Source organism: Microvirga soli (assembly GCF_016734765.1).
Taxonomy (GTDB): domain Bacteria; phylum Pseudomonadota; class Alphaproteobacteria; order Rhizobiales; family Beijerinckiaceae; genus Microvirga; species Microvirga soli.
This window is the reverse complement of the sequence record NZ_JAERQE010000016.1, coordinates 57,672-109,256: the sequence shown is the minus strand read 5'-3', so window position 1 is coordinate 109,256 and position 51,585 is coordinate 57,672. Positions and strand designations below refer to the sequence as shown.

At 64.5% G+C, this 51,585-nt stretch carries 51 protein-coding genes and 1 other RNA gene (1 of these 52 cut by a window edge); 22 read left to right on the top strand and 30 right to left on the bottom strand.

Annotated elements, in window-relative coordinates; translation table 11 throughout:
* On the top strand, nucleotides 1-599 hold a 599-nt coding region (locus JKL45_RS15440; RefSeq protein WP_201862357.1), incomplete at its 5' end, for a tRNA pseudouridine synthase A.
* Here the strand turns inward: JKL45_RS15440 and JKL45_RS15435 are convergent.
* From JKL45_RS15435 to dapD, 3 genes are all read right to left on the bottom strand, one after another.
* Nucleotides 591-1,181 (bottom strand): hypothetical protein, encoded by a 591-nt coding sequence (locus tag JKL45_RS15435; protein WP_201862355.1) that lies wholly within the window; start codon nucleotides 1,179-1,181, stop codon nucleotides 591-593. The two genes, JKL45_RS15440 and JKL45_RS15435, sit on opposite strands and share 9 nt — an antisense overlap.
* Nucleotides 1,182-1,284: 103 nt before the next feature.
* Nucleotides 1,285-2,448, bottom strand: coding sequence for a succinyl-diaminopimelate desuccinylase (gene dapE / locus JKL45_RS15430; protein WP_201862351.1), 1,164 nt, complete (start codon nucleotides 2,446-2,448; stop codon nucleotides 1,285-1,287).
* A 4-nt stretch (nucleotides 2,449-2,452) separates the two neighbouring features.
* Complete coding sequence (gene dapD / locus JKL45_RS15425) at nucleotides 2,453-3,298, bottom strand: 2,3,4,5-tetrahydropyridine-2,6-dicarboxylate N-succinyltransferase (RefSeq protein ID WP_201862349.1); 846 nt, start codon at nucleotides 3,296-3,298, stop codon at nucleotides 2,453-2,455.
* Nucleotides 3,299-3,451: 153 nt separating this feature from the next.
* Here dapD and JKL45_RS15420 point away from each other — a divergent pair, with 153 nt between their 5' ends.
* Complete coding sequence (locus JKL45_RS15420; protein WP_201862347.1) at nucleotides 3,452-5,038, top strand: sensor histidine kinase; 1,587 nt, start codon at nucleotides 3,452-3,454, stop codon at nucleotides 5,036-5,038.
* A 120-nt stretch (nucleotides 5,039-5,158) separates the two neighbouring features.
* Here the strand turns inward: JKL45_RS15420 and recR are convergent, their stop codons facing one another.
* The 4 genes from recR to ffs form a co-directional block, all read right to left on the bottom strand.
* Nucleotides 5,159-5,764, bottom strand: coding sequence for a recombination mediator RecR (gene recR, locus JKL45_RS15415; RefSeq protein ID WP_201862346.1), 606 nt, complete (start codon nucleotides 5,762-5,764; stop codon nucleotides 5,159-5,161).
* A 7-nt stretch (nucleotides 5,765-5,771) separates the two neighbouring features.
* Nucleotides 5,772-6,092, bottom strand: a complete 321-nt coding sequence (locus JKL45_RS15410; protein WP_201862345.1) for a YbaB/EbfC family nucleoid-associated protein — start codon at nucleotides 6,090-6,092, stop codon at nucleotides 5,772-5,774.
* A gap of 15 nt (nucleotides 6,093-6,107) precedes the next feature.
* Nucleotides 6,108-7,931: a DNA polymerase III subunit gamma/tau gene (locus tag JKL45_RS15405; RefSeq protein ID WP_201862342.1), complete on the bottom strand. Its 1,824-nt coding sequence runs from the start codon at nucleotides 7,929-7,931 to the stop codon at nucleotides 6,108-6,110.
* 29 nt (nucleotides 7,932-7,960) lie between these two features.
* Nucleotides 7,961-8,057, bottom strand: an RNA gene (ffs, locus tag JKL45_RS15400) — signal recognition particle sRNA small type.
* 163 nt (nucleotides 8,058-8,220) lie between these two features.
* Here ffs and JKL45_RS15395 point away from each other — a divergent pair.
* The gene (locus JKL45_RS15395) at nucleotides 8,221-8,676 is read left to right on the top strand and encodes an HIT domain-containing protein (RefSeq protein ID WP_376771039.1); all 456 of its coding nucleotides are present in this window, start codon (nucleotides 8,221-8,223) and stop codon (nucleotides 8,674-8,676) included.
* Between the two features lie 2 nt (nucleotides 8,677-8,678).
* The gene (nudC, locus tag JKL45_RS15390) at nucleotides 8,679-9,581 is read left to right on the top strand and encodes an NAD(+) diphosphatase (protein ID WP_201862340.1); all 903 of its coding nucleotides are present in this window, start codon (nucleotides 8,679-8,681) and stop codon (nucleotides 9,579-9,581) included.
* A gap of 857 nt (nucleotides 9,582-10,438) precedes the next feature.
* On the opposite strand, the gene JKL45_RS15385 is transcribed toward nudC, so the two are convergent.
* The 3 genes from JKL45_RS15385 to JKL45_RS15375 are packed head-to-tail and all read right to left on the bottom strand — an operon-like array spanning nucleotide 10,439 to nucleotide 12,578.
* Nucleotides 10,439-10,972 (bottom strand): GNAT family N-acetyltransferase, encoded by a 534-nt coding sequence (locus JKL45_RS15385; protein WP_201862338.1) that lies wholly within the window; start codon nucleotides 10,970-10,972, stop codon nucleotides 10,439-10,441.
* A complete protein-coding gene (locus JKL45_RS15380; RefSeq protein ID WP_210345780.1) occupies nucleotides 10,969-11,823 on the bottom strand; it encodes a prephenate dehydratase in 855 nt (284 codons plus the stop codon). The genes JKL45_RS15385 and JKL45_RS15380 overlap by 4 nt, the downstream gene beginning before the upstream one ends.
* A complete protein-coding gene (locus tag JKL45_RS15375; RefSeq protein WP_201862336.1) occupies nucleotides 11,820-12,578 on the bottom strand; it encodes a 3-deoxy-manno-octulosonate cytidylyltransferase in 759 nt (252 codons plus the stop codon). Before JKL45_RS15375 ends, JKL45_RS15380 begins: the two co-directional genes overlap by 4 nt.
* A gap of 274 nt (nucleotides 12,579-12,852) precedes the next feature.
* On the opposite strand from JKL45_RS15375, the gene JKL45_RS15370 reads away from it, so the two are divergent.
* From JKL45_RS15370 to JKL45_RS15300, 15 genes are all read left to right on the top strand, one after another.
* Nucleotides 12,853-13,530, top strand: coding sequence for a c-type cytochrome (locus JKL45_RS15370; RefSeq protein ID WP_201862334.1), 678 nt, complete (start codon nucleotides 12,853-12,855; stop codon nucleotides 13,528-13,530).
* A 152-nt stretch (nucleotides 13,531-13,682) separates the two neighbouring features.
* Nucleotides 13,683-15,527 carry an extracellular solute-binding protein gene (locus JKL45_RS15365; RefSeq protein WP_201862332.1) on the top strand — a complete coding sequence of 615 codons (1,845 nt, stop codon included), beginning with the start codon at nucleotides 13,683-13,685 and terminating at the stop codon, nucleotides 15,525-15,527.
* Nucleotides 15,524-17,386 carry an extracellular solute-binding protein gene (locus JKL45_RS15360; protein ID WP_201862326.1) on the top strand — a complete coding sequence of 621 codons (1,863 nt, stop codon included), beginning with the start codon at nucleotides 15,524-15,526 and terminating at the stop codon, nucleotides 17,384-17,386. The genes JKL45_RS15365 and JKL45_RS15360 overlap by 4 nt, the downstream gene beginning before the upstream one ends.
* Before the next feature lie 39 nt (nucleotides 17,387-17,425).
* Nucleotides 17,426-17,794, top strand: coding sequence for a DUF4260 domain-containing protein (locus JKL45_RS15355; RefSeq protein ID WP_201862364.1), 369 nt, complete (start codon nucleotides 17,426-17,428; stop codon nucleotides 17,792-17,794).
* Entirely contained in the window at nucleotides 17,794-18,906 is a 1,113-nt protein-coding gene (locus JKL45_RS15350) for a microcin C ABC transporter permease YejB (protein ID WP_201862325.1), read from the top strand. Before JKL45_RS15355 ends, JKL45_RS15350 begins: the two co-directional genes overlap by 1 nt.
* A gap of 1 nt (nucleotide 18,907) precedes the next feature.
* Nucleotides 18,908-20,071 (top strand): ABC transporter permease, encoded by a 1,164-nt coding sequence (locus tag JKL45_RS15345; protein WP_201862324.1) that lies wholly within the window; start codon nucleotides 18,908-18,910, stop codon nucleotides 20,069-20,071.
* A complete protein-coding gene (locus tag JKL45_RS15340) occupies nucleotides 20,068-21,696 on the top strand; it encodes an ABC transporter ATP-binding protein (RefSeq protein ID WP_201862322.1) in 1,629 nt (542 codons plus the stop codon). Before JKL45_RS15345 ends, JKL45_RS15340 begins: the two co-directional genes overlap by 4 nt.
* A 17-nt stretch (nucleotides 21,697-21,713) precedes the next feature.
* Nucleotides 21,714-22,721 (top strand): cation diffusion facilitator family transporter, encoded by a 1,008-nt coding sequence (locus JKL45_RS15335; protein ID WP_201862320.1) that lies wholly within the window; start codon nucleotides 21,714-21,716, stop codon nucleotides 22,719-22,721.
* Between the two features lie 45 nt (nucleotides 22,722-22,766).
* Nucleotides 22,767-23,987: a phosphopentomutase gene (locus tag JKL45_RS15330; protein WP_201862318.1), complete on the top strand. Its 1,221-nt coding sequence runs from the start codon at nucleotides 22,767-22,769 to the stop codon at nucleotides 23,985-23,987.
* 232 nt (nucleotides 23,988-24,219) lie between these two features.
* On the top strand, nucleotides 24,220-25,482 hold the full coding sequence (locus tag JKL45_RS15325) for a GTP cyclohydrolase II (protein ID WP_201862316.1): 1,263 nt from the start codon (nucleotides 24,220-24,222) through the stop codon (nucleotides 25,480-25,482).
* Nucleotides 25,483-25,626: 144 nt separating this feature from the next.
* Nucleotides 25,627-26,868 carry a URC4/urg3 family protein gene (locus JKL45_RS15320; protein ID WP_201862314.1) on the top strand — a complete coding sequence of 414 codons (1,242 nt, stop codon included), beginning with the start codon at nucleotides 25,627-25,629 and terminating at the stop codon, nucleotides 26,866-26,868.
* A 35-nt stretch (nucleotides 26,869-26,903) separates the two neighbouring features.
* Entirely contained in the window at nucleotides 26,904-27,533 is a 630-nt protein-coding gene (upp, locus tag JKL45_RS15315) for a uracil phosphoribosyltransferase (protein ID WP_036356995.1), read from the top strand.
* 48 nt (nucleotides 27,534-27,581) lie between these two features.
* Complete coding sequence (locus tag JKL45_RS15310; protein ID WP_201862313.1) at nucleotides 27,582-28,484, top strand: 2-dehydro-3-deoxygalactonokinase; 903 nt, start codon at nucleotides 27,582-27,584, stop codon at nucleotides 28,482-28,484.
* 293 nt (nucleotides 28,485-28,777) lie between these two features.
* Entirely contained in the window at nucleotides 28,778-30,160 is a 1,383-nt protein-coding gene (locus JKL45_RS15305) for a leucyl aminopeptidase family protein (RefSeq protein WP_201862312.1), read from the top strand.
* A gap of 62 nt (nucleotides 30,161-30,222) precedes the next feature.
* Complete coding sequence (locus tag JKL45_RS15300; protein WP_201862311.1) at nucleotides 30,223-31,071, top strand: C40 family peptidase; 849 nt, start codon at nucleotides 30,223-30,225, stop codon at nucleotides 31,069-31,071.
* A gap of 16 nt (nucleotides 31,072-31,087) precedes the next feature.
* Here JKL45_RS15300 and JKL45_RS15295 read toward each other — a convergent pair whose 3' ends face one another.
* The 11 genes from JKL45_RS15295 to JKL45_RS15245 form a co-directional block, all read right to left on the bottom strand.
* Nucleotides 31,088-31,504, bottom strand: coding sequence for a GFA family protein (locus JKL45_RS15295; protein WP_201862307.1), 417 nt, complete (start codon nucleotides 31,502-31,504; stop codon nucleotides 31,088-31,090).
* 28 nt (nucleotides 31,505-31,532) lie between these two features.
* The gene (locus JKL45_RS15290) at nucleotides 31,533-32,474 is read right to left on the bottom strand and encodes a 2-hydroxyacid dehydrogenase (protein ID WP_201862306.1); all 942 of its coding nucleotides are present in this window, start codon (nucleotides 32,472-32,474) and stop codon (nucleotides 31,533-31,535) included.
* Entirely contained in the window at nucleotides 32,471-33,793 is a 1,323-nt protein-coding gene (gene deoA, locus JKL45_RS15285; RefSeq protein WP_201862305.1) for a thymidine phosphorylase, read from the bottom strand. Before deoA ends, JKL45_RS15290 begins: the two co-directional genes overlap by 4 nt.
* Nucleotide 33,794: 1 nt before the next feature.
* The gene (gene deoC / locus JKL45_RS15280; protein WP_201862304.1) at nucleotides 33,795-34,556 is read right to left on the bottom strand and encodes a deoxyribose-phosphate aldolase; all 762 of its coding nucleotides are present in this window, start codon (nucleotides 34,554-34,556) and stop codon (nucleotides 33,795-33,797) included.
* The gene (locus JKL45_RS15275) at nucleotides 34,549-35,370 is read right to left on the bottom strand and encodes a purine-nucleoside phosphorylase (protein WP_376771038.1); all 822 of its coding nucleotides are present in this window, start codon (nucleotides 35,368-35,370) and stop codon (nucleotides 34,549-34,551) included. Before JKL45_RS15275 ends, deoC begins: the two co-directional genes overlap by 8 nt.
* A 51-nt stretch (nucleotides 35,371-35,421) precedes the next feature.
* Nucleotides 35,422-35,826, bottom strand: coding sequence for a cytidine deaminase (locus tag JKL45_RS15270; protein WP_201862303.1), 405 nt, complete (start codon nucleotides 35,824-35,826; stop codon nucleotides 35,422-35,424).
* A 2-nt stretch (nucleotides 35,827-35,828) separates the two neighbouring features.
* Nucleotides 35,829-36,734: an ABC transporter permease gene (locus JKL45_RS15265; protein WP_201862302.1), complete on the bottom strand. Its 906-nt coding sequence runs from the start codon at nucleotides 36,732-36,734 to the stop codon at nucleotides 35,829-35,831.
* Nucleotides 36,735-36,737: 3 nt separating this feature from the next.
* Nucleotides 36,738-37,841, bottom strand: a complete 1,104-nt coding sequence (locus JKL45_RS15260; protein ID WP_201862300.1) for an ABC transporter permease — start codon at nucleotides 37,839-37,841, stop codon at nucleotides 36,738-36,740.
* Between the two features lie 3 nt (nucleotides 37,842-37,844).
* Nucleotides 37,845-38,273 carry a VOC family protein gene (locus tag JKL45_RS15255; protein WP_201862298.1) on the bottom strand — a complete coding sequence of 143 codons (429 nt, stop codon included), beginning with the start codon at nucleotides 38,271-38,273 and terminating at the stop codon, nucleotides 37,845-37,847.
* Nucleotides 38,273-39,796: an ABC transporter ATP-binding protein gene (locus tag JKL45_RS15250; RefSeq protein WP_201862296.1), complete on the bottom strand. Its 1,524-nt coding sequence runs from the start codon at nucleotides 39,794-39,796 to the stop codon at nucleotides 38,273-38,275. The genes JKL45_RS15255 and JKL45_RS15250 overlap by 1 nt, the downstream gene beginning before the upstream one ends.
* 129 nt (nucleotides 39,797-39,925) lie before the next feature.
* Entirely contained in the window at nucleotides 39,926-40,930 is a 1,005-nt protein-coding gene (locus tag JKL45_RS15245) for a BMP family lipoprotein (RefSeq protein ID WP_201862294.1), read from the bottom strand.
* A 153-nt stretch (nucleotides 40,931-41,083) separates the two neighbouring features.
* Here JKL45_RS15245 and JKL45_RS15240 point away from each other — a divergent pair, with 153 nt between their 5' ends.
* Both JKL45_RS15240 and JKL45_RS15235 read left to right on the top strand, forming a co-directional pair.
* Nucleotides 41,084-41,920: a HesA/MoeB/ThiF family protein gene (locus JKL45_RS15240; RefSeq protein WP_201862292.1), complete on the top strand. Its 837-nt coding sequence runs from the start codon at nucleotides 41,084-41,086 to the stop codon at nucleotides 41,918-41,920.
* Entirely contained in the window at nucleotides 41,913-42,206 is a 294-nt protein-coding gene (locus tag JKL45_RS15235; RefSeq protein WP_201862290.1) for a GIY-YIG nuclease family protein, read from the top strand. Before JKL45_RS15240 ends, JKL45_RS15235 begins: the two co-directional genes overlap by 8 nt.
* Before the next feature lie 123 nt (nucleotides 42,207-42,329).
* On the opposite strand, the gene pheT is transcribed toward JKL45_RS15235, so the two are convergent.
* The 6 genes from pheT to JKL45_RS15205 all read right to left on the bottom strand — a co-directional run bounded on the left by pheT (nucleotide 42,330) and on the right by JKL45_RS15205 (nucleotide 48,806).
* Nucleotides 42,330-44,753, bottom strand: coding sequence for a phenylalanine--tRNA ligase subunit beta (pheT, locus tag JKL45_RS15230; RefSeq protein ID WP_201862288.1), 2,424 nt, complete (start codon nucleotides 44,751-44,753; stop codon nucleotides 42,330-42,332).
* Nucleotides 44,754-44,765: 12 nt separating this feature from the next.
* The gene (gene pheS, locus JKL45_RS15225) at nucleotides 44,766-45,848 is read right to left on the bottom strand and encodes a phenylalanine--tRNA ligase subunit alpha (RefSeq protein ID WP_201862286.1); all 1,083 of its coding nucleotides are present in this window, start codon (nucleotides 45,846-45,848) and stop codon (nucleotides 44,766-44,768) included.
* Nucleotides 45,849-46,043: 195 nt separating this feature from the next.
* On the bottom strand, nucleotides 46,044-46,412 hold the full coding sequence (gene rplT / locus JKL45_RS15220) for a 50S ribosomal protein L20 (protein WP_190843054.1): 369 nt from the start codon (nucleotides 46,410-46,412) through the stop codon (nucleotides 46,044-46,046).
* A gap of 42 nt (nucleotides 46,413-46,454) precedes the next feature.
* Entirely contained in the window at nucleotides 46,455-46,655 is a 201-nt protein-coding gene (gene rpmI, locus JKL45_RS15215; protein WP_036356568.1) for a 50S ribosomal protein L35, read from the bottom strand.
* Nucleotides 46,656-46,934: 279 nt separating this feature from the next.
* Nucleotides 46,935-47,456 carry a translation initiation factor IF-3 gene (infC, locus tag JKL45_RS15210; protein WP_246498560.1) on the bottom strand — a complete coding sequence of 174 codons (522 nt, stop codon included), beginning with the start codon at nucleotides 47,454-47,456 and terminating at the stop codon, nucleotides 46,935-46,937.
* Nucleotides 47,457-47,591: 135 nt separating this feature from the next.
* A complete protein-coding gene (locus JKL45_RS15205) occupies nucleotides 47,592-48,806 on the bottom strand; it encodes a glycosyltransferase family 4 protein (protein ID WP_201862282.1) in 1,215 nt (404 codons plus the stop codon).
* Nucleotides 48,807-48,918: 112 nt separating this feature from the next.
* On the opposite strand from JKL45_RS15205, the gene JKL45_RS15200 reads away from it, so the two are divergent.
* The gene (locus JKL45_RS15200) at nucleotides 48,919-49,674 is read left to right on the top strand and encodes an alpha/beta hydrolase (RefSeq protein ID WP_201862280.1); all 756 of its coding nucleotides are present in this window, start codon (nucleotides 48,919-48,921) and stop codon (nucleotides 49,672-49,674) included.
* 19 nt (nucleotides 49,675-49,693) lie between these two features.
* Here the strand turns inward: JKL45_RS15200 and JKL45_RS15195 are convergent, their stop codons facing one another.
* From JKL45_RS15195 to argH, 3 genes are all read right to left on the bottom strand, one after another.
* Entirely contained in the window at nucleotides 49,694-49,960 is a 267-nt protein-coding gene (locus JKL45_RS15195) for a BQ00720 family protein (protein WP_201862277.1), read from the bottom strand.
* A 25-nt stretch (nucleotides 49,961-49,985) separates the two neighbouring features.
* Nucleotides 49,986-50,420: an Hsp20 family protein gene (locus JKL45_RS15190; protein ID WP_201862276.1), complete on the bottom strand. Its 435-nt coding sequence runs from the start codon at nucleotides 50,418-50,420 to the stop codon at nucleotides 49,986-49,988.
* Nucleotides 50,421-50,597: 177 nt separating this feature from the next.
* Nucleotides 50,598-51,585: the 3' portion of an argininosuccinate lyase gene (gene argH / locus JKL45_RS15185; protein ID WP_376771037.1), read on the bottom strand. 413 nt of this gene lie beyond the right edge of the window; only the last 988 of its 1,401 coding nucleotides appear in the window; the start codon falls outside the window, past its right edge; it ends in the stop codon at nucleotides 50,598-50,600.

Sequence of the window (51,585 nt, the reverse complement as noted above, 5' to 3'; positions counted from 1 at the left end):
CCGATTCAGGCGTTCACGCCACCCATCAGGTCGTGCATGTGGACCTGGAGAAGGAGTGGCGGCCGGATACGGTGCGGGACGCCACCAACTCCCACCTGAGGCCCGCACCTGTTGCGATCCTCTCGGCACAGATCGTGCCCGAGACGTTCAATGCCCGCATCTCCGCCCTGAAGCGCCATTACGTCTATCGCATCCTCAACCGGCGCGCGCCGCCGGCCCTCGAGGCGAGCCGGGTCTGGCACGTGGCGTGGGCGCTCGATGCGGATGTGATGCACGAGGCCGCGCAGATGCTGGTCGGGCGCCACGACTTCACCACGTTCAGGGCGGCCGAGTGCCAGGCCAACAGCCCGATCCGCACCCTCGACCGTCTCGACGTGGAGCGGATCGGCGACGAGATCCGCATCTCAGCCTCCGCCCGCTCGTTCCTGCACCATCAGGTGCGCTCGATGACGGGAACGCTGGAGCGGGCCGGCGCGGGGCGCTGGTCGGTGGAGGATGTGCGGGCGGCGCTGGAAGCACAGGACCGCAAGCGCTGCGGCCCCATGGCCCCGTCGACAGGCCTTTATCTGATTGGCGTCGACTACCCGGAGCTAACCTAGAAGGCCTCGCATCGCGGTGCTGACGAAGGCATTGAGCACGATGCCGAGGACGACGATGCCAAGCGCCGGCAGGCTCGAGAGGCCCAGCGTCGACTTGGTGGCGAACCATTGCAGCCGGACGATGATGATCGCAAAGGCGAGGCTGAAGAGGCTTGCGAGGCCGGGAGGCGCCCAGCCCAGCAGCATGAGCATGGCCGGAACCGAGAGCACCAGCATGCCGATGACGGAGATCCAGTTCGTGACGATCACGAAGGGCACATAGGCCTTCTCGATGCGAAGCCGGCGGGCGACCCAGATCATGGCGACCGGAAGCGCCAGGAAGCCCGCCACATGGCCGAGAGCGACGACGAGATCGAGCCAGACATTGTCCAGCAGCGACCGGTCGGGCTGGAGCAGACCGAGGCGCAGGCGCTCGAAGGCCAAGGAGACCACGTAGGCCGGAAGGGTCAGCCAGAGCGCCGTGAAGGAGTGCCAGAAGCCTCGCTCGCTCATGTCGAAGGACTTGAGCCCTTCCGCTCTGCTGTTGAGCAGGTCCAGGGTTCCCCTGAACGACCGATTGACCTCATCCGCCGTGACGATCATGAGCAGCCTCATCCTTGAAGACGGTTGCTCACGAAAATGGACGGACGTCCTCAAACGTTCCGCCCATATTCCGACTTTAGTCTAAATAGTCAGGCTTAAGCTTTCAGGATGTTGCGGCGAAATAGGCGTCGAGCACCTTGCGGTAAATCCCTGTCAGACGGTCCAGATCGGCCACCGGCACCCGCTCGTCGATCTGGTGCATGGTCTGACCCACGAGGCCGAACTCCACCACCGGGCAATCCTTCACAATAAAGCGAGCGTCCGACGTGCCACCGGTGGTGGACAGCTTCGGCTGAATTCCTGTCTCCGCCTCGATGGCATCGGCGATGAAGCTCACGAACGCGTTCGGCGGCGTCAGGAACGCGACCGCATTGGTTGGATCCATCGAGAGGCGATAGCGCACCGTATTTCCAGCGGCCTCGCGCAGGCGGCGGTCGATCTCCTCCTCCAGGCTTTGCGGAGTCCAGCGATCGTTGAACCGGATGTTGAAGGTGGCCCGTGCCTCGGCCGGGATGACGTTGGAGGCCGGATTGCCCACGTCGAGAGTGGTCACCTCCAAGTTCGAGGCATCGAAATGCTCCGTGCCGTGATCGAGCGGCCGGCTCAGAAGCCCTGAGATCAGGCGCAGCATGCCGGGGATCGGGTTGTCCGCCAAGTGCGGATAGGCCACGTGCCCCTGCTTGCCCTCGACGACGATGCGCCCGGTGAGCGATCCCCGCCGGCCGATCTTGATCATGTCACCAAGCTGGTTCGGGTTGGTGGGTTCGCCGAGGATGCAATGGTCGAAGCGCTCGCCGCGATCCTTCGCCCATTCAAGGAGCTTGACCGTACCGTTGACGGCCGGCCCCTCCTCATCGCCCGTGATGAGAAACCCGATGGAGCCCTTGAACGCGGGATTGTTGCGGATGAAATCGAGCGCCGCCGCCATCATGCAGGCGATGCCGCCCTTCATGTCGACCGCACCGCGCCCGTAGAGTTCGCCGCCCTGGATCTCGCCGCTGAACGGGTCATGCGTCCAGCGGTCCACATCACCCGGCGGCACGACATCGGTGTGACCGGCAAAGAGCAGGTAGGGCTCGCCTCGCCCAAACCGGGCATAGAGATTTTCCACGTCCGGCGTGCCGGGCTCGGAGAAGACCTGGCGATGAACCTCGAACCCCGCCTCCTTCAGCACGCCTTCGATGAAGGCCAACGCCCCACCCTCCTCCGGCGTCACGGAGGGGCAGCGGAGAAGCGATTGCGCGAGGAAGAGGGGCGAGTGCTCCATCGGATCAATCCCGCAACAGCTCGTTGATCCCAGTCTTGGCCCGCGTTTGCGCATCGACGCGCTTCACGATGACGGCGCAGTAGAGGGACGGGCCGGGCGTGCCGTCAGGGAGCGGCTTGCCGGGGAGCGAGCCGGGCACGACCACCGAATAGGGCGGCACGCGGCCCACAAAAACCTCGCCGGTGTTCCGGTCGATGATCTTGGTGGAGGCCGAGAGGAACACACCCATGGAGAGCACCGAGCCCTCGCCCACGATTACGCCTTCCACCACCTCGGAGCGGGCGCCGATGAAGCAGTTGTCCTCGATGATGGTGGGATTAGCCTGGAGCGGCTCCAGCACGCCGCCGATGCCGACGCCGCCCGAGAGATGCACGTTCTTGCCGATCTGGGCGCAGGAGCCCACCGTCGCCCAGGTGTCCACCATGGTATTCTCGTCCACATAGGCGCCGAGATTGACGAAGGACGGCATCAGCACGACGCCAGGCGCGATATAAGCGCCGCGGCGCACGGTGCAGTTCGGCACGGCGCGGAAGCCTGCGGCGCGGAAGCGGTTCTCGCCCCAGCCGGCGAACTTGGACGGCACCTTGTCCCACCAGGTGGCCTCGCCCGGCCCGCCGCCGATGACCTCCATGTCGTTGAGACGGAAGGAGAGCAGAACGGCCTTCTTCAGCCATTGATGCACCTGCCACTCGCCGCCGGCGTTCTTCTCGGCCACCCGGGCCTTGCCGTCGTCGAGAAGCCGCATGGCTTCTTCCACGGCCTCGCGCACGGCTCCCGTGGTGGAGGGGCTGACATTGGCCCGGTCTTCCCAGGCGGCGTCGATCGTTTGGGCGAGGTCAGTGGCGGACATGAGCGGCTCGGAGCAAGGGTTTCGTTGCCGCCTGATTAGCAACGGGGATCTGGCCTGTCACCTGATCTATGTTGTGGACACCCAGTCAGAGCCTGGCATAGGGTCCGGTCTGCACCCGTTTCGCCCACAGCCTCGGACCTGAGCTCCCGCCGTATGATCCCAGTCCGCGATATGCGCAGCGTTCTCTATGCCACGGCGATCCTCTTCGCCGTGGCGGTGATCGGGATCAGGGGGGCCTTCCTGTGGCTCGAGTACCGCAGCGCCCTCCATCGCGCCGAGGCTGCAACGCAGGATCTCGCCCTCCTGATGGAGGAATACGCCAAGCGGACGCTGGAGACGAGCGACCTCCTTATCAACGACATCATCGCCTATGTTCGCCTGAGAGGCGGTGTCGGCGCCTTGAGCGAAACTGCCGTCGCCAGCCAGTACCTCACCGAGTTGACGCAGAGATCCTCGGCCAGCGATCTGTTCCTGATCATCGACCGGGATGGCAATGCCGTTGGCGTGTCGACGCCACAGCCGGGGGCGCTGGCCAATTTCGCCGACCGATCCTGGTTCAAGGCCCATCGGGCCGGAGCGGAAACCTTCGTGGGCGGCGCCATCGTCGGACGGCTCACCAAGGAAATCCTCTATACCTATTCCCGGCGCATTCCCGACCTGAACGGCGACTTCGACGGAGTCGCGCAGGTGGCCCTGCGTCCGGCCTTCCTGCAGGAGATCTCACGCTCCGACAGCAACACGAGCAACATGATCCTCGGCATGTGGGGACGCGACGGGCGTGTGATCGCACGCACCGGCCTCGCGGCGAACCAGACCGACACGGGGGTCAGCCACACGGCCCTCTTCAACGAGATGGAAGGACAGCGCGGCGGAACCTATCGCGCCAGCGATATGGGCGACGGCATCGAGCGGATCATCTCCTTCCGCCGCCTGGAACGCTGGCCTGTCACCGTCACGGCCAGCGTGCCGGTGGCAACAGCCCTTGCCGCCTGGACGACCGGCTTCTACTGGAGCGCGGGCATCACGGCCCTGGTGCTGGTCGCTCTCTGCTGGCTCACCTGGATCGGGGTGCGCCTCAGCCACCAGACGGAAACCACCCAGAAGGAGTTGCGGCACGCCAATGACAATCTGGCGACCGCGTTGTCCGACAAGGTGATGCTGCTGCAGGAGATCCACCACCGGGTGAAGAACAACCTGCAGGTCACATCGAGCCTGCTGCAGATGCAGGCCCGCCGCTTCCCGGATCCGGGTGTGAAGTCGGCCTTTCAGGAGACGCAGGATCGTCTGCGCTCCATCGGGCTGATCCATGACATCCTTTATCGCAAGGACACGGGCGGCACGATCGACCTGCAGGATTATCTCGGTCGTCTCATCGTTGAACTATCGGCCACCTATGGGGCGGTGTCCCGTGGCATCGCCGTCGACCTCGAGGCCGAGCCGATCATGATCGATCTCGACCGTGGCACTCCTTTGGCGCTCGCCATTACGGAGGCAATTTCCAACGCGTTCAAGCATGCCTTCGGGCCGGGCGAAGGCGGGAGCATTCTCGTCTCTGCGCGCAGGATCGACGGCCGGATCGAGATCGTCGTGCGCGATACCGGCAAGGGCGTGTCGGGTGCACCGGAAAGCGACTCGTCGCTCGGCATGAAGCTCATCCGCTCCTTCGCGCAGCAGCTCGGAGGCCAGTTCAGCCTTACGGCCGATAACGGCACAGTGTTCCGGCTCGACATTCCGGCGTGAAATTTCTCACCGTCATGGCCGGGCTTGTCCCGGCCATCCCGATCATGTGAAGCGCCGCGCTATCTTAATCGAGATCACCGGCATGAGGCCGGTGATGACGTGAGAAGGTTGAGGCTTTTCTCAGAACGACGTGCGCTGGCGGATGGCGGCCGAGAGGGTGCCCTCGTCGAGGTAATCGAGCTCGCCGCCGACCGGCACGCCGTGGGCGAGCTTCGTCACCTTGACCGGCAGATGCGCGAGCAGCTCTGTGATGTAATGAGCCGTGGTCTGCCCATCGACCGTGGCGTTGAGCGCCAGGATCACTTCCACGACGCCGGGCTCCGACACGCGGGAGACGAGGCGCTCCAGGTTCAGGTGCTCGGGACGTATGCCGTCGAGCGGCGAGAGCACGCCGCCGAGCACGTGGTACTTGGCATTGACGGCGCCCGAGCGCTCCAGCGCCCAGAGATCGGATACATCCTCCACTACGACGAGGATCGACGGATCGCGCTTGGCATCCCGGCAGATGGTGCAGGGTTCCGACGTATCCACATTGCCGCAGGACGAGCACACCACGATGCGCTCGTTGGCGATGCGCATGGCATCGCTCAACGGGTTGAGCAGCGTCTCACGCTTCTTGATGAGATGGAGTGCCGCGCGCCGCGCAGAACGCGGCCCCAAACCCGGCAGACGGGCAAGGAGTTGGATCAGACGCTCGATCTCAGGTCCGGCAACGTGTTGAGCCATTGATGTCTCAGAACAGCTTCAGGCCGGGCGGCAGCGGGAGGCCCTTGGTAATGCCTTCCATGCGCTCTTGCGCGGCACGCTCGGCCTTGCCGCGAGCATCGTTCATGGCGGCCACGATGAGATCCTCGAGGATCTCCTTCTCGTCCGGGTTCATGAGCGAGGGGTCGATGTTGATCGACTTGAGGTTGCCCTTGCCGGTCACCTTCACGGTCACGACTCCGCCGCCGGCGGTGCCGTCGACTTCCAGGGTATCGAGCTCGGCCTGGGCGTCCTGCAGCTTCTGCTGCATCGCCTGAGCCTGCTTCATCAATCCCATGATGTCCTTCATGACCGCATCCTTGTTTTAAAACAGATCGTCGTCTTCCTCAGACTCGTGCGCGGCGGCCGCATCCTCTTCGCCGAGGATCTCGGTTTCAGCATCCTCGCCGGCCTTCTCGGAACGCTCGATCACGTTGACGATCTGCGCACCGGGGAACTTGGAGAGCACGGCCTGCACGAGGGGATGATTGGCCGCCCCCTCCTTGCGCTCGCGCTCGGCGGCAACCGCCTTTTCATGCAGAGTAGGAGCGCCTTCCTCGGAGGAGAGCGCCACCATCCAGCGCTCGCCGGTCCATTGCTGGAGGGCGCGGGTGAGATCGTTGGCGATGGTGCGGCTGCCGGTCTCGGTGAGGCTGAGCTCGATGCGGCCTTCCTCGAAGCGCACGAGGCGCACGTCGCGCTCCAGCGCCGCCTTCAAAACGATCTCGCGCTTCTCGCCGGCGAGCGCCACCACGTCCTCGAAACGGCGCAGGCGCATGGTCGGCTCTGCTTGAGCCGCCTGCGGGCGCGGTTGCGGCTGAGCCTGTGACGTGGCGAGCGCCATGTTGCCGGAAGTCGCCGGGCCGGATGGCCGCGAAGGCGCGGGAGCCGGGCCGCCCGACGGCAGCGGCGCACCGTCCTTGAGGGCGCGCAAGGCCTCATCGGGCGTCGGCAGATCGGCCGCATAAGCGAGGCGCACGAGCACCATTTCGGCGGCGGCAATCGGGCGGTTCGACGCCTGGACCTCGGGGATGCCCTTGAGCAGGATCTGCCAGGCGCGCGACAGGGTCCGGACGGAGAGCTTCCCGGCATAATCCATGCCACGGGCGCGCTCGATCTCGGAGAGCGCGGGGTCCTTGGCGGCCTCCGCGATCAGCTTGAGGCGGGTGACGATGTGCGAGAAGGCCGCGAGATCCGACAGGATCACGGCCGGATCCGCGCCGGCATCGTATTGTGAGCGCAGTCCCGCAAAAGCCGCCTGCACGTCGCCGCGCATGATGGCCTCGAACAGATCGATGACCTGACCGCGGTCGGCCAGCCCTAGCATGTCGCGCACGGTGTCGGGCGTGACCACGCCGGCGCCATGGGCGATGGCTTGGTCCATCAGCGACAGGGAATCGCGCGCCGAACCTTCCGCGGCGCGAGCGATGGCAGCCAACGCCTCCTGATCCGCCTGCACGCCCTCGGCGTCGCAGATGCGACCCAGATGGGAGACGAGCTTGTCCGCCTCGATGCGGCGCAGGTCGAAGCGCTGGCAGCGGGACAGGATCGTGACGGGCACTTTACGGATCTCGGTGGTGGCGAAGATGAACTTCGCGTGCGGCGGCGGCTCTTCAAGCGTCTTCAAGAAGGCGTTGAACGCCTTCTCCGAGAGCATGTGGACCTCGTCGATGATGTAGACCTTGTACCGGGCCGAGACCGGCGAGTAGCGGATGCCGTCGATGATCTGGCGCACATCGTCGATGCCGGTGTGCGACGCCGCGTCCATCTCCAGCACGTCCACGTGCCGCGATTCCATGATGGCTTCGCAATGGACGCCGAGTTCCGGCATGTGGATGGTGGGGGCGCCGGAGCCGTCGGGCTTCTGATAATTCAGGCCGCGGGCCAGGATGCGGGCCGTGGTGGTCTTGCCGACGCCACGAACGCCGGTGAGCATCCAGGCCTGTGGAATGCGGCCGGTCTCGAAGGCGTTCGACAGGGTGCGGACCATCGCCTCCTGGCCGATCAGGTCGTCGAAGGTGCGCGGGCGGTATTTGCGGGCAAGAACGCGGTAGGGCGAGGCCTTCGCGGCCGCCGGTGCGGGCGCGGCGGGGAAGCCCGGCAGGGCCGGCTCGTCGTTCAGGGGCGTGCCGGCTGTGGTATCGTCCATCGACTGCAAGGCTTTGGAGAATCTTATGAGGTGGGAGGCTGGACGAAGACCCGTTCGGTCTCGTTAGGGCTGCTTCCTTCCGGACCTGACCCGGTTGGCGAGTGAGACGTCCCTCGCCAACCTCCCACCGGCTATATGAGGGCATCGGCCCCGAAACGCAAGTTGGAAACAGTTATCCAGAGGCTGTCGTCCCGGGGCTGCGCAGCAGAACCCGAGATCGCTTGACGAAGATGGCACTTTGTTCTGCCCACGATCCCGGATCTCCGCTTCGCTTCGTCCGGGATGACGAATGACCGATGCTGACACGGTGCCGCAGGCTCGGTTACATAGCCTCATGACATTCCAGCTCGATTCCCGGCTCGCTGCCGACACGATCCCGGTCGGCGACCTCGCCCTCTCCTCGGTTCTGCTGCTGAACGACGCACGCTTTCCCTGGTTCGTCCTCGTGCCCCGCGTCGTGGGGGTGAGCGAGCTGACGGATCTCTCCGAGGAGCAATCAGCCCAGCTGATGCAGGAGATCCGCATCGCCACGGGGGTGATGCTGGAGCTCTCGAAACCCGACAAGGTGAATGTGGGGGCGCTGGGCAATATCGTGACACAGCTTCATGTCCATGTGATCGGGCGCTTCCGCTCCGATCCGGCCTGGCCCGGCCCCGTCTGGGGGCACGGCGCCCGGACCCCCTACCCTCCTCACGCGGCCTCCGCCCTGATCGAGCGCGCCGCCACTCTTTTCGCGGCGGCCTGACCATGACCCGACCCATCGCCTACATCACGAATTCGCTCGTGCGCCACAGCGCGGAACGGGACCCGGAGGCGATCACCAATGCGGTGGCCAATCCCTGGACCGCCATGGTCGTTCTGGCAGGCGACCTGCCGATCCTGCGGAAAGGCGAACCGGGAACGTGTCTCCTGACCGCCGAGATCCTGGGGCGTCTTCCCGCCCATCAGGAGCAGGTGTTTCTCGGCACCCTGAACGATCGCCCCGTTGTGGCAACCCTGGTCGCCCCCGAGGCAGCCGAGCTGTTCCAGGACGATCCGGTCTTCACGGCCGTCGACCTGCGCTCCATTGCAGTGCGCGGCCTCGTGCCGGAAGAAGAGCTCGGGATGCTCGCCATGGCGAAATCCCTGCTCGACTGGCACCGCCGCCACCGCTTCTGCGCCAATTGCGGTGCGCCGACGCAACCCGCCCAAGCCGGATTCCGGCGCGACTGCGCCGCCTGCGGCGCCCAGCATTTTCCGCGCACCGATCCGGTTGTCATCATGCTCGTCACCCGCGGCGACAAATGCCTCATGGGCCGCCAGCCGCGCTTTCCGGAAAAGATGTATTCCTGCCTCGCTGGCTTCCTGGAGCAGGGCGAGACCATCGAGGATGCCGTGCGTCGGGAAACTTTCGAGGAGGCCGGCATCCGGGTAGGCTCCGTGCGCTACCTCGCCTCCCAGCCCTGGCCCTTCCCGTCGAACGTCATGATCGGCTGCATCGGCGAAGCGCTGACCGACGACATCGCCTTCGACGGCGAGGAGCTTGAGGACGCCCGCTGGTTCACCAAGGACGACATCCGGCGCATGCTCGACGGCACCCACGAGGATTTCCTGGCGCCTGCTCCGATCGCGATCGCGAACCACCTCATCCGGGAATGGGTGAAGGAGTAGGCGAGATCGGCCCTGACGCTGGAATGTCATCCCGGATGCAGCGAAGCGGAGATCCGGGATCGTAGGCAGGCTGGAGCGCGGGACGCTCAACACTGTAATCCCCGCGCAGGCGGGGATCCATAAACGCGACGTCTCAAGACCAAACGATCAGCGTCACACTCTTTTCTGCACCGTCGTGGTTATGGATCCTGGGCTCTGCTGCGCAGCCCCGGGATGACAGGGCTGGGCTGGTTTACGCGATCCCGGATCTGCGCTGCGCTTCGTCCGGGATGACGCGGGTGGAGTGTCAAAGTGCCAGCGCCTTCGGGCCTGAGGCCGGGTGGCCTCAAGCCGTCAGGTCAATCGAGGGTGGCGTGGTGGGCAGCCCGGCTCGATGTGATGGTGAGAAGTGAGAGCCAGACTGCTTATCACGCGCGGTTTGTTTCAGCGGACCTGGAGGCATGCCAGATCGGCCCCCTGCGATCACAGGCGTGCGAGGCCTGCGGCAGGACCGCTCCCCGTCCCACTCTTGCGACGCCTCGCGAGCGCGCCCCTCATTGGACGAGGATGTCCCTAGTTATAGCCGAGCTTAGGAGAATTGTCAAGAACAAAATGAGAACATCAATCATGACAGCCACTGTCATTCCAGAGCGAGCGGTAGCGAGAGCCCGAAATCCATAACCACGACGTCCCAGGAAAGGTGATGAGCCTAGCAGCCCTTTCTGCACCGTCAGCGGTTATGGGTTCCCGGCTCGCCTTTGGCGCCCCGGAATGACGGTGAGCGTGTCAGTCTCGGTGGTACGTCTTCAACCGGTGCAAAGACGTGGATCCCCTTTCCGCCCTCACGGCCGCCGGGGATGACACGGGGCAGCGCGGATTCAATCCAGTGAAGCGAGTTCGAAACGATACGCAATCTCGGTGACCATCTGGCCGCGCAGGTCGAAGGATTGCTCGGGCCCGGCTATTCCGCCCAATGCCTCATAGAAGCGGCGGGCCTCAAGGTTGTCCTTCAGAACCCACAGGCCGACCGAACGAAGATTGTGGGCGGCGAGATGATGGAACACACCGGCCATGAGCTTGCGGCCGATGCCCTGCCGCTTGACCCTGTCGAGCAGGTAGATCGCGAAAATCTCGGCCTCGGACGCGAGCAACTCGGCACCCTTGCCCCGGATCGGCCCGCCGCGAATGAAACCGACGATCTCGCCGTCATTGGTTTCAGCCACCAGAAGCCTGGCGCGAGGCTCCGGCTCGGCCAGAGCCCTTCGCCACATCTGCATCCGTTCCTCGACGGAGAGGCCCACGAGGGCATCCGGTCTGAGGAAATCCTTGTAGGACTCGCGCCAGCCCTGGACGTGAGCCTTTGCGATCCCTTCCACATCGGCCTCAACGGCATCGCGGATGCGGATCCTCACTCCGCCGCTTCCTTGATCTTCTCCCGGAACGGATCGGCCGGGTAGACGCCCAGGATCCGCAGTTCGCGGGAGAAGAAGTCCAGCTCCTCGAGCGCCCGCTTGAGGTTCGCGTCCTCCGGATGGCCATCCACCTCGGCATAGAACTGCGTTGCCAGGAACTCGCCTTCGAGCATGTAACTCTCGAGCTTGGACATGTTGATGCCGTTGGTGGCAAAGCCGCCCAGCGCCTTGTAGAGGGCTGCCGGCAGGTTGCGCACCCGGAACACGAAGGAAGTGACGGTGGGCCCATTGCCGGCAGGCGCCCATTGCGGCGTCTTAGACAGGATGACGAAGCGGGTGGTGTTGTGCGCCTCGTCCTCCACGTTCTCGGCCAGGATCTTCAGGCCGTAGATGTCGGCCGCCATACGGGGCGAGAGGGACGCCCGCGTCGGATCCTTCCATTCGGAGACTTCGCGCGCGGAGCCTGCGGTGTCGCCGGCCACATGGGCCTTCAAGCCCAGCTTGCGGATGATCTTGCGGCACTGGCCGAGCGCATGGACGTGGCTGTAGACGTTCTTGACGGTGCCGAGATTGGCCTCAGGGACAGCCATGAGATGAAAATGGATCGGCAGGAAATGCTCGCCGATGATGTGCAGCCCCGAGGTCGGCAGCAGATGGTGGATGTCGGCCACGCGGCCTGCAATCGAGTTCTCGATCGGGATCATGGCGAGGCCTGCCGGGCCCTCGTTCACGGCGGCGAAGGCGTCCTCGAAGGTCGGGCACGGCAGCGCCTCCCAGTCGGGACGCGCCTGCGCGCAGGCTGTGTGCGAATTGGCGCCCAGCTCGCCCTGGAACGAAATCAGCTTGCTCATGATGTCCTCCGAGTCGCATTAGCCTTGGCCGCGATGATCTCGCGGGCTCTTTCCAGATCGTGAGGGGTATCGACCCCGAGAGGCACGTCGTCGACCAGGACGGCATCGATGCGCATGCCGGCCTCCAGGGCGCGCAGCTGCTCCAGCTTCTCGCGAAGCTCCAGGGGTGACGGCGGCAGATCGATGAACCGCTTGAGCGCCTTGCGGCGGTAAGCGTAGAGGCCGATGTGATGATAGAGCGGGCCATCGCCGTAAGGCGCGGTCGCCCGGGTGAAGTAGAGCGCCCGGAAGCGACCTGGCGAAACCTCGCTTCCCACCATCTTGACCACGTTGGGATTGGTTCTCTCCTCGTCGCGCCGGATGATGGCCACGAGGGTAGCCAGATCGACCTGCGGATCCGAGAGCGGAGAGATCGAGGCCGCGATGGCCGCAGGATCGACCGTCGGCAGGTCGCCCTGCACGTTCACGATCACGTCGTGCCGACCTTCCGGGTCGAGCTTTTCCACAGCCTCGAAGATGCGGTCGGAGCCGGACGGATGATCGGCCCGAGTCATGACCGCCTGTCCGCCGGCCCGCGTCACGGCCTCGGCCACCTCGGGCGCGTCGGTCGCCACGGCGACCGGCCCGATTCCCGCTTCCATCGCCCGGCGCCACACGTGGACGATCATGGGCTCGCCGGCGATGTCCGCCAGCGGCTTGTTGGGCAGTCGTGTCGCGGCCATGCGGGCCGGGATGAGGACGAGAGGGTCGGACATGGCGCGATCTTCAGGGACGAAAGGTTCGAGCGTCCTTAGCAAGGCGGGTCCTGTTTGTCATGGGTGCGTGCGGCACTCCATTCAGGGACCTCGGGGCGCCCAAATTCGTTGCACCCCCGAACTGCGACCACGAGAACGGCGAAAACTCCCGGAAACCCCATTGTCAAACCCCCATGACAACGGCTAAGCAACGCCCCGACGCGGGCACCCGCCCGCGGATCTTTTCTGCTGCGCTGGTTTCGCCGCTTGTCCGAAGGCGAGGAGAGCCTCATTCATGAATATCGAGACCAATAAGATTGCGGGTGCCGTTTTCGCCTCGCTTCTTTTCGTGGTCGGCGTCAACGTCATCGCCGGCGGCCTGTTCTCCCCCCATAAGCCCGCCGTGCCGGGTTACGACCTTCCGGCGCCGGAAGAAGGCGCTGCCGCTGGTGCAGGGGGGGCAGCCGCTCCGGCCGAGCCGCTTCCCGTTCTTCTCGCCAGCGCCGATGTCGCCAAGGGTCAGGCCGCTGCCAAGAAGTGCGCCTCCTGCCACACCTTCGAGGACGGCGGACCCAACAAGGTCGGGCCGAATCTCCATGGCGTCGCCGGACGTCCTGTAGCCTCCCACGCGGGCTTCAACTACTCGGCGGCCCTCAAGGGCAAGGGCGGCGAGTGGAATTACGAGGCTCTGAACGCCTTCATCCAGAACCCCAAGCAGGCCGTTCCCGGCACCATCATGGCCTTCGCCGGTATCGCCCAGGCCAAGGAGCGGGCCGACCTCATCGCCTACCTGAAGTCGGTTTCCCCGAGCGCTCCTCCGTTCCCCGAGGCATCCGCTGCGGCAACGCCAGCAGCGGCACCGGCCGCCGGAGGAGCTCCCGCCGCACCTGCCGGGGCAGCGCCCGCCGCGGCTCCTGCAGCAGCTCCCGCCGGAGGAGCGCCTGCTGCTCCTGCCGCTCCCGCGGCCCAGTAAAGCGCATCACTTTCACATTCGAGAGAGCCGGGCCAAAAGCCCGGCTTTTTCTTTTGTGCCGCCTCCCCTTTCATGCGTTGTCCCTTGCGCTCGCCCTGCTGCGCCCAAAAATGTAGCTAACAACAGACGCCTCACCATTCAGGAGACGCCTTGTGATCCGTACCCTTCTGCCGAGCTTTCTGGCTGCCTGCCTCGCCCTCAGCCCCCTCGCAGCTCAGGAAGCCCCGTGGCGGCACGGATCGGTTCTGCTCGACGAGCCGAAATACCCGGCAGGCTTCAAGCATTTCGACTACGTGAACCCGAATGCTCCGAAGGGCGGGCTGGTGCGCCTCGGCGCCCAGGGCACTTTCGACAGCTTCAACATCGTGGTGGCCGGCGTGAAGGGATCCCCCGAACAGGGGCTGGGCCTCGTCTATGAGGCCTTGACCACCTCCGCCCTCGACGAGCCCAACTCGTCCTATGGCCTCCTGGCCGAGGCCTTTTCCTACCCGGAGGATTACTCCACCGTCACCTTCCGTCTGCGTCCGGAGGCGCGATGGCACGATGGACAGCCTGTGACGGCCGATGACGTGATCTTCTCCTTCGAGGCTTTGAAGGCCAACAGCCCCACTTATGCCTTCTACTATGCCAATGTGACGAAGGCCGAGAAGCTGGGCGACCGGGAGGTGAAATTCACCTTTGACGAGAAGGGCAATCGCGAGCTGCCGCAGATCATGGGGCAGCTCATCGTCCTGCCCAAGCATTGGTGGGAGGGCACCGCGCCGGATGGGCGCAAGCGCGACATCACGCAGACGACACTCGAGCCGCCGCTGGGCTCCGGCCCCTATCGTCTCAAGAGCTTCGAGGCGGGCCGCACCGCATCCTACGAACGCGTGAAGGATCATTGGGGCGCAAACCTCAATGTGAATATCGGCGAGAACAATTTCGACGAGATCCGCTTTGAGTATTACCGCGATGCGACGGTGCTGCTCGAAGCCTTCAAGGGCGACCGCATCGACTTCCGCTCCGAGAACAGCGCCCGCAACTGGGCCGTCGGTTATGACTTTCCGGCGCGCCAGGAAGGGCGCGTGATCCGTGAGGAGTTCCCGATCCGCGCCAGCGGCCGGATGCAGGCTTTCGTGCTCAATCTCAGGCGCGACCAGTTCAAGGACCAGCGTGTCCGCCGGGCTCTCAACCTCGCCTTCCCGTTCGAGGAGCTGAACAAGACGATCTTCTACGGGCTCTATGAGCGGCCTTCGAGCTACTTCCACGGGCTCGACCTCGCGTCCTCCGGACTGCCCGAAGGCAAGGAGCTGGAAATCCTCGAATCCGTGCGCGACAAGGTGCCTCCATCGGTCTTCACGACGCCCTACAAGAACCCGGTCAACGATTCTCCCGAAGCGATCCGCAGCAACCTGCGCGAGGCCGACCGCCTGCTGAAGGAAGCGGGTTGGGATGTGAAGGGCGGCCGTCGCGTCAACGCCAAGGGTGAGGTTTTCAGCGTCGAACTTCTCGGCAGCAGCCCCAACGACGAGCGCATCTTCCTGCCCTATGCGGACGTTCTCAAGCGGCTCGGCATCGCCGCCAGCGTGCGCGCCGTGGACGACGTTCAGGAGACCAACCGCACCCGCGCCTTCGACTTTGACATCACCACGGGCCTGTGGCCTCAGTCGTCGTCGCCCGGCAATGAGCAGCGTGACTTCTGGGGCTCGCAGGCTGCAAGCCGCGAAGGCTCTCAGAACCTCGCCGGCATTGCGGACCCCGGTGTCGATGCGCTCATCGACCGCGTGATCTTCGCCAAGGATCGCGACGAACTCGTCGCCGCCACGAAGGCGCTCGACCGCGTGCTACTGGCCCATGACTACGTGGTTCCGCAATGGACATCGCTCAAGCAGCGCACGGCCCGCTGGGACCGCTACAGCCATCCCGAGAACATGCCGAGATATGGCGGTGCCGCCTTCCCGACCATCTGGTGGTACGATCAGGCCAAGGCCGCCAAGACGGGAGCGCCGCGATGAGAGAGTTCAGCCGCCGACGCGTTCTTCAGACGGGGGTGGCAAGTGCCGCTCTGTCTGTGCTTCCCAGGGTTGGATCTGCGCAGGAAGGAGAAGTCGAAACACACGGCCTCTCCAGCTTCGGCGAGTTGAAATACGCGCCCGACTTCAAGCATTTCGCCTACGTGAACCCGGCGGCTCCGAAAGGCGGCACGCTGGCGATCCAGATCAAGCAGACCTATGGCAACCAGAACTTCGACACGTTCAACACGCTGAACACCTTCGTGCTGCGGGGCGACGGCGCCGCCGGCATGGCCAGCACCTTCGACAGCCTGATGGTGGGATCCGGCGACGAGCCGGATGCGCTCTACGGCCTCGTGGCGAAGAGCGTGCGCATCTCGGACGACAAGCTGACTTATCGCTTCGTCCTACGCCCGGAAGCGCGCTTCCATGACGGCTCGCGGCTGACCGCGAAGGATGCGGCGTTTTCTCTGAATATCCTCAAGACCAAGGGGCACCCGCTCTACTCCCAGCTCCTGACGCAGATGGCTTCGGCCGAAGCGGAATCGGACGAGATCCTGCGCGTGCAGTTCACGCCGCAGCGCAGCCGCGATTTGCATCTGGTCATCGCCGGACTGCCGATCCTCTCCGAGCGCTACTGGCAAGGCAAGGATTTCGAGGCCTCGACGCTCGAAGCGCCGCTCGGCTCCGGCCCATACAAGGTCGGGCGGTTCGAGGTCGGGCGCTTCATCGAGTTCGACCGCGTACCCGACTATTGGGCCAAGGACCTGCCGGTGAATGTGGGGCAGAACAATTTCGAACATATCCGCTACGAGTATTTCCGCGACCGCACGGTGGCGTTCGAGGCCTTCAAGAACGGAACTCTGAACTACAACGAGGAATACACGTCCCGCATCTGGTCGACGGGCTATGACTTTCCGGCGGTGCGCGAAGGCCGCGTGAAGAAGGAAGAGATCGAGAGCGGCGCTCCCTCCACCATCCAGGGCTGGTACTTCAACATGCGCCGCGATGCCTTCAAGGATCCGCGCATCCGCCAAGCCATCGGACTTGCCTTCGATTTCGAATGGACGAACGCCAACATCATGTTCGGCTTGTTCAAGCGTACAGGCTCGTTCTTCGAGAACAGCGACATGAAGGCCGTGGGCAAACCCTCCCCGGAAGAACTCGCTCTTCTCGAGCCGTTTCGCGACAAGCTGCCGGCTTCGGTGTTCGAAGAGCCTCCGGTGCCGCCCGTCTCCGATGGCTCGGGCCAGGACCGGCGTCTCCTGCGTCGCGCGGACGAGTTGCTGCGCGAGGCCGGGTGCAAGCGCGACGGGGGCGTGCTCAAGCTGCCGAACGGTCAGCCGTTTCGCATCGAGTTCCTGGACTTCCAGCCCTCGCTCCAGCCTCACACCCAGCCCTTCCAGGCCAATCTGAAGCGGCTCGGCATCGATGCCTCCTCGCGCATCGTGGACGCGGCCCAGTATCAGCGGCGGATGGAGGAATACGATTTCGACATGGCGAGCCGGAACCTGAGCGGCTCCTCGACGCCTGGCGACAGCCTGCGGCTAGTGTACGGCTCGGCTGCGGGACAGCGCCCCGGCTCTCAGAACATCGCCGGGATCAACGATCCGGCCGTCGATGCGCTGATCGAGACCATTGCCAATGCCAAGTCGCGCCAGGAACTCACCATCGCGGCCCGCGCCCTGGACCGGGTTCTCCGTTCGGGCCATTATTGGGTGCCCATGTGGTACAGGGCCAGCGAATGGCTCGCCTATTGGGACCAGTTTTCGCGCCCCGCCACGAAGCCGAAGCTCAGCTCTGGCGCACCGGGAACCTGGTGGTACGATGCCGAGAAGGCGAAGAGGATCGGGCGAGGATAAGGCTTGGATACAGTTGCTGCGACACGCCATGAAGCGGACATGCCGCGCCTGCTCTTGCGCCTTGAGGGCTTGGCCCTCTTCATCCTGGCCACCTGGGCCTTCGCCTCTACCGGCCTCTCCTGGTGGCTCTATGCCGTTCTTTTCCTCAGCCCCGACCTGAGCTTTGCAGGTTACTTGGCCGGTCCCCGGCTCGGGGCGGTGGCGTACAATGCCCTGCACTCCACCCTCGGGCCTGCGCTCCTCGCAGGGCTTGGTCTTTTCCTCGATCACTCTATGCTGCTCGGGATCGCTGCCATCTGGGCGGCGCATATCGGGTTCGACCGCATGTTGGGATACGGCTTGAAATATATGTCCAGCTTCAACGACACCCATCTCGGCCGCATCGGCCGGCAAGCAGCAGGCGCTTGATGCTGGCCTATATTGCGCGTCGCGTTCTTCTCATGATCCCCACCATCCTGGGGATCATGCTCATCTCCTTCGTGCTCGTGCAGTTCGCCCCCGGCGGCCCTGTGGAGCGCATCATCGCCCAGCTTCAGGGCCAGGATTCCGGCGCGACCTCGCGCATCTCCGGCGGAGGCGGCGATATGGCCGGCGGAGGTCAATCCCCCGGCGGAGGCGCGGGCGATGCCTCCTCGTCCCGGTATCGCGGTGCGCAGGGGCTGGACCCGCAATTCATCAAGCAGCTCGAGACGCAGTTCGGCTTCGACAAGCCCGCCCATGAGCGCTTTCTCAAGATGATCTGGGATTACGCGCGCTTCGATTTCGGCAAGAGCTACTTCCGCGACATCTCCGTGCTGGAGCTCATCAAGGAGAAGCTCCCGGTCTCGATCAGCCTCGGCCTCTGGATGACGCTGCTGTCCTACGCCATCTCGATTCCGCTCGGCATCAAGAAAGCGGTGCGGGACGGCTCCACCTTCGACATCTGGACCTCGGCCATCGTCATCATCGGCTATGCGATCCCGGGTTTTCTTTTCGCGATCCTGCTGATCGTGCTCTTTGCCGGCGGCTCGTTCTGGCAGTTTTTCCCGCTGCGCGGCCTGACATCCGAGAACTGGGCCTTGATGCCGTGGTACTGGCAGATTGCGGACTACTTCTGGCACCTCGTTCTGCCCATCACGGCCATGGCGCTCGGGGCTTTCGCCACCTCGACCCTGCTCACGAAGAACTCCTTCCTCGACGAGATCCGCAAGCAATATGTGCTCACCGCGCGCATGAAGGGCCTGTCCGAGCGGCAGGTGCTCTACGGCCACGTGTTCCGGAATGCGATGCTCATCGTGATCGCGGGCTTTCCCGGTGCTTTCATCGGGGCGTTCTTCGCCGGCGCGCTCCTCATCGAGACAATCTTTTCGCTCGATGGTCTGGGGCTCCTCTCCTTCGAATCCATCGTGAACCGCGACTATCCAGTGGTCTTCGCCAACCTCTACATCTTCTCGCTGGTCGGCCTCGCGGTGAACCTCGTGTCCGACCTCACCTATACCTGGATCGATCCACGGATCGATTTCGAGACCCGGGAGGCGTGAGATGAACGAGAACGTGCCCGTCGTCTCCCCGGCCTCCTCGCCCGTCGCACCGCCCCTGCCCAAACAGGGCTTCATCAAGCTCTCGCCGCTCAACCGGCGGCGCTGGGAGAACTTCAAAGCGAACCGGCGCGGCTACTGGTCGTTCTGGATCTTCCTCGTCCTGTTCGTCCTGAGCATGTTCGCGGAGCTGATCGCCAACGACAAGCCGATCCTCGCCTCCTACAAGGGCGAGCTGCTCTACCCGGCTTTCGTGAATTACCCGGAGGAGAAATTCGGCGGCTTCCTGGCCGTCACGGACTATCGCGATCCCGTCATCGCCAAGGAGATCCAGGACAACGGATGGCTCATCTGGGCGCCCGTCCGCTTCTCCTACAACACGCACAACCTCGACCTTCCCGTTCCGGCTCCCGCGCCGCCGACCTGGACGCTTAGCGATGAGCAGTGCCGGCCGATTGCGGAGCGCAACGGCGGCACGGCGTGCCGAGACATCGAGTGGAACTGGCTCGGCACGGACGATCAGGGCCGCGACGTGGTGGCGCGCCTCATCTACGGCTTCCGCATCTCGGTGCTGTTCGGCCTGACGCTGGCCGGGATCTCGTCGATCATCGGCATTCTGGCCGGTGCCGTGCAGGGCTATTACGGCGGCTGGACGGACCTGCTGTTCCAGCGCTTCATCGAGATATGGACCGCGATCCCGTCGCTTTACCTGCTCATCATCATTTCGGCCGTGATCACGCCGAGTTTCTTCGTGCTGCTCGGCATCCTGCTGCTGTTCTCCTGGGTGTCGCTGGTGGGCGTGGTGCGCGCCGAATTCCTGCGCGCGCGCAACTTCGAATACGTGCGCGCGGCCCGCGCCTTGGGCCTCTCCAATGCCACCATCATGTTCAAGCATCTTCTGCCGAACGCCATGGTGGCGACGCTCACTTTCATGCCCTTCATCATCAACGGCTCGATCACGACCCTGACCTCCCTCGACTTCCTCGGCTTCGGCCTGCCTCCAGGCTCGCCGTCGCTGGGCGAGCTGCTGGCGCAGGGCAAGGCCAATCTTCAAGCGCCGTGGCTCGGCCTCGCCGGCTTCTTCGTGATCGCCCTGATGCTCAGCCTTCTCATCTTCGTCGGCGAAGCCGTGCGTGATGCCTTCGATCCGAGAAAGACGTTTCGATGACAGAACCCCTCCTCTCGGTTCAGGATCTCTCCGTCGCGTTCCGCCAAGGCAGGGGCGATATGCTGGCGGTCGACCGCGTGTCGTTCGATGTCATGCCGGGCGAGACGGTGGCGCTGGTGGGCGAATCCGGTTCCGGCAAATCGGTCACGGCGCTGTCCGTTCTCAAGCTCCTGCCTTATCCATCCGCGCATCATCCGTCCGGCCGTATCCTGTTCAAGGGCAAGGACCTGATGCCCGCGGACGAGAACGAGATGCGGAAAGTTCGCGGCAACGACATCACCATGGTGTTCCAGGAGCCGATGACCTCCCTCAACCCGCTCCACACCATCGAGCGGCAGGTCGGCGAGATCCTGAAGCTGCATCGCGGCCTGAATGACCGCGAGGCGTGCACTCGCACGCTGGAGCTTCTGCAGCTCGTCGGCATCCGCGAGGCGGAAAGCCGCCTGGGCGCCTATCCGCATCAGCTCTCAGGTGGCCAGCGCCAGCGTGTGATGATCGCCATGGCGCTCGCCAACGAGCCCGATCTCTTCATCGCCGACGAGCCCACAACCGCTCTCGACGTGACGGTGCAGGCGCAGATCTTAAAACTTCTCGCCGAACTGAAGAGCAGGCTCAACATGTCGATGCTCTTCATCACGCATGATCTGGGCATCGTGCGCAAGATCGCCGACCGGGTCTGCGTGATGTTCAAGGGCAAGATCGTCGAGCACGGAACGGTGGAAGAGGTCTTCAGCAACCCGCAGCATCCCTATACCCAGCGGCTGCTGGCGGCGGAGCCGCGAGGCCGGGCCAACCCCGTTCCTCCCGATGCGCCGGTCATCGTCGAGGCCGGACCGATCAAGGTCTGGTTTCCGATCAAGCGCGGCTTCTTCCAGAAAACCGTTGGTCATGTGAAGGCGGTGGACGGCGTATCCGTGCGGGTGCGCCGGGGCGAGACGGTGGGCGTGGTGGGCGAGTCAGGCTCCGGCAAGACGACGCTGGGCTTGGCGATCCTGCGCCTCGTGCAATCAGAAGGCCCCATCGTGTTCCTCGGCAACCGCATCGACGGCATGCGCGCCAACGACATTCGCCCGATGCGCAAGAACCTTCAGGTGGTGTTTCAGGATCCTTACGGCTCTCTCTCGCCGCGCATGTCGATTGCGGAGATCGTCGAGGAAGGCCTGCTCGTTCAAGACAAGTCCCTCTCCTACGCGCAGCGCCGCGACGTGGTCGCGAAAGCCCTGCAGGATGTGGGCCTGGATCCGGCCACCATGGACCGCTACCCGCACGAGTTCTCCGGCGGCCAGCGGCAGCGCATCGCGATTGCCCGCGCCATGGCGCTGGAGCCGCAGTTCATCATGCTCGACGAGCCGACCTCGGCCCTCGACATGTCCGTGCAGGCGCAGATCGTGGAGTTGCTGCGCGACCTGCAGAAGCGGCGTGACCTCGCCTATATGTTTATCAGCCACGACCTGAAGGTGGTGCGGGCGCTCGCCAACCACGTGGTGGTGATGCAGAACGGCCAGATCGTCGAGGAAGGATCGGCCGAGAGCATCTTCGCCGCGCCCCGCACCGACTACACCAAGGCCTTGTTCGCCGCCGCCTTCAACCTCGAGACAGCGGCCTCGAACGCGGTCAGGGAATAGGGCGCCAAGGTTCGACCATGCCTGCGCATCATCATTCGTCCAGCCATTCCCATCACGGTCACTCCCACGCCCCCCAGGCGGGTTACGGACGCGCCTTCGCCATCGGCATAGTTCTCAACCTGGGCTTCGTGATCGTTGAGGCCGGCTATGGATTCTGGGCCGACTCGATGGCCCTGCTCTCGGATGCCGGCCATAATTTGAGCGATGTGCTCGGCCTCGCCATCGCCTGGGGCGCAGCGCTTCTCGCGCGGCGCGGCCCGACTGAGCGCTTCACCTATGGGCTGCGCTCCAGCTCCATTCTGGCGGCGCTTTTCAACGCGCTTCTTCTGCTCGTCGCCGTCGGCGGAATCGTGTGGGAATCCATCGGGCGCCTGATCGAGCCCACGCCTGTCGCGGCCGTCACAATGCTGGCCGTGGCGGGCATCGGCATCCTCGTGAACGGCTTCACGGCCTTTCTCTTCATGGGTGGTCAGAACGATCTCAACATCCGCGGCGCCTTCCTGCACATGGTGGCGGATGCTGCCGTGTCGCTCGGCGTCGTGCTCGGCGGTCTTGCCATTCTTTGGACGGGCGCGGACTGGATCGACCCGATCTTGAGCCTCGTCATCGCTGCGGTGATTCTTTGGAGCACCTGGGGCTTGCTGAACCAGTCCCTGACCCTGTCGCTTCAGGGTGTGCCGCGCGACATCGCGGTCCCCGACGTCAGGAAAGCCCTCGAACGCATGCCCGGGGTCGCCCGCGTTCATCACCTGCACGTCTGGGCCGTGAGCACGAGCGAGACGGCGCTGACCGCCCATCTCGTCATGCCGGATGGGCATCCGGGCGACCGCTTTCTGGCCGAAGCGCAACGGGAACTGAAGGAGCACTTTGGCATCGGTCATACGACCCTACAGATCGAGATCCACAGGCCAGGGCCTCAGGAGCACGCCTCCGAATGCCCCCTCGATCATCACGATCATGCTCATGAGGGGCACAATCATGGGGGGCACCCCCATCATCACGGACCATCGCATCTTTCGCCGTAATGCCGTATCAGTCATGATTCCCGTGACGTGAAGGACCAGCCATCGATGCCCCGCGCTCTTCTCATCGTGCTTGATTCCGTCGGCATCGGCGGAGCGAAGGATGCCGACGCCTATGGCGATGTGGGTGCCGACACGGTCGGGCACATCGCGGAGGCCTGCGCCGAGGGGCGTGGCGATCAGGCGGGTCTGCGCCAGGGACAGCTTCATCTGCCGCATATGACGGCTCTTGGCCTCGGGCTCGCCTGCGAGGCCTCGACGGGGCGCGTGCCGCCGGGCCTTGCCCCGCAGGGGCCGCTGAAAGGCGCGTGGGGCTACGGCGTCGAGACCTCCAAGGGCAAGGATACGCCCTCGGGCCATTGGGAAATCGCCGGCGTGCCGGTGACCTTCGACTGGGGCTATTTCCCCAATACGATCCCGACCTTTCCCGAGGCACTGACGACGGCGCTCATCGAGCGCGGCAGCCTGCCCGGCATTCTGGGCGACATGCACGCTTCCGGCACCACCGTGATCGATGAGTTCGGCGCGGAGCACATGCGCACCGGCAAGCCCATTGTCTACACCTCGGTCGACAGCGTACTGCAGATCGCCGCCCACGAGGAAAGCTTCGGGCTGGAACGGCTCTACGAACTGTGCCGGATCGGGCGCGAGCTCTGCGACGAATACAAGATCGGCCGCGTGATCGCCCGCCCCTTCGTGGGCTCGCCCGAAACCGGCTTCAAGCGCACCGGCAACCGCAAGGATTTTGCCACGCCGCCACCGTCCGACACTACCCTCGATACGCTGACCAAGGCAGGTCGACGGGTCGTCACGGTCGGCAAGATCGGCGACATCTTCGCCCATCGCGGCACGGGGCAGGAGATCAAGCCGAACGGCAACGACGCCTGCCTGTCGGCAGCCCTCGAAGCGATGCAGGATCTGCCCGACGGTGGTTTCGTCTTCGCCAATCTGGTGGATTTCGACAGCGAGTTCGGCCACCGCCGCGACATTCCCGGCTATGCGGCAGCGCTTGAGGCTTTCGACCGGCGCATCCCGGAAATCGAGGCTGCCCTCCGGGACGGCGACATCGTCATCATCACCGCCGACCACGGTAACGACCCCTCCTGGCGCGGCACGGATCACACCCGCGAGCACGTGCCGATCCTGAGCTTCGGCTCCGGGTTGAAGCTTGGCACCATCGGCCGCCGGGAGAGCTTTGCCGATATCGGCGCCAGCGTGCTGGCGCATGTGGGCGTTACCCATAGGGGCAAAGGAACGTCCTGGCTTTAGAGGCACGTCATCCCGGACGGCAAAGCCGATCCGGGATCGCGGGACGAGAATAGCGCCCTATCCTGAAAGCGATCCCGGATCTGCGCTGACGCTCCGTCCGGGATGACCACCTTGGCCATACCCCTATGCCATTGACGGCCCCGCAACTTTAGATCAGTCTCTCATAGATCGTATGGAGGCTCTCCGGCGATCGGTCGAGGGAGTCTTCCCGTTCTCGCGTGGAAGATTGTTCATGAGCTCGCCCAACCGCTCGACGCATATCCGGCTCACCTCCCATCCCGAGCCGAACACCGGCACCATCAAACATCCGATCAAGTGGGGGGCCAAGGATCCGCAAGAGCGCGGACCGATCATCGGCAGCGTCACCAATCCGGCCGACCGCAACGTGATCGGTGCCCATGGCGGCTCCTACTCCCTCTATCGGGCGCTCGCCATCTCGGCCCGGGCTATGAACCCCCTGTCGCGGCCAGATCTTCACAACACCCATCCGACCGCTGAGATCGGCCCGCATCCGCAATGGTTCGATCCGGGCAAGATCGTGTCCCTCGACCCCTGGGGGCACATGGTCGGCCAGATCTTCCAGAACGACATTGCGGGCGGCGTCGATATCCGCCCCAGCATCGCGGTCACCAAGGCCCGCCTCAACATGCCGGAGATCCTCTCGGCCATGGGGGCGAAGCGCTTGCATGCCGATGGCGGTTTCCTGCATGAATCCGGCGACATCTCGGTCACCAAGATCGCGGTCGATCCGGTGTGGTACCTGCCCGGCATCGCCGAGCGTTTCGGCTGCTCGGAAGGCGAGTTGCGGCGCACCCTGTTCGAGCAGACCGGCGGCATGTTCCCGGAGCTGGTCACGCGCCCCGACATGAGCGTGTTCCTGCCGCCCATCGGCAACATTACCGTCTATGTGGTGGGCGACGTGTCGCGCCTGAGCGATCCGAAAACCCGCATCGCCTGCCGGGTGCACGACGAGTGCAACGGCTCCGACGTGTTCGGCTCCGACATCTGCACCTGCAGGCCTTATCTCGTGCATGGCATTGAGGAATGCGTCAGGGAAGCGCAAAGCGGCGGTGTGGGCGTGATCGCCTATAACCGTAAGGAAGGCCGTGCGCTCGGCGAGGTCACCAAGTTCCTCGTCTACAATGCGCGCAAGCGGCAGGAGGGCGGCGACCAGGCCTCCACATACTTCGAACGCACCGAATGCGTGGCCGGCGTGCAGGATGCGCGCTTCCAGCAGCTCATGCCCGACGTGCTGCACTGGCTCGGCATCCAGCGCATCGACCGGCTCATGTCCATGTCGAACATGAAGTACGATGCCATCACCGGCTCCGGCATCGAGGTGGTGGAGCGGGTGCCGATTCCAGCCGAGCTGGTGCCGCCGGATGCTCAAGTCGAGATCGAAGCCAAGAAGGCAGCCGGCTACTACACTCCCGAGGGAGCGCCGGACGCGTCGGCCCTGGATCAGGTGAAGGGCCGCGACCTCGAACGCTTCTGACGTGCAGGATCCCGAAGCGGGTGCCGGCTTGCCGCCGGTGCCCGCTTCGTTTTTAACCTTATCCCAAGCCGCCCTGTCCGCAGATGATGTGTTGCCTCAAGTCTGTGCTATCGCATCTTAAGCCTGAGATCATCGGAGCCCTGAGTGACCGACCAGCCTGACACCAAAGCCGCCCGAAGCCTTCTCTCCGCCGCCGCGGTGCGGGAGCGGTCGCATCAGCTTCTGCAGGCGGGTCTCGAAGGCCGTCTCCAGCACTTCACGGTCGATCTCGCGCGGATCGAGCCTTGCGCCGACGAGGTAGTGAAGACGATCCGGGAGGCTTATCCATCGCTGGACATTCCGTTCCACGCCCGCTGGCGCCATTTCTCCGCCGGGGGGCATGAGCGCTGGGGCGCGGTGATGCACGGCGCCCCTTGGGAAAAAGCCGCCGACATGGCCCGCTCGGCCTTCGATCTCGCCATCGTGTCCGTACTGCTCGATGCAGGCGCCGGCGCGCAGTGGCGCTACGAGGAAGGCCGCACGGGCGAGACTTATATCCGCTCGGAAGGGCTCGCGGTGGCGAGCTTCGACATGTTCGTGAGCGGCGCCTTTTCGAGCAATCCTGAAGATCCCTTCCGCGTCGACGCGGACGTGCTGATGACGCTGACGCCCGAGGACCTGGCTGAAGGCTTCCAGGTTTCTGCCGACAACCCACTCGTTGGTCTGGAGGGCCGCGCCGCGCTCCTCAACCGGCTCGGCCGCGTGGTCGCAACAAACCCCGATATCTTCGGGCAGGTGGACGATCCCCGGCCCGGCGGTCTCTTCGATGTCATCGCCGCGACGGCCGACGGCGAGCGCATCAAGGCAACGGCAATCCTCGAGGCGCTACTCGCCCATCTCGGCCCGATCTGGCCCGGCCGCATTACGCTTGGCGGCATCGATCTCGGCGACACATGGCGCCATCCTCTGGTCGAGGTTAAGGACGCCACGAAGGGGCTCGTGCCCTTCCACAAGCTCTCCCAATGGCTCTCCTATTCGCTCATCGAGCCGCTTGAATGGGCGGGTTTCACCGTGGTCGAGATCGATGGTCTCACAGGCCTGCCGGAATACCGCAACGGCGGACTGTTCCTCGACACCGGCGTCATCGCCTTGAAGGATGCAGCCGACGCAGACCGCGCCCATGCGGTGGATTCGCAGCTCGTCGTGGAGTGGCGGGCCTTGACGGTTGCCCTTCTCGACCGCATTGCCGATCCGATCCGCGCAAGGCTAGGATTTGCCGCAGAGGACTTTCCCCTGGCCAAGGCGCTCGAAGGCGGCACCTGGGCCACGGGGCGGCGGCTGGCGAAGGAGAAGCGCGGCGACGGCTCGCCTCCTCTCAGCGTGATCAGTGACGGGACCGTGTTTTAATGAATCAGCATACGACGATCAAAGAGGGAAGAAACATGCAGGGCGTCACCGTGGTCGATCATCCGCTGGTTCAGCACAAGCTGACCCTGATGCGGGACAAGGAACGCTCGACGAAGGGCTTCCGCCAGCTCCTCAACGAGATCGGCATGCTCCTCTGCTACGAGGTGACCCGCGACCTGCCGATCGAGCGCATCCAGATCGAGACGCCGATGACCACCATGGAAGGCGCGCAGATTGCCGGCAAGAAGCTGGTGCTGGCGCCCATCCTGCGCGCCGGCGTCGGCTTTCTCGACGGCATGCTCACCCTCGTGCCTGCCGCGCGCGTGGCTCATATCGGCCTCTACCGCGACCCGGAATCGCTCCAGGCGGTGGAATACTACTTCAAGGCTCCATCGGATCTGGCCGACCGCATGGTGCTGGTGCTCGACCCGATGCTCGCCACTGCCAATTCGGCCGTGGCTGCCATCGAGCGCCTGAAGGAACGCGGTGCCAAGGACCTGCGCTTCGTCTGTCTGCTGGCTGCGCCCGAGGGCATCGAGCGCCTGCGCAGCGCGCATCCGGACGTGCATATCTGGACGGCTGCCATCGACGAGCGCCTGAACGATCACGGCTATATCGTGCCGGGCCTGGGCGATGCCGGCGACCGCATGTACGGAACGCGCTAGAGCCCGGGCGACTTATCCCCTCATCTCGTCCAACAGGGGTTATCAACCTTGCGCTTCATCGTCGCCGACTGGGGAACGACCCGCTTTCGCGGCTATCTGATCGAGAATGAAACCGTTCTCGATCAGGTCTCGTCCGACGAGGGCGTCTCGGCTCTGCAAAAGGGCCAGCATCGCGACGTGTTCTTGCGTCAATGCGGACCATGGCTTCAGGCCGAGCCCGACGCCCCGGTGCTGCTCGTCGGCATGGTCGGCAGCCGCGAGGGCTGGGTCGAGGCCCCCTACGCCACCTGCCCGGCGGGCCCTGCCGAAATCGCCCAGGCGCTCGTGCCGGTGGATTTGGAGAACGGCCGCAAGGGCCATATCATTCCGGGTCTTTTCTGCGAGCCTGCCCCCGGCGCTGCTGACGTGATGCGCGGCGAAGAAACCTTGGTTCTCGGCGCCGGCGTTGAGGACGGGCTGATCTGCTCGGCCGGTACGCATCCCAAATGGATTCTGATGCGAGGCGGCCGCATCGAGCGCTTCGCCACCTACATGACCGGCGAGATGTACGCGCTGCTGCGCGAGCATTCCATGATCGGCCGCCCGGCGACGCAGCCTGAGGATCCCAAAGGTTTCGACCTCGGTCTCGAGGCCGCCGAGCGCAACGCCGGTGAAGCCCGCGTCGGCCTGCTGCATCTCCTGTTCAGCGCCCGCGCGTCGGTCGTGTCCAACCGCATGCACAGCAGCCTGCTTGCGCCCTATCTCTCGGGCCTGCTCACGGGCGACGAGATCAACGGGGCGCTGTCCCAGTTCGGCCGCCCTGATTCCGTGACGATCCTAGCCGCGCCGGAGCGCGCGGAGCTCTACGTCCACGCGCTCAAGCGGCATGGCATCAAGGCAGAGATCAAGGATACGCAGCAGGCGCTGATTGCAGGTCTGGCCCGGATCGTGCGGCAGCATGCATTGGGGTGAGCCACAATCGTCATCCCGGACGGCAGAGCCGATCCGGGATCGCTTTCAGGATAGGGCACTGTCATTCCGGGGCCGCGCAAGCGGAGCCCGGAATCCATAAACACCAACAGTGCAGAATGAAAATTGTCAGCGGTTATGGATTCCCGCCTACGCGGGAATGACAATGTTGAGGCTCCCGCGCAGTCCCGTCATGGGATCCCGGATCTCCGCTAACGCTCCGTCCGGGATGACATCGCTTCTTTTCACCCTTAAAACTCATCCAAGCATCATCTTTAACTGTCTAGGTCCCCTCCATGCCTCATCCCCTTCTCGCCCCTGCGAATGAAGCCTCCAGGCCCATCTGGCTCGTGACCGAGCAAACATGGCCGGACGTCGCGGGGCAGCTTCCGCAGATGGCCCAAGGCTTCGCGAAGGCGCAAGGATTTGCGGGCAAGGCGGGCAGCCATTGCCTCCTGCCGGATGCCAATGGAGAGCTTTTCGGCGTCGCTTTCGGCATCAACGGAGCGGATGCCAAGCAGAGCGACCCCTTCCTTCCCGGTAAGCTCTCGACGCTGCTGCCGGAGGGTGTCTATCGTTTCGAGACGGAAGCACCGAACCCGACGCTCGCCACGGTCGCCTGGCTACTCGGCACCTACAGCTTTGGCCGCTACCGCAAGCGCAGCGAGAAGGCCGTGCGCCTCGTGGTGCCGAACGGCGTCGATGCGGAGGACGTGTCGCGCATCGCGGATGCCGTTGTTGCAAGCCGTGATCTCGTGAACACGCCCACCAACGATCTCAGCCCTGACGGCATCGAGGCGGCGGCGCGGCAGCTCGCGGAGCGCCATGGTGCCTCCTTCACCAGCATCGTGGGCGACGATCTGCTCAAGCAGAACTTCCCGATGATCCACGCGGTCGGCCGCGCGTCCATCACGCCACCACGCCTCATCGACTTCACCTGGGGTGATGCGAGCGCTCCACGTGTTACCCTCGTGGGTAAAGGAGTCGCGTTCGACACCGGCGGCCTCGACATCAAGCCCGCCTCCTCCATGCTGCTCATGCGCAAGGATATGGGCGGTGCGGCAGCCACGCTGGCGCTTGCCGATATGATCATGGGCGCCAAGCTGCCCGTGCGCCTGCGCGTGCTGATCCCTGCCGTCGAAAACGCGATCTCCAGCAACGCCTTCCGTCCCGGCGACATCCTGCCGAGCCGCAAAGGCATCTCGGTCGAGATCGGCAACACGGATGCGGAAGGCCGACTCATCCTGGCTGATGCCCTTGCACTCGCCGACGAGGAAAGCCCCGATCTCCTCGTCGATTTCGCCACGCTCACAGGCGCCGCCCGCGTGGCGCTCGGCCTCGAACTGCCGCCCTTCTACACCGATGACGATGCGCTTGCCGCCGACATCGCCCGCCACGGCACGGCGGAAAACGATCCCGTCTGGCGCCTGCCGCTCTGGTATCCTTACCAAGCCCAACTCGATTCAAAATTCGCCGACATGAACAATACCGGCGGACCGATGGGCGGCTCGATCACCGCGGCTCTCTTCCTGCGCCGCTTCGTGGAGGCCGCGAAGGCCCATGTGCATTTCGACATCTTCGCCTGGAACAACGCCACCAAGCCGGGACGCCCCGAAGGCGGCGAAGTTCAGGCGGCGCGGCTGATGTATGCTCTCCTGAAGGAGCGCTACGGCGCTTGAATGGATGGCGGCAAAGCCTTGAGAAGAGTAAAAGACAAAATGATCGTTCAGGAGCTGCCCCGATGAGTCTCGACCGCCGCATAACGCCCGTCCGCGCGGATCTCGCCGATGAGCGCCTGCGCGGGCAGGTGGAGGCCGAGCGGTTCACAACCGGCACGGTCAAGCGCGTCATCACGACCTTCTCGCCCCTGCACCGCCACCCTTCCCGCGAAGCGCCCGTGGACACACAGGCGATCTTCGGGGAAAGCGTGACCGTCTATGACGAGCACGAGGGCTGGGCCTGGGTGCAGCTGCATGAAGACGGCTATGTGGGCTACCTGCCGAGCGAAGCCTTGGGCGAGGCCGGAGCGGAACCGACCCATAAGGTGCGGGCCATCCGCACCTTCATCTATCCGGGACCGAACCCGAAGCTGCCCTATCAGAGCTACCTGACCTTGAACTCCAAGGTCTCGGTGACAGAAACGGAAGGCGACTATGCACGGCTTGCCACCGGCGGCTGGGTCTTCGCCGCTCACTTAAGCGGCCTCGATGCAGTCGAGGCTGATTACGTCGCTATTGCCGAGCGCTTCCTGCACACGCCCTATCTCTGGGGCGGCAAGACGAGCCTCGGCATCGACTGCTCGGGCCTTGCTCAGACGGCGCTGACGGCCGCCGGGATCAAGGCTCCGCGTGACAGCGACATGCAGGAGCGCGAACTCGGAACAGCTGTCGACGTGACGCCGAGCTTGAGCGGCTTGCAACGAGGCGATCTCGTGTTCTGGAAGGGCCATGTGGGCCTGATGATGGACGAGACGAACTTCATCCACGCCACCGGCCACAGCATGACGGTGATGATCGAGCCGCTGGCAGTAGCGGAACAACGCATCCGCCTGGGAAGCTACGGGCCGATCAGCGCGATCAAGCGGCTGTAAGCGAACAGCCGCGCCATCAATCGCGCTGGCCGAAGGGTACTCCTTCGGCTTCCTGAGGCAACGCATCCGTGATCTCGACCCAAGGGGCCTTGGAGCCGACATGATAGTGCATACCGGCTTTCATAGACGGATCGGAATCGAGCGTGCCCAGCCGAAATCCGAGCACATCCGGATCCGCCTCATCACGCTTATAGATAGGTGAGCCGCAACAGGCCGCGAAGAAACGTTGGACACCTGGGCTCGATTGCCAGCTGCGCAGCAAATCCTCACCAGCGACAAAGATCAGCGCATCTGCATCAAGGCCGGCAGTCGTACCGAAGCTCGACCCTGAATGCTTGCGGCACCGCCAGCAATGGCAGTACGTGACTGGGCCGTGGAGTTGACCTCTGATCTCGTAGCGGACCTGCTCGCAGGCGCATGAGCCTTTCAGCATCCAAAAGCTCCTCTCAGAGGATCGCGCCTCAATACCCTCGGCTTTTATCCACCACGGCCTCGAACGGTTCACCCGCTTCATAGCGCCGAATCTGCTGCGCGATGTAGCGCGCCGTCGCGTCCGGCTCGCTGGTCGCCGAATTGTGCGGCGTGACAGTCACGCGCGGGTGCGTCCAGAGTGGTGAGTACTCCGGCAGCGGCTCGGTCTCGAACACGTCGAGGGTTGCGGCGCTCAATGTGCCGTCATCGAGGCAAGCGAGAATATCCGCTTCCACTTGCAGCTTGCCGCGCCCCGCATTGATCAGGATCGGCCCGCCGAGCCTGCCATCGCGGGCGAGCTTCGCGAATAGGGAGCGGTTGAGCATGCCTTCCGTTTCAGGCGTAAGCGGCATGAGGGCGATCAGGATGTCCGTGCGGTTCAGGAACGGCGTCAGACCCTCCTCGCCCGCATAGACCTGGAAGCCTTTCACATCCTTCGCCGTGCGGCTCCAGCCGGCCACATCGAAGCCCATCATCTTCAGCTTGCGCGCGGAATCCTGCCCCAGCACGCCAAAGCCCATGATGCCGACGCGCACGTCGCCAGCAATCGGCGGTGCGCGATCGGGCTTCCAACGTTTCGCATTCTGGTCCTCGTCGAAGCGGCGCTGATCGCGCAGATACATGAGGCAGTGCAGCACCGTGTATTCGCTCATGCGATGGGTGAGATCGTCCTGCGCCACCCGCACGATCGGCACATCCGGCAGGTCGGGATAGCTCATCAGGTGATCGACGCCGGCACCCAGCGAAAAGATCGCTTCGAGCTTAGGCAACCCAGAGAGACTTCCCGGCTTCGGACCCCAGGTCGCCACATAGCGAACGGCGCTCTTGTCGAAATCTTCGCCCAGCACGACGATGTCGCGATCCGGCAGGAAGCGCTTGAAGCGCTCGACCCAGGGCTGTGTCTGCCAGGTAACGGCAACGAGAAGGCTCATGCTGTGGCTCCGATGCGCTCGAGGATGCTCGGACCTGACGAGACCTTTGCATCCCCGACAGCATAGGCAGCGCGCACGGCGCGAGCGGCTGCCTCGGCTGCGTCTTCGCTGCGCGCATGCACAATGGCGAGTGGACGCGAGGCATCGACCGTCTCACCGATGGCTGCGAGGCTCATGAGACCCACCGCATGATCGATCGGATCCTGCGGGCGCGTGCGGCCACCGCCGAGCGCCACGACGGCCACACCCACGTCGCGCGTGCCGATGCTCTGCACGATACCCGAGCGCTCCGCATGAACGGGACGAACGATGGGCGCTGCCTGCAGATGCTTCTCGTGATTGTCGAGAAAATCGGCAGGGCCTCCAAGAGCGGACACCATGCGCTGGAAAACCTCCGCCGCCTTTCCTGACGAAATCGCATTTTCGATCTTCGCACGCGCTTCATCAATGCCAGCGGCGAGCTTGCCGAGCACCAGCATCTCGGCGGAGAGTTCCACGGTCACTTCGTGGAAGCGCTTCTCGCGGCGGCGGCCTGTCAGGTAATCGACCGCATAGGCCATCTCAACCGCATTCCCGGCGGCGGATGCCAGCGGTTCGTTCATGTCGGTCAGCAGTGCGCTTGTGGGTAGACCCGCGCCATTGGCGACCAGCACGAGACTCTCGGCGAGCTTCCGCGCATCCTCGGCATTGTCCATGAAGGCGCCAGAGCCGAACTTCACGTCCATCACGAGGCCCTGGAGACCCGCAGACAGCTTCTTCGATAGGATCGACGCGGTGATGAGATCGATCGATTCCACGGTCGCCGTCACGTCGCGGATGGCGTAGAGGCGCTTGTCGGCCGGCGCGAGATCGGCCGTCTGGCCGATGATGGCGCAACCGACGGCGCGCGTGACACGGCGGAACGTGTCAAGATCGGGCTGCGTGACATAGCCGGGAATGGAATCGAACTTGTCGAGCGTACCGCCTGTATGACCAAGGCCGCGGCCGGAGATCATCGGCACATAGCCACCGCAGGCTGCGACCGCCGGGCCGAGCGCGAGGCTCACCGTGTCGCCGACGCCGCCGGTGGAATGCTTGTCGAGCACTGGTCCCGGCAGATCCCAGGTGAGCACTGTCCCTGAGTTCATCATGGCGCGTGTGAGCGCCACGCGCTCCGGCACCGAGAGGCCGCGGAAAAAGATCGCCATGGCGAAGGACGCCGCCTGGCCCTCGGTAACGCGCCCTGCAGTCATACCTTCGATGAAATGCTCGATATGCTCCGCATCGAGCGCGCCGCCGTCGCGCTTGCGGCGGATGATTTCCTGCGGAAGAAGGCTCATGCTAGTAGGCTCCGGTGGCGGCTGTGCCCGCCCGTCCTTCGATGGCGGCGATCAAGGTGTCGTAGACGCTGCTCGCGCCGATGCGGAAGGTCCGCGGCGTGGCCCAGCCAGGGCCCATGATGCGATCGGCGAGATCGAGATAAGTCTTCGCATCATCCACGGTGCGAATGCCGCCGGAGGGCTTGAGGCCGACAGGCTTTCCCGAGGCCTTGATGGCATTGAGCATGATCTCGGCGGCTTCCGGCGTGGCGGAAACCGGCGTCTTGCCCGTGGAGGTCTTGATGAAGTCGGCACCGGCCCCGATGGCAATGCGGCTTGCCGTCTCGATCAGCTGTTCATCCTTCAGCTCCCCTGTTTCCAGGATGACCTTCAGCAGACGTTCGCCGTCGACGAGTTCGCGCACGGCTTCCACCATCTCGGTCGCAGCCGCGAGATCGCCGCGGCGCACGGCGTCATAGGGGATGACGAGATCGATTTCATTGGCGCCGTCGGAGAGCGCTTCCTGCGTATCGTCCGTGACGCGGCTCACATCCTCGCCACCGGCCGGGAAGTTCACCACCGTGGCAATACGTACGGACGAGCCCTTGAGGTTCTCCCGGGAACGCTTCACGAATTGCGGCCATACGCACACGGCCGCCACCGGCCCGCGCGGGTCGAGCGCCTTCTTGCAGAGCGCATCGATGGCATGATCGGTGCAGGTCTCCGTCAGGTCGGTAAGATCGAGGCTGCGCAGAGCGCGCAGGGCAATGTCCGCATCAGACATGGGAGAGCTCCGCAACGAAGGATCGAATGAGACGCTTGAACTTCTCGGAGGCTTCCGCAGCCGTGTCCTTGGTTTCCTGGTGTGAAGGCGATGCGCCTTCGATCCCGGCAGCAAGATTTGTAACCACGGAAATCGCCGCGACCTTCAGGCCGTAATAGCGCGCGAGGATTACCTCCGGCACGGTGGACATGCCGACGAGATCACCGCCGAGGATCTGCACCATCTTGATCTCGGCCGGCGTCTCGAAGCTCGGTCCTGACAGCCAGGCATAGACGCCCTCCGGCAAATCGATTCCGGTCTTCTGCGCGGCACGCTGCAGCGTCTGGCGCAAGCCCTCGTCGTAAGCGCCCGTGAGCGACACGAAACGGCCTTCGGTATGATCCCGCAGCAGCGGGTTGGTACCCGAGAGATTGAGGTGATCGTTGATGGCCACAAGGCTCCCAGGCCGTATGTCGGCGCGAACGGAACCGGCGGCGTTGGTGGCGACCAGCACCGGAATGCCAAGCTCCTTCACGAAGGCCACAGGCAGGCGCATCGCGCCCGCATCACCCGTCTCGTAGTAATGCGCGCGGCCCTGGAACAGCAGAACGCGCTTGCCTTCGAGCGTGCCGGCAACAAGCTTGCCCGCATGGCCGGAGACCCCGCTTTTCGGGAAGTGAGGGACCTCCGCGTAAGGGAGGCTTAACCCATCGCTCACCTCGTCGACCAGAGGCCCGAGTCCCGTGCCGAGCACGAAGGCTGCATCGAAATGGCCGTCGAAGCCGCGGCTGCGCACGAAGGCGGCCGCTTCTTGAATCATCTGCTGCATCGTCATCTCAGGCCTTGAATCGCAAGGCCTTCCTTTCATTAAAGCAATCAGCTCGTTCTACCGGTCGGTCAGATTGTCGGGACCGAAGGAGAAGGGCAACAGCTCATCGAGGGTAAAGCTCTTGCGGATGCCCTCGGGACCGGCAATGTGGATCGGCGTTTCGGGCGCGGCGAACTCGCGGATGCGCTGGCGGCAACCGCCGCAGGGCGTGACGAGGTGCTCGCCCTCGCCCATCACGACGATCTGCGCGATGCGGCTCTCGCCGCCGGCAATCATGGCCGAGATGGCGCCGGCCTCCGCGCAGGAGCCCACCGGATAGGCGGCGTTCTCCACGTTGCAGCCGGTGAAGACCTGGCCGTCCGGTGTTGCAATCGCAGCACCGACCTTGAAGCGGGAATAAGGCGCATAGGCCTTGGTCTGGATCGCCTTCGCCGTTTCGAACAAAGTATCCAATGATGCCATGATCAGCGCTCCTTTACATAGGGCACGCCGGACGCGCGCGGCGGGATTGCCTTGCCGATCACGCCGGCGAGCAGGATGACCGTCATGAGATAGGGCATCGCCTGGATGGCCTGCACCGGCACCTCGCCGATGCCGGGCAGCGACAGGCCCTGCAGCTGGTTGGCGCTGGCATCGAGCAGCCCGAACAGGAAGCACGCACCAAGGGCCGGCCATGCGCGCCACTTGGCGAAGATCAGGGCCGCGAGAGCAATAAAGCCGCGCCCTGCCGTCATGTTGGGCAGGAAGCCCGCCGCCTGTCCGACCGACAGATACGCCCCTGCAAGCCCGCACAGGACGCCCGCGATGATGACGGCAGTGTAACGCAGCCCCGTCACCGAAATGCCGGCGGTGTCGACCGCAGCCGGGTTCTCGCCGACGGCGCGCAGGCGAAGGCCGAAGCGGGTGCGTCCGAGAACGAACCACGTCACCGGCACGGCAAGCAGCACCACGTAGACGAGAGCCGAATGGCCGAAGAGAACGCTGCCGAAGCGCTGATCGCCCTCCAGCGGCGGCGTGCGCCCGCCCTGCCCGTACCAGGCATTGCCCACGATGGCCGTGAGACCCGCGGCCAGCATGTTGATGGCCACGCCGGAGACGATCTGGTTGCCGCGTTGGCTGATGGAGGCAAAGCCGTGAACCAGCCCGATGGTCACGGAAGCCGCGATGCCGACCAGAAGGCCGGCCCAGGCGGAGCCCAGTGCATAGGCACCGGCAGCGCCTGCGAAGGCCGCCACCAGCATCTTGCCCTCAAGGCCGATATCCACCACGCCCGAACGTTCGGACCAGAGGCCGGCAAGGCAGGCCGCGAGCAGCGGGATCGAGAGCCGCAGGGCCGAGTCGAAGATGGTGACGAGAATGCCGAGATCCATGACTCAAGCCCTCGCCAGCTTCTGACGCGCGAACAGATGCGCCACGAGGCGCCGGAACAATCCGTCGAGCGCGCCTGCGAACAGGATGATGATGCCGCCGATGACCACCACCATGTCGCGGGTGATGGCCGGCTGCTCGAAGGCGAGTTCCGCGCCGCCCTGATAGAGGATGCCGAACAGCAGTGAAGCGAGGATGATGCCTACCGGATGCGCGCGGCCCATGAGTGCCACCGCGATGCCGACGAAGCCATAACCGGAGGTGAACTCGAGCAGCAGGCGGTGCTGGTAGCCCATGAGTTCGTTGACCGCGAGGCCACCCGCCAGTGCTCCGGAGAGCACCATGGCGATGATGATGATGCGCGCGGGCGAGATGCCGGCATAGACCGCGGCACTCGGGTTCGATCCGACGACGCGGATCGCATAGCCGAGACGCGAGCGATAGATGAGGAGCCAGACGAAATAGGCGGAAGCCAGCGCCAGCACCAGCGTGAGATTGAGCTGAGAGGTCGGAATCTCGACCCCGAAGGCGGCGAAGACGTCGTGCATGAACGGGATGTATGATTGCTCGGGGAAAGCGCGCGTTTCCGGGTTCATGGATTGCGGCTCGCGCAGCACATTCACGAGCAGGTACACAAGCAGCACGCTGGCGAGCCAGTTGAACATGATCGTCGTGATGACGATGTGGCTGCCGCGCTTCGCCTGCAGATAGCCCGGAATGGCAGCCCATAGGGCACCGAAGGCCGCAGCACCCAGGATGCCGAGCGGGATGAGCAGGAAGCCCGGCAGGAAGGTGAGGTTGTTGAGCACCAGCGCGATGCCGAGGCCCGCCAGCGTCGCCTGTCCCTCACCGCCGATGTTGAACAGTCCGGCATGATACGCGACCGCAACAGCGAGCCCGACGAAGATGAAGTCGGTCATGTAGAACAGGGTGAAGCCGAGCCCCTCCCCGGTGCCGAGGCTGCCCTGGAGCAGCCAGCGCGTGGCTGTCAGCGGGTTCTCACCGATGGCAAGCACCACGAGGCCGGCAACGAGAAAAGCCGCCACGACGGAGATGGCGGGCACGAGAACCGTATCGGCCCATCTGGGCAGGTCGAGAGGAGCACTCACGTCTTAAGCATCCGGCAGGAACATGTGGCCCTGCTCATCGAGAGGAAAGGATGGGTTCCAGGCAACTTCCCAGAGGTGTCCGTCAGGATCGGCGAAATAGCCCGAATAGCCGCCCCAGAAAACATCCTGCAGCGGCTTGACCGGTTGCGCGCCCGCCCTCACGGCCAGAGCATAAACGTCATCGGCCTCCTGCTTGGAGCGGGCGTTGTAGGCGAGCGTGATGGCCGCAAAGCCGGTGGGCTTGTCCTCGACGCCGGCATCCTTGGCGAGATCGGCACGACCGAAGAGAGCGAGCGCCAGGCCGTTTGCCTGATAAAACGCGACGCTGGGCTGGCTGGCCGACGAGGCTTTCCAGCCCCAGGCCTCGTAGAAGGCGCGGGACTTTGCGAGATCCGCGACGCCAAGGGTGACAAGGGTCAATCGCGGCTGCATCACGCGGCCTCGTCCACGACGCCGGCCATGAGCAGGCCGAGCTCCTGCTCGTTGGTCTGGGATGCTTTGCGTTCGCCGGTGATCTTGCCGCCGCACATGGTGAGGATACGGTCGGAGAGGTTCATGATCTCGTCCAGTTCCACCGACACGAGCAGGATGGCAACGCCTGCGTCCCGCAGGGTGATCAGGCGGCGATGGATGAACTCGATGGCCCCGATATCGACGCCGCGGGTCGGCTGGCCCACGAGCAGCACCTTGGGGTTGCGCTCGATCTCGCGCGCCAGCACGATCTTCTGCTGGTTGCCTCCGGAGAACTTTGACGATTTCAGCCGCGGCGCGGGCGGGCGCACATCGTACTGCTCCATCTTCTTTGCGAGATCCTCGATGAGACGGTCATGATCGAGGATGGGGCCGCGGCCGAGATGGGGCTCGTCGCTGAAGCCGAGAATGGCGCTCTCGAAGGCCGGGAATGCAGGCACAAGCCCTGTACGCAGGCGATCCTCCGGCACGTGCAGCAGGCCGAGCTGGCGCATGCGGTGTGGGTTGTGCTCGCTGGAATGGATGGCTTTGCCTTCAAGGCGAAGCGAGCCGAGCACCGGTTGGCGCATGCCCGCGATCGCTTCCAGCAATTCGCTCTGACCATTGCCGGCGACACCCGCGATACCGACGATCTCGCCGGCGCGAACGGTGAAGGAGGCGTTGGCCACACGCAGTACGCCGCGGGAATCGACAACGGAGAGGTTGTCGACCTCGAGCAGCGGCGCGCCGGGTGTCTTCTCGGCCTTCTCCACGCGCAGGAGCACGCGCCGCCCCACCATCAGCTCGGCCAGTTCCGGCGGCGAGGTATTGGCGGTCTCAACAGTTGCCACCATCTCGCCGCGGCGCATGACTGAGACGCGATCCGTGATCGCCATGATCTCGCGCAGCTTATGGGTGATGAGGATGACGGTCTTGCCCTGCTCCTTCAGGGAGCGCAGCAGACCGAACAGGGCATCGGCCTCGGCCGGCGTGAGCACGGCAGTGGGCTCGTCGAGAATGAGGATGTCCGCGCCGCGATAGAGGGCCTTCAGAATCTCGACGCGCTGCTGCAGGCCAACGGAGAGGTCCCCGACCGTGGCGTCCACATCGATTTCGAGGCCGTAATCTTTTGCCAGCCGGGCCAGCTCCGCGCGCACCTTGGCCTCGCCCACCCGCAGCATGGCGCCGCCCTCGGCGCCGAGCATCACATTCTCGACCACGCTCAGGGGCTCCACCAGCATGAAATGCTGGTGCACCATGCCGATGCCGGCATGGATGGCGTCATTGGGTGTGCGGATGACAATGGGCTTGCCGTTCACCCGAACCTCGCCGGAATCGGCCTCGTAGAACCCGTACAGGATCGACATGAGCGTCGACTTGCCCGCGCCGTTCTCGCCAACGATGCCGTGGATGGTGCCGCGCTCGACGGAGAGGTTCACATCCTTATTGGCGTGAACGGCGCCGAAGCTCTTGTTGATGGCAATGAGTTCAATGGCGGGGGACATCGGCCTCAAGATGGTTGTCCGGCAAAGGGAAAAAGCACGCCAGATCTTATCGGAAAACGCGCGAACCTAAAAACGGAAACGGCCGCAGGCCCTCTTCGAGAATGCCTGCGGCCGGATCAATGCGTCAGATTACATCGGGCACTTGGAGTCCGACATGTAGTCGTGGACCTTGATCGCGCCGGACTTGATGTCGGCAGCAGCCTTGTCGGCGGCAGCCTTCATCTCGGCGGTGATGAGCGACTTGTTGTTGTCGTCGAGCGCCCAGGCCACACCGTCCTCCTTGAGGCCGAGTACCGAGACGCCAGCCTTGAAGGTGCCCTTCTTGGCCTGATCGAAGGCGTTGTAGGTGGCCACATCCACGCGCTTGACCATGGAGGTCAGGATCTTGCCCGGATGCATGCCGTTCTGGTTCGAGTCGACGCCGATGCCGAGCTTGCCAGCATCCGCAGCAGCGCGCATGACGCCCACGCCCGTTCCGCCGGCCGCATGGTAGATCACGTCGGCGCCACGGTCGATCTGGCCCTTGGCGAGCTCGCCGCCCTTCACCGGATCGTTCCAGGCAGCACCCGTGGTGCCGGTCATGTTCTGGAACACCTCGGCGTCCTTCTTGGCGTGCTTCACGCCCTGGACGTAGCCGCAGGCGAACTTGCGGATGAGCGGGATGTCCATGCCGCCCACGAAGCCGACCTTGCCCGACTTCGAGGCCTGGGCTGCCAGGAGGCCGACCAGGAACGAACCCTCATGCTCCTTGAACACGACGGACTGCACGTTCGGCTTCTCGACCACGGCGTCGATGATGGCGAACTGGGTCTTCGGGAACTCCTCGGCGACCTTCTTCAGCGCGGTCTCCTGGGAGAAGCCCACGGCCAGGATCGGCGAGAAGCCGTCACGGGCGAAGCGGCGCAGGGCCTGCTCGCGCTGGGAGTCGTTCTGCGGCTCGAAATCACGGTAATCGGTGCCCGTGTCCTTCTTGTACTTCTCGGCGCCGGTATGGACGCCTTCGTTGAAGGACTTGTCGAATTTGCCGCCGAGATCGTAAACGATCGCGGGCTTGAAGGCCGGAGCCTGGGCGAAGGCAAAGGAGGCGGAAAAGGCGAGGCCCGCAAGCGCGAGGCCGAACTTGGTTACTGTCATCGGCTTTGTTCCCTGTTAGACGCCGGCTTTTTAGCCGGTTGCCCCATGACGATGGCACGGCAAGGGTCACAACGCCAAGGCCTCTGTCAAGGCGGCATGTTATTTCCTTCACGGAATGGTTGATAGCTGAACCTATTCCCCTAAGGTCACAAGATGCCTCTTACATCGGATGAAATCGACCGCTATGCCCGCCACCTCGTTCTGCGAGATGTAGGCGGGCCGGGACAGCAGAAGCTGAAAGCCGCTCGCGTCCTGGTGATCGGCGCCGGCGGCTTGGGCGCTCCGCTGATCCAGTACCTGGCGGCGGCCGGGATCGGCACCATCGGCATCGTGGACGATGATGTGGTGTCCCTGTCCAACCTGCAGCGGCAGGTGATCCATGGCACGCCTGATATCGGCCGGCCCAAGGTGGAGAGCGCCGTGGATGCGGTCGAGCGGCTCAATCCGCATGTCACGGTCGAGACCCACGCGGTTCGCCTGACGCCCGGGAATGCGCGGGAGCTGATCGGCCGCTACGACATCGTTGCCGATGGGTCGGACAACTTCGACACCCGCTATGCGGTCTCGGACGCCTGCTTTTTCGAGAGAAAGCCCCTGGTGACGGCGGCGCTTGGGCAGTTCGATGCCTCTCTCACGACGATCCGGGCGCATGAGGCCGGCCCGGATGGAAAGCCCAACCCCACCTATCGCTGCCTCTTCCCGTCCCCGCCGCCACCGGGAGCGATCCCGACCTGCGCGGAAGCCGGTGTCCTCGGGGCGCTCGCCGGCGTCATGGGCAGCCTGATGGCCATGGAGGTGATCCGCGAGATCGTCGGCTTCGGCGAAAGCCTCGTCGGGCGGCTGCTGATGGTGGACGCGCGCGCGATGCGGTTCGACACGGTGCGCTACGGATGGGATGAGGGGAATGTATTGAGTGGGTCTCAACAATCGTCATCCCGGACGGAGCGCAGCGGAGATCCGGGATCGTCTGGGAAGTTCGCGGATGGCTGAGGCCTTCTATGTCTATATTCTAGCCACTCGGAAGGACGGACCACTTTACGTTGGGGTCACGAGCGATCTGCATAAGCGGGTTTTCGAGCACAAAACCCATGCCATTCCAGGGTTTACGGCGCGCTACAATGTAGATCGGCTCGTTTATTTTGAGCTTTTCGAGAACCCGGAAGCCGCCATTGCCCGCGAGAAGCAACTGAAGAAGTGGCACAGGGCTTGGAAAGTTGAGCTGATCGAGCGTGACAATCCCGAGTGGCGGGACTTGGCTGAGGAATTCGTCCCATAAAAATCTAGAGCGTCATCCCGGACGCGGCGGAGCCGCGATCCGGGATCGCAAGACGAGTATGGTGCTCTATTCTGGCTACGATCCCGGGTTCCGCTGCGCGGCCCCGGGATGACGGCCAAAACATTAACTGCGCAGCACCGCGCCGGTCTTCTTCGACACCTCGCCGACGATCTTGGCGGACACCGCCTCGATCTCAACGTCGGTGAGCGTCTTCTCCGTGGGCTGGAGGGTGACGGCGATGGCCACGGACTTCTTGTCCGGGTCGATGCCGGTACCCTCGTAGATGTCGAACACGTCGACGCCCACGATGAGCTGGCGCTCCGCGCCTTGCGCGGCCTTCACGATGTCGCCGGCGGCCACATCGCGGCCGACCACGAAGGCGAAGTCGCGTGTAAGCGGCTGGAAATCGGGCAGGGTCAGCTTCGGCTTCATCTTGGTCGGCTTCGCCTTGGGGGGCGGCAGCGCATCGAGATTGAGCTCGAAGGCCACCAGCGGACCCTTCAGGTCGAGGGCCTTGAGCACCTTCGGATGAACCTCGCCGAAGGCCCCGACCACGTTTTTGGGACCGAACTGCAGGGTGCCCGAACGGCCGGGATGGAACCAGGCCGGGCCGCCGGCCACGATCTGGAGACCGCCGGATGGAATGCCGAGCGCCGCGAGCAGCGCCAGCACGTCGGCCTTGGCGTCAAACGCATCAACCAACTGAGCGCCACCGTCCCAGTGACGGCCCACGCCCTCCGCGCGTGCCGTTCCACGACGCACGGCCGCTGCCTTGATCGACTGACCTTCCGGCTCGTCGGACGCAAAGGTCTGGCCGACCTCGAAGAGGGCGACATCGCCAAGGCCGCGATCGGCATTGCGCTGCGCCGCTTTCATGAGACCGGGCAACAGGCTCGGACGCATGTCTGAAAGCTCGGCTGCAATGGGGTTGGCGAGCGCGAGCCGCGCATCGCCACCGCCGAACAGCTCCGCCTCGCTCTTGGCGATGAACGACCAGGTGACGGCCTCCACCAACCCACGCACGGCCAGCGAGCGGCGGGCGAGCCGCGTGCGCTTCTGGATCAGGGTCAGGATGGGCTTGGCCACCACGTCTTCGAGACGCGGCAGAGGCTTGGGCTCGATGCGGTCGACACCGGCGATGCGGATGACCTCCTCGACCAGATCCGCCTTGCCCTCGATGTCCGGGCGCCAGGACGGAGCCGTGACGCTCACGCGTTCGCCGGAGCCTTCGATAGCGAACCCGAGCTTCTTCAGGATCTGCTCGGACTCGGCGGGCTGCACGTCGAGACCCGACAGGCGCGGAACCTCGCTCCAGTGGAACGCGATGACGCGGCGATCCTCTGGCACCTCTCCGGCCACGACGGCCTCGCTCGCCTCGCCGCCACAGAGGTCGATCACCATCCGGGTGGCGAGATCGAGACCCGGCACGGTGAAGGCCGGATCGACCCCGCGCTCGAAGCGGTAGCGCGCATCGGTGATGATGCCGTGCTTGCGGCCCGACTGAGCGATATTGAGCGGATCCCACAGCGCCGACTCGATCAGCACATCCGTGGTGGTCTCGTCCGAGCCGGAATGCTCGCCGCCCATGATACCGGCGATGGATTCCACGCCGTTCTCGTCCGCGATCACCACGGTGCCGGGATCGAGCTTGTAGGTGCGGCCATCGAGGGCCAGCACTTCCTCGCCATCCTTGGCACGGCGCACGGTGAGGTCGCCCTTCACCTTCTTGAGGTCGAAGACGTGGAGCGGACGGCCGCGGTCGAAGGTGACGTAGTTGGTGATGTCCACGAGCGCGTTGATCGGCCGAAGACCGATAGCGAGCAGGCGGCGCTGCATCCATTCCGGCGACGGGCCGTTCTTCACGCCGCGCACGAGACGGAGGGCGAAGGTGGGGCACAGCTTCTCGTCGCCCGGAGCGAAGTCGAGCGTCACGGAAACCGGGCATGCGCCCTTGCCCTGCACAGGCGCAATGGCATCGCCCTTGAGGTTGCCGAGGCCGGCAGCCGCGAGATCGCGGGCGATGCCGTGGATCGACGTGCAGTCCGGGCGGTTCGGCGTGAGGTTGATCTCGATCACCGGATCGTCGAGGCCCGCATAGGCCGCGTAAGGCTGCCCCACCGGCGCATCCTCGGGCAGGTCGATGATGCCGTCGTGATCGTCGGAGATCTCAAGCTCGGAGCCGGAGCACAGCATGCCCTTGCTCTCGACGCCGCGGATGGTGCCGACGCCCAGCGTGATGTTCTTGCCCGGGATATAGGTGCCCGGAGGCGCGAACACGCTCTTCATGCCGGTGCGGGCGTTAGGCGCGCCACAGACCACTTGGATCGGGTCGCCCTCGCCCGTATCGACCATGCATACGCGCAGACGATCGGCATTAGGGTGCTGCACGGCGGAGACCACATAGGCGACCTTGTAGGGCGCCAGCGCCGTCGCCTTGTCCTCCACGCCCTCGACCTCAAGGCCGATGCGGGTGAGCGTCTCGACGATCTCGTCGAAGGAGGCCGAAGTGTCGAGGTGATCCTTCAGCCAGGAGAGGGTGAACTTCATGATGGCTCTCCTTTACGAAGTCAGGCCGCTGACGAGGCTCGGAATGTCGAGCGGGCGGAAGCCGTAATGGTTCAGCCAGCGCACATCGGCCTCGAAGAACGGGCGCAGGTCCGGCATGCCGTATTTCAGCATGGCGATGCGGTCGATGCCCATGCCCCAGGCGAAGCCCTGGTACTCGTCCGGATCGAGCCCGCAATTGCGCAGCACGTTCGGATGGACCATGCCGCAGCCTAGGATCTCAAGCCAGTCGGTGCCCTCGCCGAAGCGGATCTCGCCGCCCTTGCGTGAGCACTGGATGTCGACTTCGGCCGAAGGCTCCGTGAAGGGGAAGAAGGACGGGCGGAACCGCATCTTCACCTGATCGACCTCGAAGAACGCCTTGCAGAACTCCTCCAGGATCCACTTGAGGTGCGCGATGTTGGCCTGCTTGTCGATGACGAGGCCTTCCACCTGGTGGAACATCGGCGTGTGGGTCTGGTCCGAGTCGTGACGATAGGTCCGGCCCGGGATAATCACCCGGATCGGCGGCGCCTTGGAGGTCATCGTGCGGATCTGGACCGGCGAGGTGTGCGTGCGCAGCACCTTGCGCTCGCCCTTCTCGTCAGGGGCGAGGAAGAAGGTGTCGTGCATCTCGCGGGCCGGATGGCCTTCGGGAAAATTGAGTGCCGTGAAGTTGAGATAGTCGGTCTCGATATCCGGCCCCTCGGCCACGGAGAAGCCCATATCGGCGAAGATCGCCGTCAGTTCCTCGATCACTTGGCTGATCGGGTGGATGCGGCCGCGGCTCTCGGGAGCCTCCGGCACCGGCAGCGTCACGTCGATGCGCTCGGCGGAGAGCCGGGCTTCGAGAGCCGCCTCCCCGAGCGTCTCTTTCCTGGCTGCAATCGCACCCTGAATCTTGTCGCGCAGGCCATTGATGAGGGGCCCGCGTTCTTTGCGCTCCTCCGGCGTCATGGCGCCGAGGGTCTTCAGGAGTTCGGAGACGGAGCCCTTCTTGCCGAGCGCGGAGACGCGCACGGTTTCCAGAGCCGCCTCGTCGCCGGCGACTTCGACCTGGGTGAGCAGGTCACGTTCGAGTTGATTGAGATCGGTCATCGGTCCCTGGCCAGATGCAAGCGCCACATGAGAGGCGCCCTGAGTGAGGCGCGGCGCGGGAACCGTCAAGTCGTCCGAGCCGCGAATTGGCTACCGACAGCTCATTCAGCCGTCAGCGCGGGTGGTCTCGGAGAAGGGGGAGTAAGGCGGTGCGGCTGAACGAGCCAGCCGCACCGAAAGCTTAGTCTATCCGGCTTAGGCGGCCTGCTGCGGCAGGGCGGCCTTGGCGCGCTCCACGTAAGCGGCGAAAGCCGCCGGCTCGTGGATGGCCAGCTCGGACAGGACCTTGCGATCGACCTCGATCCCAGCCTTGCCGAGACCGTCGATAAATCGGGAATAGGTCATGTCGTGCATGCGGACAGCAGCGTTGAGGCGCTGGATCCAGAGAGCGCGGAAGGTGCGCTTCTTGTTGCGACGATCGCGCGTCGCATATTGCATGCTCTTCTCGACCGCCTGCTTGGCAATGCGGATCGTGTTCTTGCGGCGGCCGTAGAAGCCCTTGGCTGCCTTGAAAACCTTCTTGTGCTTGGCGTGGGATGTTACGCCACGTTTGACGCGGGCCATTTAAAAAACTCCTTCAAAATCCGGGATGTGGGAAGAACCGTCTCAGCCGTTCGGCAGGAAGTACTTCTTCACGTTGTAGGCATCGCCTTCGAACATGGTGGTGGTGCCGCGCAGATTACGGATCTGCTTGTTCGACCGCTTGATCATCCCGTGGCGCTTGCCGGCCTGGGCGTAAACGACCTTGCCGGTGCCAGTGATCTTGAAGCGCTTTTTCGCGCCCGACTTCGTCTTCAGCTTGGGCATTTGGCTCTCCTTGGGTCAGGCCTCAAAAGCGGCTTAGAACCGCCCTTCGACCTTTTCATTGCTGCATTGAGCAAAACAAACCGCCACGGCAGCCCTAACAGCCGGGCGGTTCGATGAAGGCGGCCTTATGACAGAAGGCCGCTCAAAAAGCAATGGCCGCCGGTGCCCCGACGGCCATGAATTTCCTGCTTAGAGAAACACCTTAGAGCATCGCATCGTGTGGACCGGAAAACCGGGTCCACTTTTCGCTGACGCGGCCCTCTGGGTCCGCACGATACGCTAGCGCGGCGCCAGAACCATGACGACCTGGCGGCCCTCGAAGTTCGGCTCCATCTCGACCTTGGCGATATCGCCCACGTCGGCCTTGACCCGGTCCAGAACCTTCAGGCCGAGGGACTGGTGCGCCATTTCGCGACCGCGGAAGCGCAAGGTGACCTTCACCTTGTTGCCTTCCTCGAAGAAGCCCTTCATCGCCTTCATCTTGACCCCGTAATCGTGGTCATCGATGCCGGGACGCAGCTTGATTTCCTTGACCTCGACCGTCTTCTGCTTCTTGCGCGCCTCGGCGGCCTTCTTCTGCTCCAGGAAGCGAAATTTGCCGTAATCGAGGATCTTGCAGACGGGAGGGGTTGCATTCGGCGAGATCTCCACGAGATCGAGGCCCGCGTCTTCGGCAACCTTCAGGGCATCGAAGAAGGGCACGACACCCCGGTTCTGCCCCGTATCGTCGATCAGCTGCACTTCGCGAACACCGCGAATGTCTCGGTTGGCGCGCGGTCCGTCCTTTTGCGGCACCGGCATGGCTCTCATTGGTCTGCGAATGGCTCGTATCTCCTGTTAAGGGCTAGGTTGAGGATCGGAGATCCAGAGGATCCCTGCTGTGCATGCTCAGCCTTGCCGCGAATGATTCGACATTTCGCGCAAACGCGCGGGAAGTCAACTTGTTCTATGGCTAAAACGGCCCTCCAGGAGGGCGGAATAAACATCCAAGGTGCCAACAATCATGCGTTCGAGCGAGAAATGACGCTCTACATGAGACCTGGCCCTGGCACCAAGGGCGATTCTCGCACTGGCCCCCAGTCCCAACGCAGCGCCGACCGCCTCGGCCAGTGCATCGGCATCGCCGGCCGGGATGCGCCACCCCGTCCGCTCGTGCGGCGGCACGGCCGGCGGGGACAAAACCGTCTCCGGCACGGCACCGAGATCCGAGACCACGACCGGCGTGCCCATGGCCTGCGCCTCCACGGCCGAGCGGCCGAAGGCCTCGGGCTCGGTGGACGGCACGGTCACGACGGAAGCCGCCAGGAAGGCAGCCGGCATGTCGGTGCAATGGCCGACCCGACGCACGATGCCCTTCAGCTTCTTGGCCTCGATCAGGCTGTCGAGATCCTTCACATACGAATCCCGCCCCTGCGGGTCGCCGGCCAGGATGTAGGCGACATCGGTCAGTCCTGCATCGCGCAGCCTGGCGGCCGCCTCGATCAGCACCTTCTGTCCCTTCCAGCCCGTCAGGCGGGCGGCGAGCAGCACCACCCGCTCATGGGGCGCCACCTCCCAGGCCTTGCGCAGGGCCTCGATCCGCTCCGGGGCCACCGCGTGGGGGGAGAAGACCGAGAAGTCCGTGCCCCGGTGGAGCACCCGGATGCGCTCGCCCGCCTGGGGATAGACCGAGCGGATCAGCTCGCCCGTGTAGTGGGAGTTGGCAATGACCGCGTCGCCGCGGGCCATTACCGAGTTATAGAGGACTTTCACCGACGAGCGGCCGGAATAGCTGCCGTGATAGGTGGTGACGAACGGGATGTTGAGGGAGCGCGCAGCGCCTAAGCCCACCCAGGCCGGAGCCCGCGAGCGGGCATGAACCAGGGCAACCCGCTCGTCGTGGCAGATCCGGGCGAGCTTGCGCACGTTGAGCAGCATGGAGAACGGGTTCTTGGACGCCGCCGGAAAGGGAATCCAGATGCCGCCCTTGGTCTGGAGCTCGCCCACCAGCCGGCCGCCCTCGGTCGCGACCAGCGCCCGCGCGCCGGCATGAACCAGCCCCTCGGCGATGTCGACGGTGGTGCGCTCGGCCCCTCCCGCCTCCAGTTCGGGGACGATCTGAAGAATGGTCCGGCCCGCCAGCGGGTGCACGTGGGAGGACGGAAATGCCATCCCTCCGCCGGGTCGCGATGAAAAACTCACAGAAGTCAGAGCCTTCTCAAAAGAATCGTCCGAAAGAATCGTTTATGAGGCTTGCTTCAAAGCAGTTGAGGATGAGTTAACCATGCCGCAAAGCGTCACGGTCGGCCAGGATGCCCGCTCCATCGCCATTCTCGCCCGGGAGGGCAAGGGCCCACCCGTAGTGTGGCTTGGCGGCTTCAAGTCGGACATGCGGGCCACCAAGGCCACCGCACTCGACGACTGGGCAGAGGCGAACGGCCGCGCCTTCGTGCGCTTCGATTACAGCGGCCATGGGGAATCCGGCGGCGCCTTCGAGGACGGCACGATCTCCCGCTGGCTGGAAGACGCGCTCGCCGTGATCGAGCGCCATGTGCGGGAGCGGCCGATCCTCGTCGGCTCCTCCATGGGCGGCTGGATCAGCCTGCTGGCAGCGCGCCATCTCATCACGACGCGGCCGGATCTCGCCCCTGTGGGCATGGTGCTCATTGCGCCTGCCGTGGACATGACCGAGCGGCTGATGTGGGGGCGCTTTCCCGAAGATCTGAGGCGGAGCGTCCAGGAGACCGGGGTCTACCACCGCCCTTCCGCCTATTCCGACGCCCCCTACCCCATTACCCTCAACCTGATCGAGGACGGACGCCGCCATCTGCTTCTCGACCGGCCGATCCAGACCGGCTGCCCGGTCCATATCCTGCAGGGGATGGAGGATCCGGACGTCCCCTGGAGCCATGCGCTTGAGCTGGTGGAGCACCTGCCGGGAGACAGCGTCTCGCTGACGCTGATCAAGGACGGCGATCACCGACTGTCCCGGCCTGAGGACATCGAGCGGCTGATCGCGGCAGTGGCGGCGATCGCTTAAGAGAGGAGAGGTGGTGAGCCTAGTGCAGGCTCACCATCGTCAGGTCATGCGCCCAGGCATTGGCCACGGCGGCATCGTGGTTGTCGGTCAGCAGGATGGGCTCGCCGCTGGCGGACAGGAGCGCGAACAGCCGCATGCCGGGCTGGAGCTTGGGAGCCTGGGGAAACAGCCGGGCGACCTCATCGGACTCGATCGGCTTCACATAGGCCATCTGGCCCAAGCCCAGGGAGGCGAGCTCGGACATGTCGAGCACCGGCTCGTGATGGTTCTTGATCTCGAAGTTCATGGACATCTCCTTGTTGCGGATGCCGTCACACCTTGTCCGGGGCGCTGATGTCGATCTTGCGGACGATCCGCTCCGGCTCGGGCCGGACCAGATCGATCGACAACAGCCCGTTGGACAAGTCCGCGCCCATGACCTCCATGCCGTCGACAAGGAGGAAGGTGCGCTGGAACTGACGGGCGGCGATGCCGCGATGGAGGAAGTGCCTTGTCTTGTCGTCGGACTGGCGTCCCCTGATGACGAGCTGGCTCTCCTCCAAGGTCACCTCCAGCTGATCCCGGGTGAAACCGGCAACGGCCAGGGTGATGCGGAGCCGCTCGGGGGCGCTTTCCGTGCGAGCCAGGCGCTCGATGTTATAGGGCGGATAACCGTCCCCTGCAGCTTTGGCGACCCGATCAAGCGCCTGCTCGATCTCGTCGAAGCCTAACAGAAACGGATGCCCGAAGGGCGACTGACGCGACATATTCGAAGCCCAAGGTTAGAGGCACTTCGGTTGGCTTTGAGCCCGCTCATGCGGCACTCAAGTGGCCCGGAACCGGGCCGCTGTCAGCAATATGGATACGGCGCCCTGCCGTATCAAGACCCCGGCCAAGCCACGCCGGCAGGGGTCAAATCTCAAGGTAAACGCGGCGTTTCGAGCTCAGACGCGCTCGCGCCACCAGGCGACCTGCTCGGCGACCCGGACCGGGGACGTGCCGCCGAAGCTCGTCCGGGAACGGACGGAGTTCTCGACGCCCAGCACGTCATAGATGCCCTGGTGGATCTTGGGCTCGACCGCCTGCATAGCTTCGAGCGGCAGTTCCTCCAGGGTGCAGCCGCGGCTCTCCGCCTCGGACACGATGCGCCCGGTGATGTGGTGGGCATCGCGGAAGGGGATGTTGAGGCTGCGCACGAGCCAGTCGGCGAGATCCGTCGCCGTGGAGAAGCCCGCTCCGGCCACTGCCGCCATGCGCTCCGGCACCGGCTCCAGGTCCCGGATCATGCCGGTCGTGGCCGCGAGGACGAGCTCGATGGTGTCGGCCGCGTCGAAGACCTGCTCCTTGTCCTCCTGCATGTCTTTGGAATAGGCGAGCGGCAGGCCCTTCATGACGGTAAGCAGGGAGACCAGGGAGCCGATGACGCGGCCGGTCTTGCCCCGCACCAACTCGGCGGCGTCCGGGTTGCGCTTCTGCGGCATCATGCTGGACCCGGTGGTCCAGCGGTCCGGCAGGCGCACGAAGCCGAACGGAGCTGACATCCAGATGATAACTTCTTCCGCAAGACGTGACAGGTGCACGGCGCAGATGGAGGCGGCGGCCATGAACTCGAGCAGGCTGTCGCGATCCGACACCGTGTCTAGCGAGTTGCGGGTCGGGCCATCGAAGCCCATCGCCTTAGCGGTCATGTGCCGGTCGATGGGAAAGGACGTGCCGGCAAGGGCGCCAGCCCCCAGGGGGCACTCGTTCAGGCGCTTGCGGGAATCGCGGATGCGGCTGCGGTCGCGGCCGAACATCTCCACATAGGCCATCAGGTGGTGCCCGAAGGTCACCGGCTGGGCGCTCTGGAGATGGGTGAAGCCGGGCATCACCGTACTGGCATGGACCTCGGCCTTTTCGAGGAGCGCCTTGATCAGGCTGGTGAGTTGCTCG

What these genes read in the sequence shown, in the direction of transcription:
- JKL45_RS15275 (WP_376771038.1), bottom strand. Translation starts at nt 35,370, where the DNA reads ATGACGATGCAGCAGATGATTCAAGAAGCGGCCGCCTTCGTGCGCAGC.
- JKL45_RS15370 (WP_201862334.1), top strand. Translation starts at nt 12,853, where the DNA reads ATGAATATCGAGACCAATAAGATTGCGGGTGCCGTTTTCGCCTCGCTT.
- JKL45_RS15410 (WP_201862345.1), bottom strand. Translation starts at nt 6,092, where the DNA reads ATGAAGGACATCATGGGATTGATGAAGCAGGCTCAGGCGATGCAGCAG.
- JKL45_RS15295 (WP_201862307.1), bottom strand. Translation starts at nt 31,504, where the DNA reads ATGCTGAAAGGCTCATGCGCCTGCGAGCAGGTCCGCTACGAGATCAGA.
- JKL45_RS15255 (WP_201862298.1), bottom strand. Translation starts at nt 38,273, where the DNA reads ATGCAGCCGCGATTGACCCTTGTCACCCTTGGCGTCGCGGATCTCGCA.
- JKL45_RS15245 (WP_201862294.1), bottom strand. Translation starts at nt 40,930, where the DNA reads ATGACAGTAACCAAGTTCGGCCTCGCGCTTGCGGGCCTCGCCTTTTCC.
- deoC (WP_201862304.1), bottom strand. Translation starts at nt 34,556, where the DNA reads ATGTCTGATGCGGACATTGCCCTGCGCGCTCTGCGCAGCCTCGATCTT.
- JKL45_RS15395 (WP_376771039.1), top strand. Translation starts at nt 8,221, where the DNA reads ATGACCGATGCTGACACGGTGCCGCAGGCTCGGTTACATAGCCTCATG.
- JKL45_RS15350 (WP_201862325.1), top strand. Translation starts at nt 17,794, where the DNA reads ATGCTGGCCTATATTGCGCGTCGCGTTCTTCTCATGATCCCCACCATC.
- JKL45_RS15190 (WP_201862276.1), bottom strand. Translation starts at nt 50,420, where the DNA reads ATGTCGCGTCAGTCGCCCTTCGGGCATCCGTTTCTGTTAGGCTTCGAC.
- JKL45_RS15380 (WP_210345780.1), bottom strand. Translation starts at nt 11,823, where the DNA reads ATGAGCAAGCTGATTTCGTTCCAGGGCGAGCTGGGCGCCAATTCGCAC.
- JKL45_RS15205 (WP_201862282.1), bottom strand. Translation starts at nt 48,806, where the DNA reads ATGGCATTTCCGTCCTCCCACGTGCACCCGCTGGCGGGCCGGACCATT.
- JKL45_RS15200 (WP_201862280.1), top strand. Translation starts at nt 48,919, where the DNA reads ATGCCGCAAAGCGTCACGGTCGGCCAGGATGCCCGCTCCATCGCCATT.
- JKL45_RS15375 (WP_201862336.1), bottom strand. Translation starts at nt 12,578, where the DNA reads ATGTCCGACCCTCTCGTCCTCATCCCGGCCCGCATGGCCGCGACACGA.
- dapE (WP_201862351.1), bottom strand. Translation starts at nt 2,448, where the DNA reads ATGGAGCACTCGCCCCTCTTCCTCGCGCAATCGCTTCTCCGCTGCCCC.
- nudC (WP_201862340.1), top strand. Translation starts at nt 8,679, where the DNA reads ATGACCCGACCCATCGCCTACATCACGAATTCGCTCGTGCGCCACAGC.
- rplT (WP_190843054.1), bottom strand. Translation starts at nt 46,412, where the DNA reads ATGGCCCGCGTCAAACGTGGCGTAACATCCCACGCCAAGCACAAGAAG.
- JKL45_RS15340 (WP_201862322.1), top strand. Translation starts at nt 20,068, where the DNA reads ATGACAGAACCCCTCCTCTCGGTTCAGGATCTCTCCGTCGCGTTCCGC.
- JKL45_RS15305 (WP_201862312.1), top strand. Translation starts at nt 28,778, where the DNA reads ATGCCTCATCCCCTTCTCGCCCCTGCGAATGAAGCCTCCAGGCCCATC.
- JKL45_RS15265 (WP_201862302.1), bottom strand. Translation starts at nt 36,734, where the DNA reads ATGGATCTCGGCATTCTCGTCACCATCTTCGACTCGGCCCTGCGGCTC.
- JKL45_RS15195 (WP_201862277.1), bottom strand. Translation starts at nt 49,960, where the DNA reads ATGAACTTCGAGATCAAGAACCATCACGAGCCGGTGCTCGACATGTCC.
- JKL45_RS15335 (WP_201862320.1), top strand. Translation starts at nt 21,714, where the DNA reads ATGCCTGCGCATCATCATTCGTCCAGCCATTCCCATCACGGTCACTCC.
- JKL45_RS15240 (WP_201862292.1), top strand. Translation starts at nt 41,084, where the DNA reads ATGCCTCTTACATCGGATGAAATCGACCGCTATGCCCGCCACCTCGTT.
- dapD (WP_201862349.1), bottom strand. Translation starts at nt 3,298, where the DNA reads ATGTCCGCCACTGACCTCGCCCAAACGATCGACGCCGCCTGGGAAGAC.
- JKL45_RS15270 (WP_201862303.1), bottom strand. Translation starts at nt 35,826, where the DNA reads ATGGCATCATTGGATACTTTGTTCGAAACGGCGAAGGCGATCCAGACC.
- recR (WP_201862346.1), bottom strand. Translation starts at nt 5,764, where the DNA reads ATGGCTCAACACGTTGCCGGACCTGAGATCGAGCGTCTGATCCAACTC.
- JKL45_RS15435 (WP_201862355.1), bottom strand. Translation starts at nt 1,181, where the DNA reads ATGATCGTCACGGCGGATGAGGTCAATCGGTCGTTCAGGGGAACCCTG.
- JKL45_RS15405 (WP_201862342.1), bottom strand. Translation starts at nt 7,931, where the DNA reads ATGGACGATACCACAGCCGGCACGCCCCTGAACGACGAGCCGGCCCTG.
- JKL45_RS15325 (WP_201862316.1), top strand. Translation starts at nt 24,220, where the DNA reads ATGAGCTCGCCCAACCGCTCGACGCATATCCGGCTCACCTCCCATCCC.
- JKL45_RS15355 (WP_201862364.1), top strand. Translation starts at nt 17,426, where the DNA reads ATGCCGCGCCTGCTCTTGCGCCTTGAGGGCTTGGCCCTCTTCATCCTG.
- JKL45_RS15420 (WP_201862347.1), top strand. Translation starts at nt 3,452, where the DNA reads ATGATCCCAGTCCGCGATATGCGCAGCGTTCTCTATGCCACGGCGATC.
- JKL45_RS15300 (WP_201862311.1), top strand. Translation starts at nt 30,223, where the DNA reads ATGAGTCTCGACCGCCGCATAACGCCCGTCCGCGCGGATCTCGCCGAT.
- JKL45_RS15360 (WP_201862326.1), top strand. Translation starts at nt 15,524, where the DNA reads ATGAGAGAGTTCAGCCGCCGACGCGTTCTTCAGACGGGGGTGGCAAGT.
- infC (WP_246498560.1), bottom strand. Translation starts at nt 47,456, where the DNA reads ATGCCGGTGCCGCAAAAGGACGGACCGCGCGCCAACCGAGACATTCGC.
- deoA (WP_201862305.1), bottom strand. Translation starts at nt 33,793, where the DNA reads ATGAGCCTTCTTCCGCAGGAAATCATCCGCCGCAAGCGCGACGGCGGC.
- pheS (WP_201862286.1), bottom strand. Translation starts at nt 45,848, where the DNA reads ATGACCGATCTCAATCAACTCGAACGTGACCTGCTCACCCAGGTCGAA.
- JKL45_RS15235 (WP_201862290.1), top strand. Translation starts at nt 41,913, where the DNA reads ATGGCTGAGGCCTTCTATGTCTATATTCTAGCCACTCGGAAGGACGGA.
- JKL45_RS15330 (WP_201862318.1), top strand. Translation starts at nt 22,767, where the DNA reads ATGCCCCGCGCTCTTCTCATCGTGCTTGATTCCGTCGGCATCGGCGGA.
- JKL45_RS15345 (WP_201862324.1), top strand. Translation starts at nt 18,908, where the DNA reads ATGAACGAGAACGTGCCCGTCGTCTCCCCGGCCTCCTCGCCCGTCGCA.
- JKL45_RS15250 (WP_201862296.1), bottom strand. Translation starts at nt 39,796, where the DNA reads ATGTCCCCCGCCATTGAACTCATTGCCATCAACAAGAGCTTCGGCGCC.
- upp (WP_036356995.1), top strand. Translation starts at nt 26,904, where the DNA reads ATGCAGGGCGTCACCGTGGTCGATCATCCGCTGGTTCAGCACAAGCTG.
- JKL45_RS15290 (WP_201862306.1), bottom strand. Translation starts at nt 32,474, where the DNA reads ATGAGCCTTCTCGTTGCCGTTACCTGGCAGACACAGCCCTGGGTCGAG.
- pheT (WP_201862288.1), bottom strand. Translation starts at nt 44,753, where the DNA reads ATGAAGTTCACCCTCTCCTGGCTGAAGGATCACCTCGACACTTCGGCC.
- rpmI (WP_036356568.1), bottom strand. Translation starts at nt 46,655, where the DNA reads ATGCCCAAGCTGAAGACGAAGTCGGGCGCGAAAAAGCGCTTCAAGATC.